The following is a 47,067-nucleotide window of genomic DNA, read 5'->3' on the forward strand; positions in this document are numbered from 1 at the left end:
CCCGTCGCTGCGCTCCGGGGCCGTTCGGCGCCCGCGCGTCGCCCGGTCGGGCCGCGCCCTCCGGGCGCGCTCGGGACGCTGCGCGCCCTCGCTGTACTGATGCCGGGCTCCAAGCGCGGGCGTCGCCCGGTCGAACCGCGCCCTCCGGGCGCGCTCGGGACGCTGCGCGCCCTCGCCCGTGGTGGTGCCGCTCGGGACGCTGCGCGCACTCGCGGGGCGGGTCAGCGCTTGCTCAGACCCGGCTGCTGAGCAGCGCGGACTCCCGCAGTTGCCGCGGCACTCCCACGTCTGCCGCCGCCCGGGTCGAGCGCCACAGCACCGTCGCCGACCAGAACGCCGCGATGACCAGCAGCGCGTTGCGCGTCACCAGGACGACGGCTGCGAGCACGTCGCCCTGCAGCAGTTCGGTGAACCAGTACGGGAACTCCAAGTACGTCAGCGGCGTGGCCAGCAGGAGCAGCCAGCCGACCGGGCGCTGGGTGCTCGACGCGCGGGTCAGGCACAGGGCCGCCAGGCCGAGCAGCCACACCATGTACTGCGGGCTCAGCACCCGGCTGGTCACCACGAAGATCAGCATCGCGGTCAGCGCCGCGTCGTACGGCGTCGCGTCGGTCCACCGGACCGCTGTCAGCCGCCAGAACACCAGCCAGCCGAAACCGAGCATGCTGGACGCCAGCGCGGCATTGCCGGCCACCGACACCATCGGCCCGTGGAACTCCAGACAGCCGTAGGTGAACTGGATGTTCCCGCTCCACCCGAAGTGCCGGGCGACCGTGAACGGGGTCGCGAACACCGATTCGACCTCGACGCCGCGCGCGCCCTGGAACCCCAGGAAGCTGAACGCCCCCGGCATCGCCGCCGCGAAGCCCAGGCAGACCACGGCGACCCCGGCCAGCATCCACAGCGTCGTGACGCCGAGTCGCCGCCGCCCGCCGATCCCGAGGACCAGCAGGGCCGGCCACACCTTCACGGACGCGGCCACCCCGGCGACGAAACCACCCAGGTAGCGCAACCGGTCACTGCCGGTCAGCGTCAGCGCGAGCACGGCCAGCGCGGTGACCGCCAGGTCGTACCGGGACAGCACGATCGGCCCCAGGACCGGCAGCGAGACCACCCACAGCCAGCCGCCGAGCGGCGAACCGCCGGTACTGCGGGGTCCGCGCATCGCCCGGAGGAGGCAGAACAGCACCACGGCGTCGGCGACCAGCATCAGCGCGATGAACGCGTGCTGGTAGTTCCACCACGGGAACAGGTCGGGGCCGAGCAGGATTCCGGCCGCGCCCGGCGGGTACTGCCACATGTCGTCGTCCAGCGGAAACGTTCCGCCACGGAGGATGTCCGCCCACGGGCGGTAGATCTGGTCGACGTCGAGCGTCGCCCCCGGTTCCGGGTTGTGCAGCACATTGATCGTGGTGAGCAGCAGCCACAGCCGCGTGACCGTCCAGGCCCCGGCGATGAACCAGCGTTGGTGCCGTCCCATGGTCTGTTCGAACTCCTTGTACGACGGCACTAGTGACAGACAGGGATCGTAGGCCACGGAGAGTCCTGCCGTGCGGACCGGTCGAACACGTGGGGCGGACGGGACCGGAGTCACGTGGGGTGACGCGTCGACAGAACCGGGGCGTCCGGGCCGGCGCAGTTGTCACTGGAGACACACAGTCGACAAAGATGGGTGGTGTGAAGACGCTCATCGTCACCAACGACTTCCCGCCCCGACCCGGCGGCATCCAGACGTTCGTCCACTCGATGGCCGTACGCATGCCCGCCGACCAGGTCGTGGTGTACACCTCGTCCTGGAACGGCGGCAAAGGCGGCAGTGGCCAGGACGGCGGCGGACACGGCAGAGGTGGTGACGGCGGCGCCGCCTGCGCCGCCTTCGACGCCGCACAGTCGTTCCAGGTCGTCAGGGACCGGACGGCCATGCTGGTCCCCACCCCCGGCGCCGTACGCCGCGCCAAGGACATCGCCCGCGCGGAAGGCTGCGACACCGTCTGGTTCGGCGCGGCGGCGCCGCTCGCCCTCATGGCCCCGCAACTGCGCGGCGCCGGCGTCGGACGCCTGGTCGCCACCACCCACGGTCATGAGGCCGGGTGGGCGGTACTGCCTGGCGCGAAGCAGCTCCTGCGCCGGATCGGTGACCATGTCGACACGGTGACTTATCTCGGCGACTACACCCGCTCCAAGATCGCCCCGGCGCTGTCCGCCGCAGCCGCCGCACGCATGGTGCAACTGCCCCCGGGCGTGGACGAGACCGTCTTCCGGCCCGGTGTCGGCGGTCCGGAGATCAGGGCGCGGTACGGCCTGACCGACCGCCCCGTGGTCGTCTGCGTCTCGCGGCTCGTCCCGCGCAAAGGGCAGGACGTACTGATCCACGCACTGCCCCGGATCCGGAGACTCGTGCCGGACGCGGCGCTGCTGATCGTCGGCGACGGTCCTTACCGGCAGCAGCTTGAGGCCATGGCGGACCAGGTCTCCGTACGCGGTTCGGTCGTCTTCACGGGCGCGGTCCCGTGGGCTGAGCTGCCCGGGCACCACGAGGCCGGGGATGTGTTCGCGATGCCCTGCCGGACCCGGCGCCGCGGGCTTGACGTGGAAGGTCTCGGCATCGTCTACCTGGAGGCGTCCGCCGTGGGCCGACCCGTCGTCGCGGGGGACTCGGGCGGGGCTCCGGACGCGGTCCTGGAGGGGGAGACGGGTTACGTCGTCGACGGCCGCTCACCCGCGCAGGTCGCCCAGCGGGTGGCCGGGCTGCTGCTCGACCCCGTACGCGCGAAGGCGATGGGGGAGCGCGGCCGGGAGTGGGTGGAGGAGGCGTGGCGCTGGGACCTGCTGGCGGACCGGCTGCAGAGGCTGCTCGGTCAACCGCGGTAACGGTCTTGAGGTTCGCCAGGCGCCCAGTGATGGGCACCGTGCCCCGGAAACCTCAAGACCCTTACCGCGGGCAACGATGATCTTGGAGTTTCCGGGGCACGGTGACCACCGCCGGCCGCCCCGCAAACTCCGGGATCATCGTTTTTACTTGCTGTAGATGCCGTCCACGTCGCCCGCGAAGTCCTTCATCACCAGGTTCCGCTTCAGCTTCAGCGACGGCGTCAGGTGCCCCGTCTCCTCGGTGAAGTTCACGCTGAGGATCTTGAACTTCCGTACGCCCTCGGGGCGCGACACCGCCTTGTTGCCCTCGTCCACCGCTTCCTGGACCGCCGCGATCAGGTCGGCGTCGTCCGCCAGCCCGGCCACAGTCGCGTCAGCAGGCTTGCCGTGTGTGGCCTTCCACGCCGGGAACGTCTCCGGGTCGATGGTGATCAGCGCCGCGATGAACGGCTTCTGGTCGCCGACGACCATGCACTCCGCGATCAGCGAGTGCGCCCGGATGCGGTCCTCGATCACGGCGGGGGCGACGTTCTTGCCGCCCGCTGTCACCAGGATCTCCTTCTTGCGCCCGGTGACGGTCAGGTGGCCCTTCTCGTCGAGCTTGCCGAGGTCTCCGGTGCGGAACCAGCCCTCTTCGTCGAAGGCGTCCTTCGTGGCGGCCGGGTTGTGCCAGTACTCCCGGAAGATGTTGTGGCCCTTGAGCAGGATCTCGCCGTCCTCGCCGATGCGCACCGAGGTGCCGGGGACGGGGCCGCCGACCGTGCCGATGCTGATGTCCTCGGGGCGGTTGAACGTGGCCGGCGCGGTCGACTCGGTCAGGCCGTAGCCCTCCAGGACGGTGAAGCCGACGCCCCGGTAGAAGTGGCCCAGGCGGGTCCCGAGCGGCGCGCCGCCGGAGATCGCGTGGGTGGCCCGGCCGCCGAGCGCGGTGCGCAGCTTGGCGTAGACGAGCTTGTCGAACACCGCGTGCTTGAGCTTCAGCACCAGACCGGGGGAGCCGCCGTCGTCCAGTGCCTGGCTGTAGGCGATGGCGGTGTCCGCGGCGTTGTGGAAGATCTTGCCCTTGCCGCCGGCCTCGGCCTTGGCGGTCGCGCTGTTGTAGACCTTCTCGAACACCCGCGGCACACCGAGCACGAACGTCGGCTGGAAGGAAGCCAGCTCGGTCGTCAGCTGCTTGATGTCGGGGCAGTGGCCCATCCGCACCCGCGCCATGACGCAGCCGACGTGCAGGATGCGGCCCAGGACGTGCGCCAGCGGCAGGAACAGCAGACAGCTGCCGCGCCCGGCGTCGAAGATGCTGCTGAGGTACTTGATGACGTTCGCGGCGTCTTCGTAGAAGTTGCCGTGCGTCAGCACGCAGCCCTTCGGGCGGCCCGTGGTGCCCGACGTGTAGATGATCGTCGCGACCGAGTCGAGGGTCAGCGCGTCGGAGCGCGCGTCGATCTCGGAGTCCTCCACCGCCCTGCCGGCGGTGGCCAGGGCCTTCTCGGCGCCGTCCCGGCCGTCGCCGGGCTCCATCGTCCACACATGGGCGAGGTCGGGCAGCTTGCCGCGCAGGGACTCCACGACCGCCTCGTGGCCGGCGTTCTCGACGATCACAGCCTTGGTGCCGGAGTCCGAGAGGATCCACTCGACCTGCTCGGCGGAGCTGGTCTCGTAAACCGGTACGGTGACCGCGCCGGCCGCCCAGATCGCGAAGTCGAAGAGGGACCACTCGTAGCGGGTCCTGGACATCAGCGCGACGCGGTCGCCCGCCCCGACACCGGACGCGACCAGGCCCTTGGCCGCGGCGTACACCTCGTCGCGGAACTGCTGCGCGGTCACATCGACCCAGCGGCCGCCGACCTTCCTGGACAGCGCGACCCCGTCGGGCGCCTCGGCGGCGTTCCTGCGGATCACATAAGGGAGGTTTGCCTCGGAAGGGATCTCGGCCAAAGCCGGGACGCTGCACTCGCGCACGGACTGCTCCTCGTTCGCGTGGACCTGTGGGCAGGAAGTGGACCTGTGGGCAGGTTGGGGGCCGAGCAGATGTTACTCGCAGGTAAACCTGATGTGACAGGGGTTGGCCTGAAGCTGTGCTCCGCGTCACGTGTCAACGGCCGACCACTGTCCGGAATCCGTCCGGGGGGCGCCCGTCCGGAATCCTTCTGGGAGCGACCATAGGCGAACCGTTCCTGTGAACGCCAAGCTACTGATGTGTAGTCATGTGCGGGTGGGCGGTCGCCCGGCCGCCCCGCGCACCCTGCGGATAGGCTGCGGACATGCGGGTCCACGTGGTGAGTGATGTACACGGGGCGGCCGAGGCGCTCTCCCGGGCCGGTGACGGCGCCGACGCCCTCGTCTGTCTGGGCGACCTCGTCCTCTTCCTCGACTACCACGACCACAGTCGCGGCATCTTCCCCGAACTGTTCGGCAGCCAGAACACCAGCCGCCTGGTCGCCCTGCGCAACGCCAAGCGGTACGAGGACGCCCGCGCCTTCTCCCGCGGCCTGTGGGCGACCGTCGACGAGGACGTGCAGGAGGTCACCGAGCGGGCCGTGCGCAAGCAGTACGCAGAGCTGTTCGCAGCCTTCCCGACGCCGACCTACGCCACCTACGGCAACGTCGACCTCCCGCGCCTGTGGCCCGACTACGCCCGCGACGGAGTCACCGTCCTGGACGGGCAGACCGCCGAGATCGGCGGACGTACGTTCGGCTTCGTCGGCGGCGGACTGCGCACCCCCATGCGGACCCCGTACGAGGTCAGCGACGAGGAGTACGCCGGGAAAATCGAATCCCTCGGCCGGGTCGACGTCCTGTGCTGCCACATCCCGCCCGCCGTCCCCGAGCTCACCTACGACGTCGTCGCCCGCCGGTTCGAACGCGGCAGCCAGGCGATCCTCGACGCCGTCCACCGCACCCAGCCCGGGATGGTCCTGTTCGGGCACGTCCACCAGCCGCTCGCCAAGCGCATGCGTATCGGCCGCACCGAATGCGTCAACGTCGGACATTTCCAGGCGACAGGACAGCCGTACGTCCTCGAATGGTGACTTCTCGCACGTCTGAGCTGCGCCGGAAGGTGTGGGGAGATCCCTCCGCGGGGCCCGACGCGGTAACCTTCCGGCGGACACTCTGCTCCGCCGCCCGAAGGCGGTCGCATCGCGGACACCACTCCGCTGCGCTGCGTTGTGTCCGGCACCAACCCTCGCGGCAACATCTTCAACTTGGCGTGGACATCCTTGACGGAGGACGGCTGATCATGGCGGAGCGCACCAGGTCGACAATCGTGATCAACGCTGCGCCCGGAGCGGTCATGGCGGTCATCGCCGACTTCACGGCCTACCCGCAGTGGACCGGCGAGGTCAAGGAAGCCGAGATCACCGAGGTCGACGAGACCACCGGGCGGGCGTCCACCGTCCGCTTCCTCCTCGACGCCGGAGCCATCAAGGACGAGCACCAGCTCGCCTACACCTGGCACGGCGACAACGAGGTCCGCTGGACCCTCGTCACCAGCCAGATGCTCAAGTCCCTCGACGGCCTCTACGCCGTGGAGCCCAGCGGTGACGGCACCCTCGTCACCTACGAGCTCACCGTCAACGTCAAGATCCCGATGCTCGGCATGATCAAGCGCAAGGCCGAGAAGGTCATCATCGACCGCGCGCTCACCGGCCTGAAGAAGCGCGTGGAGTCGGGCCCGCAGGCCTGAACCGCCCAGTGACCCACGTCCTCCTGGTCACCGGCTCCGGCGGAGCCGGCCGCAGCACCGTGGCCGCCGCCACGGCGTCCGCCGAAGCCGCGAAAGGCCGTCGTACGGTCCTGCTCGCAGCCGACGGGCCGCTGCCGCAGGTCCAGGACGTCACCGTGCGCCCCGTGGACGTCCGCGCCGAGGCCGAAGACGCGATCGTACGGGCGCAGCAGCAGGTGAGCGGCCTGCTGACCGCCGCCGGGATAGAACCCCTCGAAGCCGAGGAAGCCACACTCCTGCCCGGCGCCCCCGACCTCTTCCTGCTGCGCGCACTGACCCGCGCGGCCCGCTCCGGCGACTGGGACGTCATCGTCGTGGACCTGCCGCCCGCCGACCGGGCGGCACTGCTGCTCACCCTGCCCGAGTCGTTGTCGCGGCACCTCGACCGGCTGCTCCCGGTGGAACGCCAGGCCGCCCGCTCACTGCGCCCCATTCTGGCTGCACTGGTCGGCGTGCCGATGCCGGACGAAAAGGTCTTCGCCGCCGCCCGGAGTATCGGCGCGCTGCTGGACTCCGTACGCGAGGTCCTTGATTCCCCGGACACCTCCCTGCGGCTGGTCGTGCGCCCCGACAGCGCGTCCGTGGCCGACGCCCGCAACGCCGCAGCCGCCTTCGCGCTGCACGGCCGCACCGTGGACGACGTCATCGTCAACCAGCTGCTGCCCGCGGGCAGCGAAGACCCTTGGCTGCGCAAGCGGGTGACGGTCCAACAGCTGGCGGTCGATCAACTGACGGCACTGTTCGGTGACTTGAGTGAAGTTCCAACCCAGATGGACGATGTACGGGGAACGGACGCGCTGGCGGAACTCGCCGGACACCTTCCGCCGTTCCCGGCGCGCGGTCGCGCGGCCGGCGAACCCCGAGTGGACCGGGACGGTGAGCAGTTCGTGCTTGTGCTCCCACTGCCCGGCGCGGACCGCGCGGAGCTCGACCTGCTGCGCCGCGGTGACGAACTCATCATCACCATCGGCAGCCACCGCCGTCTGCTGCGCCTGCCGTCCGCGCTGCGCCGCTGCGCTGTCGCCGGCGCGGGGCTGCACGGTGGGGCACTGCGGGTGCGCTTCACCCCCGACCCGGCCGTGTGGCCACGTCGCTGAACCTCCGACTGGAAGGCACTTCATGAGCAACGGCAGTAAAGGGAAAGGCACTTCATGAGCAACGGCAGTAAAGGGAAAGGACCCAGCCTCGCTGACGAGGCCAGGAAACTGGCCGAGGCCCTGCTGGTCCAGGCGGGCCAGGTCAAGGACAAGGTCGTCACGCCGCTGATCGGGAAGCATCCGGAGACGGCCGCGCACCTGGCCGCTGCGGGAAGCGAACTGGCGGCTGCCTACAAGTCGTTCTTGGCCGACAGTGAACGACGCTGGGCTTCGCGGCAGGCTCCGGTGGAGAAGATCGACCTGGACGGCGAGTAGTCGTCGTCCAGCGGCCCAACGGACGCTACGCGGCGGGCGGCACGAAACTGACGACGAGGTCCGTGTTGAAAGCCTCAATCAGACGTTCGAGGGTCCCGACAGTCGGCAGCACGCAGCCGCTCGCAAGGCGGGACAGGGCCGGCTGGGTGATCCCGGTCCGCTCGGCGAGCTGAACCTGCGTCATGCCCGGGGCGGTGCGGGCCCGTGCCACCTCCTGTTCCTCCCGCTGACGTGTCTTGGGGAAGACAGTCAGCAGTACGACGTCGCGGACGGGCCCCGTCCGGCGGTTTCACCCTGTACGTGATCAAATTCCTGGGTATGTGTCCAGCGGCACCCTCGGACTGAGGGGCGACTCGAAGTAGCCCAGGGAAGAAATGTCTCTCACAATCGGCGTGGACATCGGCGGCACCAAGATCTACGCGGGTGTGGTCGACGAACACGGAATCGTCCGCGAGTCCGTGAAGCTGCCAACCCCGGGGGACTCCAATCCCACCGCGGCGGCCATCGCGGAAGCGGTACAGCAACTGCGGAAGAAGTACCGCGTCACCGCCGTCGGCCTCGGCGCGGCCGGGTTCATCGCCGCCGACCGGGCGACGGTCATCTACTCGCCGAACGTCCGCGGCTGGGTCAACGAACCACTGCGCGACCGCATCGAGGCCATGGTCGGCCTGCCCGTGGTGGTCGAGAACGACGCCAACACGGCCGCCTGGGCGGAGTCCCGTTTCGGCGCGGCCCTCGGCCACGAAGACGTCCAACTGATCACCGTCGGGACCGGCATCGGCGGCGCACTGCTCTACAGCGGCCGGCTGATCCGCGGCAGCAAGGGCATCGCGGGGGAGCCCGGCCACGTGCGCGCGGTCCCCGACGGCCTGCCGTGCGGGTGCGGGAACCTCGGCTGCTGGGAGCAGTACGCCAGTGGGAACGCGCTCACGCGCTACGCCCGTGAGCGGGCCGCCGCCGACCCCGCTGCCGCGGCCGTACTGCTGTCGTTGGGGGACGGAACCCCACGTGGGGTGACCGGCCCGCATGTGACGGAAGCCGCGCAGCAGGGTGACGGCGTCGCGCTGGCCGCGTTCGACGAACTCGGCCGCTGGCTCGGCCAGGGCATGGCGGACCTCAGCGCGACCCTCGACCCGGGTGTCTTCGTACTCGGAGGCGGGGTCTCAGCCGCTGGGGAGTTGCTCCTGACACCGACAGTGACGGCTTACCACGAGATAATGGCACGCGGCCACCGCCCGCCCGCGGACGTACTGCTCGCCAAACTCGGTCCCGAGGCCGGGCTGGTGGGCGCCGCGGACCTGGCGCGCTGGCGCTGACAGACCTCCGCGCCCGGCTCACCCGGTTCGCCGGTCATGACGGAGTGCCCCGGTCAGCTCGGCTGACCGGGGCACTCCGTCATGACCGCGGAGCCGCGGCCGCGGCCTGGGGCCGGTCAGACGACCGCCCCGTCGTCCGGATAGTCCACATCGTCGTCGTCCCGGCGCATCCGGGCCACCAGGGTGACGAAGCCGCCGATGAACGCCGCGAACGCGAACACCATCGTCCACGACCCCACCTCGTGCCCGATGAGGATCGAGACCAGCAGCACCAGGGGGCCGCCGAGCAGCGCCGCCCAGGCGAACTTCGTCGCCGGATCGGTATTCGGCAGCGGCGGCGGCTCCGGCGGGACGTAGTGGTCCTCCGCAGTGGGGTTCAGCGCACCGGGCTGTGACGCACCGGGACCGTCCGGGTCCTCAGAGCCAGGCTCCTCCGGACTCCAGTCGCGCGGCCCCGCCGTTGTGGGGACGACCAGGAATGAGCCGTCCGGGCCCCGCACGACGCTGGGTTCGGCGCGCGGCCCCGGGGAGTCCAGTTCCTCGGCCACGGGCCAGCGCGGCACCGGGTCGCTGACCTCGGTGTCGAACCCCGCGACGATCTGCGCCCAGACGTCGTCGTCAGAGGCCGTGTCAGCGGTCCGGCCGGAAGTTTCCGCCGCGGGGAGCGGGACGGCCGTCGCGGGCTTGGACTCCCGTACGACAAGGTCTTCACGGTCCTGAGGGTCATCGACCCCTTGCCCGTCGACCCTTTGCCCGTCGACCCCCTGCTCCTTGACGCCCTGCTCCTTGACCGCACGCTCTACGGCCTGCACTTCCCCCGTGCCGTGTTCCCCCTCGCCGGAGCGTGGTTCGTCGTCGAAGAGCTCGCGCAGGATCCGGCGGGTGCGCAGCGTCGACTTGGCGTCGACCCACAGCCGGTCGGCCGCGCCGTCGTCATCATCGTCCGGGCCTTCGCCGGGACCAGCGCCGGGACCAGCGCCGGGCTCGGGGTCCAGTGGCTCGGTGTACGCCGCGATGCCCTCGTCGCGTAGGGCGCGCAGCACGTCGTCGGTGTCGTCGGGGTGGAGGTCCGTCATCGGCCGGTACGACTCCGCCTCAAGCCCGTTGTCACGTTTCCGCACGCTACGAGGCATCCTTCGCTGCGATGCCGTCCGTCGCGGCGGCGGGGGACAGCCGGCGGATGAACTCCAGGCTGCCGTCGAAGATCCGCGGCGCGTCGTTGTCCAGCGTCGCCACGTGGAAGCTCTCCTCAAGCACCACGTCGGTGACGTCCGTCGAGGAGATCCTCGCCAGCACCGTCGCGGAGTTCTTCGGGTGCACGACGTGGTCGTCCGGGCTGTGGAACAGCAACACCGGCTGGGTGACCTTCGGCAGGTCCGGCTCGACGACCTTCCAGAACCGGGTCATCGCGTAGAGCGCCTTGACCGGCAGCCGGTCGTAGCCCAGCTCGTGGGCGCCGTCCTTCTTGATGTCCGAGGCGATCGGCGGCAGCGACCGCAGCACGTGACGCAGCACCGGGACCAGCTTGAGGGCCGGGCGGTCCGGCTGCACCGACGGGTTGACCACGATGACACCGGCGATCTGGTCGCCGCGCTGCTGCGCCAGGCGCAGCGCCATCCCGCCGCCCATCGACAGACCGGCGACGAACACCGTGTCGCAGCGTTCGAGCAGGCGGTCGAGGGCGCGGGCGTCCTCGGCGTACCAGTCCTCCCAGGTGGTGACCTGGAGGTCGCGCCACTGGGTGCCGTGGCCGGGCTTCAGCGGCAATTCGACGGTCAGGCCCGCGGCGGCGAGGTACTCCGCCCACGGACGCATGGACTGCGGTGTCCCGGTGAACCCGTGACACAGCAGAACACCGACAGGGCCGCCTTCATGGTGGTACGGCTCAGCACCGGGCAGGATCGACACCGACGGCTCCTCGGGGTGTGTGGGACTCGGGCGGAATGACTCACGGGTCTCACAAGACAGGCACTGTTGAGGCATGTTCCCATGAGCCCGCGCGGGTCGTACAGCTCAACAGGGCCGTCAGGAGGAACCTTCCCGACGGCGTACGGGAGATCTGCCCACGGCAGCGCCGACCAGTGGCACCCGGGCATGCCATAAGGTTCCGACGGGTCCCAAGGGTGACCGTCGGTCGCTCTACGCAGGAGGTCAGGGTTGTTCTACAGGCTGGTAAAGGCGATCATCGCCCCGTTGCTGCAGTTGTTCTTCCGGCCGAGGGTCGAAGGTCTGGAGAACATCCCGGAGCACGGTGCGGCGATCCTGGCGAGCAACCACCTGTCCTTCTCCGACTCGTTCTTCCTCCCGGCGCAGGTGCCCAGGCGGGTGACGTTCCTGGCGAAGTCGGACTACTTCACCGGCCGTGGGTTCAAGGGCCGGCTGACCGCCGCCTTCTTCCGCGGCGCGGGCCAGCTGCCGGTGGACCGCAGCGGCGGCAGCGCCAGTGAGGCCGCGCTCAAGGCCGGTATGAAAGTGTTGCAGGAGGGCGAGCTGTTCGGGATCTACCCCGAGGGCACCCGCTCGCCCGACGGCAAGCTGTACCGGGGCAAGACCGGGATCGCGCGCCTGGCGCTGGAGTCCGGGGTGCCCGTGCTGCCGGTCGCGATGATCGACACGGAGAAGATCCAGCCGCCCGGCAAGGTCATCCCGAAGATCATGCGGGTCGGCATCAGGATCGGCGAGCCGCTGGACTTCTCCCGCTACGAGGGCATGGAGGACGACCGCTACATCCTCCGCTCGGTCACCGACGAGATCATGTACGCGCTGATGGAGCTGTCCGGGCAGGAGTACGTCGACATGTACGCGGCGACGGCGAAGAAGCAGCTCGACGAGGCGCGGAACAAGGGGTCGGTGGGGACCCCGGGCGTGCCCGGGAAGGGCTCCGGCGCGGCCTCCGGTGGCTCTCCTGACGCCCGTTCCGATAAAGAAGACGACGGCGGTACGGGTCCGCAGGAGCGCATCGCCAGCTGACGGTGCCTCAGGTGACAGCGCTTCAGGCGCCGGCGCCCCGGGTGACCGCAACCCGGGTGACCGCAACCCGGGTGACAGTGCCTCAGACGGCAGTTCCACGTGACGGAAACGGGGTCGGGGGAGTCCGCATGTCGGTCGAACAGCCACTGTGGCGCGCGCTCGCGGTGTTCCGCACGCTCGCGCTGCTCTACGCGGTCGTCAAATACATCGAGCACTCCGGCGGGTACGCCCACCCGCTCGGCGGATGGGCGGTCATCGCCGGGATAACCGTCTGGACCGCGTTCAGCCTCTCCGCGTACCGCGCGTCGAAGCTGCGCGGCTGGCCGCTGATCACCGCCGACCTCACGGTCACCTTCGGCGCGGTGATCGCCAGCCGCTGGCTCAACGACCCGGAGGCGGTCGCCGGAGGCGCGATGACGCTGCCGACGGTGTGGGCCTCAGCCGCGGTGCTCGCCGCCGCGGTCATGGGCGGCTGGATGGCCGGCCTCCTGGGCGCTGTCGTCATAGGCGTCGCCGACCTCGTCGAACGCGGGGCGTGGACGGCCGGGAGCCAGCACAACACCGTCCTGCTGATACTGGCGGGGACCGCGATCGGCTACGTCGTCGAACTGGCCCGCAGCAGCGAACGCGTGCTCGCCCGCGCGCTCCAGCTGGAAGCCGCCACCCGCGAACGCGAACGGCTCGCCCGGGACATCCACGACAGTGTGCTCCAGGTCCTCGCGCTGGTGCAGCGGCGCGGCGCGGAGATCGGCGGGGACGCCGCCGAGCTCGGCCGGCTGGCCGGCGAGCAGGAAGCGGCACTGCGGGCGCTGATCCAGCCCGCCCGCGGGGACGTCGAGGACGCGGACCTGCCCGACGAGCACGGCGATGTCGCGCGGCAGGACCTGCGGACCCTCCTTGCCCGGTTCACGTCGGGGAAAGTCACTGTGTCGACACCTGGGACGCCAGTCCTGCTGCCCACTGCGGCCGCGCTGGAGATCGAAGCGGCGGTCGCCGCCGCACTGGACAACGTCGCGCGGCACGCCGGGGAGTCCGCCAGTACGTGGATCCTCCTGGAGGACGCCGGAACCGAACTCGTGGTGAGTGTGCGCGACGACGGCCCCGGGATTCCGCCCGGCCGGCTCGACGCGGCGCGGGCCCAGGGGCGCCTCGGCGTCGCGCAGTCGATCGAAGGGCGCATCCGCGACCTCAACGGCACGGTGACCGTGTTCTCGGTGCCCGGGCAGGGGTGCGAGATCGAGATGACGGTGCCCCGGAGTGGCGGCCCGGGGTTGCGTTGACCACGGGGAATCCGCGGAACGCGTGACCGGAGTGTCCGGACCGGTGCCGCGGGATCCCCACGGTCAACGCAAGCAGGGTGCTGTGGTCGGTACGCTCCGGCAGTGACAGACGGACCACACGCGAGGAGTCGGCGAAGTGACAGCGGACGAAAACACGGCCACCGCCCCGACCAGGGTCCTGGTCGTCGACGACCACCCGATGTGGCGTGACGCCGTCGTCCGCGACCTGGAGGACGCCGGATACGCCGTAGTGGCGACCGCCGGTGACGGCGGCGAAGCAGTCCGCCGGGCCCGCGCGACGATGCCCGCGGTCGTCGTGCTGGACCTCAACCTGCCGACGATGAGCGGCGTCGAAGTCGCCGGTGAACTCGTCGCCGCCGACCCCGACGTGCGGATCCTCGTCCTGTCGGCCAGTGGCGAACAGGAAGACGTCCTCCAGGCTGTCAAAGCCGGTGCGACCGGCTACATCGTCAAGTCCTCCAGCCGTGAGGAACTCCTCGACGCCGTCCGCCGGACGACCGCCGGGGAGCCGGTGTTCACCCCGGGCCTCGCCGGACTCGTCCTGGGGGAGTTCCGCCGCATCGCCCTCGCCGGCCCCGTCGGCGGCCGCGACCCCGCGGTGCCCGGTCTGACGCCCCGGGAGACTGAAGTGCTGCGCCTGGTCGCCAAGGGGCTGTCGTACAAGCAGATCGCCGAACGCCTCGTGCTGTCACACCGCACGGTGCAGAACCACGTGCAGAACACCCTGAACAAGCTGCAGATGCACAACAGGGTGGAACTGGTCCGGTACGCGATCGAACAGGGCCTCGACGACTGAGGTGCCCGAACGGTAAGGGTCCTGGGGTCGCCAGGGCGGGCCACGGTGGTCACAGTGCCCTGGAAACCCCAAGACCGTTACAGCTCGGTGTCCCAGCCCTTCGCCCGCTCCACCGCCGTCCGCCAGCGGCGGTGCGCCACGTCGCCGCGGTCGGTCCTCGGCTCGAACCGCATGTCCAGTCGCCACGTCGCGGCCAGTTCCTCCGTCGAGGACCACACCCCGGTACCCAGTCCCGCGAGGAACGCCGCGCCCAGGGCGGTCGTCTCACTGATCACCGGACGTTCCACCGGCACCCCCAGCTGGTGCGCCTGCATCCGGCACAGCAGGTTGTTCTGCGACGCCCCGCCGTCGACCTTCAGCGCGGGCAGGTCCAGGCCCGCCTCGCCCGTCATCACGTCGACCACGTCCCGCACTTCGAACGCGATCGCCTCCAGCGTCGCCCGGATCAGGTGCGCGCGGGTCGTGCCGCGGGTCAGGCCCAGGATCGTGCCGCGTGCGGTGGGGTCCCAGTCCGGTGCGCCCAGGCCGGTCAGCGCGGGGACGAACACCACACCGCCGGAGTCCGGGACCGTCTGCGCGACCGCTTCGGTCTCCGCCGCCGAACTGATGATCCCCAGTCCGTCGCGCAGCCACTGGACCGCGGCGCCGGTGACGAAGACCGAACCTTCCAGCGCGTACGTGAGGGTGCCGTCCGGCGCGCCCCACGCGACGGTGGTCACCAGTCCGGCCTCCGAACGGACCAGCTCATGGCCGGTGTTGATCAGGACGAACGAACCCGTGCCGTAGGTGCACTTCACGTCGCCAGGGGAGTGGCACGCCTGGCCGAACAACGCAGCCTGCTGGTCCCCGGCGATCCCCGCGACCGGCAGGTCCAGGCCCAGGAAGGCGTCCGGGTCCGTACGGCCGACCTCACCGTAGGACGGCACCACTTCGGGCAGCGCGTCCACCGGCACCCCGAACAGGTCGCACAGTTCCGGCGACCACGCGCCCGTGGTGATGTCGAACAGGAGTGTGCGCGACGCGTTCGACGCGTCGGTGACGTGCCGCCGGCCACCGGTCAGGCGCGCGACCAGGTACGAGTCGACCGTACCGACGACGATCTTCCCCGACTCCACCTGACGCCACGTCGACTTGTCGTTCTCAGCCAGCCACATGAGCTTCGTACCGGTGAAGTACGGGTCGAGGCGCAGGCCCGTCAGCTCGGCGATCCGCGGCCCGTGCCCCGCCCCGGCCAGGCGTGTGCACAGTTCGGCGGACCGGCGGTCCTGCCACACGATCGCCCGGCGCGGGGCGTTCAGCGTGCGCTTGTTCCACAGGACCGCGGTCTCCCGCTGGTTGGTGACGCCGATGCAGGTGGGCGCGTCGTCCGTACCCTCCAGGGCTTCGCCGCAGGCGTGCAGCGCCGCCTGCCAGATCTCCTCCGGCTGGTGCTCGACCCACCCGGGGTGCGGGAAGTGCTGTTGGAACTCCTGGTAGCCCCGGGACAGCACACGGCCGTCAGCGCTGATCACCAGAGCGGTGACTCCGGTCGTTCCGGCATCGATCGCAAGGACGCTCATGGGGCACGACCTTAGGGACCGGAGCGCTGTGAGGGAACCGCAGGACGGGCAGCGGCGCGCGCGTCGGAGAGTTCGGAAAGTGATGAACCGGCAGACCGGCCCGGTGGGCCGACGGACGGGTCAACCCGTACGGGTGGCCGGAACGGCCGTTGTGTCCTGCGTCACGCGATAGCGTGCGGGGTACGGGGCGGCCCGGCGGTGTCAGCAGAACCCGGCCAGGGCCTCCAGAGCGCAACACGACGGAGGTTCCAGGTTCCATGCGTGTGGGAGTACTGACCGGTGGCGGCGACTGCCCCGGACTCAACGCGGTCATCCGCGCCGTCGTCCGCAAGGGCGTCCAGGACTACGGCTACGACTTCACCGGTTTCCGCGACGGGTGGCGCGGCCCCCTCGAAGGGCTGACCCGGCCGCTCGACGTCGCGGCCTGCCGCGGCATCCTGCCGCGCGGCGGCACCATCCTGGGGTCGTCGCGGACCAACCCGCTCAAGGTCGACCGCGGCATCGAGCGTATCCGGGAGAACCTCGCCAAGTTCGAGGTGGACGCACTCGTCGCGATCGGCGGCGAGGACACCCTGGGCGTGGCGACCGCCCTGCACGGCCACGGGGTGAAGGTCGTCGGCGTGCCGAAGACTATCGACAACGACCTGAACGCCACCGACTACACCTTCGGCTTCGACACCGCGGTGAACATCGCCACCGAGGCCATCGACCGGCTGCACACCACCGCCGAATCGCACCGCCGGGTGCTCATCGTGGAGGTGATGGGCCGTCACGCCGGCTGGATCGCCGTGCACTCCGGGATGGCCGGCGGCGCGAACGCCATCCTCATCCCCGAGCAGCAGTTCGACATCGGACAGGTCTGCGCCTGGGTGGAGAGCCGCTTCGAGACGAACTACGCGCCGATCATCGTCGTCGCCGAGGGCGCCGTGCCGCTCGCCGGGCAGATGGTCGTCCAGGACCAGACCCTCGACGCGTTCGGGCACGTCAAACTGTCCGGCATCGGGGCGTGGCTCGCCGGGGAGATCGAGAAGCGCACCGGCCACGAGGCCCGTACCACGGTCCTGGGCCACGTCCAGCGCGGCGGCACCCCCACGGCGTTCGACCGCTGGCTGGCGACGCGGTTCGGCCTGCACGCCATCGAAGCGGTCCACAAGGGCGACTGGGGAAAGATGGTCGCGCTCCACGGGACGGACGTGGTCACCGTGCCCCTGGAAGAGGCGACCCGCACGCTGAAAACCGTACCGCCGTCGCTTTATGAAGAGGCGAAGGTGCTCTTCGGCTGAACAGCCCCAGCCGCAACGGTCTTGGGGTTTGCCGGGCACCCTCTGCCCTGGAAACCCCAAGACCGTCACAGCTCGGTGAGCAACTCCCGCACGATCCCGATGCCGTCCGTAGTCAGCACCGACTCCGGGTGGAACTGCACCCCGGCGACCCGCAGCCGTCGCGAGCGCATCGCGTGGACCTGGCCGGTCGCCGGGTCGGCGCTGAACTCAAGGCCGTGCGGTGGCCTGGCCGGGCGCAGCGCCGCGAACGTGTTGTAGAAGCCCACCCGTTCGGTGCGGCCGAAGAAGTCCACGTCGACCTGTTTGCCCTGGTAGGGCTGCTCCTTGCGGACCAGTTCCAGGCCCAGCCCGGCGGCGAGCAGCTGGTGGCCCAGGCACACGGCCAGCATCGGGCCGCCGCTGTCGAGCCGGCGGCGCACGGCGGCGCCCATCATCCGGACCTTGTCCGTGGAGGTGTCCCGCGGGTCGCCGGGCCCCGGGCCCATGACCAGCAGGCCGGCTTCGGTGACCCGCCGTCCGGTCGCTTCCTCGTAGGGCAGCACACCGACTTCGAGGCCGAGGGTGCGCAGCAGGTGCGCGAGCATCGCGGTGAAGGTGTCCTCACCGTCGAGGACCAGGGCTTTCAGACCGGTCAGTTCCGGGGCGCGCAGCGCTGTCTCATGACGCGCGGTCAGCCAGAACGGGGCGAGGCCCTCGTTGCGTGAGGCGAGCAGTCGGGTCACTTCGGGGTCGTCGGCCAGGTGTACGGGTTCGGCCGCGGTCACCGCGGCGGCGGGCACGACACCGAGTGCGGCCAGCACCCCGGCCGCCTTGGCGTGCGTCTCGGCCACTTCGTTCTCGGGCACCGAGTGGCGGACCAGCGTGGCCCCGGCGGGGACGCGCAGGGCGCCGTCCGGCGCGAGGTAGGCGGTGCGGATGAGGATGGGGGCGTCCAGCGTGCGCCGCCCCGCGCCGTCGCGGCCGATCAGCGCCATGACACCCGCGTAGTAGCCGCGGCCCGTGGGTTCGTGACGGCTGATCACCCGGCAGGCGTTCTCCAGCGGGCTGCCGGTGACCGTCGGGGCGAACATGGTGCCGCGCAGGACTTCGCGGACGTCCAGGGACGACTTGCCGCGCAGGAGGTACTCGGTGTGCGCGAGGTGCCCCATCTCCTTCAGGAACGGTCCCTCGACCCGGCCGCCGAGGTCGCACACCTCGCTCATCATCTTCAGTTCCTCGTCGACGACCATGAACAGTTCGTCGACCTCCTTGCGGTCGCGCAGGAAGGCCAGGAGCCCGTCCCGGTCGGCGCCGCCCGCCGGGTAGCGGTACGTCCCACTGATCGGGTTCATCACCACTTCGCCGCCGACCGAACTGACGTGGCGTTCGGGGCTCGCCCCCACGAGGGTCAGGTCCCCGGCGTTGACGAGATAGGTCCAGTACGCGCCGCGCTCGCGCGTCAGGAGCCGGCGCAGGAGTGTCCCGGCGACCGCGGGCGAGTGGTCCTCGACCCGCGCGGTGAAGTCCCGGCGGATGACGAAGTTCGCGCCCTCGCCTTGGCCGATCTCGTCGGTGATGACCCGCTTGACGATGGTCGCGTACGTCTCGTCGTCCACCTCGAAGCCGCCGTCGCGCAGCACGACGGGGACGTCCGGGAGTCCGGCCAGGACTTCGCCGAGGGGGAGCACGTGCTGCGCGGTCACCCGCAGGCAGCGCAGCGGGGTGCCGTCGTCCAGGGCCTCGAAGCCACGCTCGCGGACCTGTCGGAAGGGGACGAGGGCCAGTACGTCGTGGACCGGGCCGGCGGATGCGGGTGTGTCAGGGGTGTCCGGCGCGTCCGGCAGTCCGGGCAGCGGGACCGCGTCGAGTGTCTCCACATCGACGAGGTCACCGAGCAACAGGTCGAAGGTGTCCGAGCCGTCGCGGCGGATCAGCGCATAGGGAGGCGGGTCCGCCTGGAAGAGCGGGGCGAGGAGTGCTGTGGTGCGGGAGGTGTCCACGAGGTTCGTCCTTGCGGGCCGGGGACGGCGCCTGCGCCGACCGGGCCCGCCGCCCCCGCCCGGAGACGAAGGAAACGGCCACCCTGTCGGGCGGCCGTCGGATCGTCGGAAGTGATCGCGAGCTAGGAGGCCACCGCTGAGCGGGGCCACCACCAGGAACTCGAATGCGCGAAGGAGGCGATCACGCGGTCACTGTACCGACACCCGGGGGTGACGGGAAGGTGCCGGACGGTTGCCGAAGCGTGGTCACCCGTCTGGATCATCCGGTTGGGGATCTGCTGTGGATCTGTCCGCGCATTCGTCTGGCCGTCCGACTGTTCGTCCGTCGGATCGTCCGTCGGATCGTCCGGACTGTTCGTCCGGACTGTTCGTCCGGCTGAATCCGATGCTTTAGCGCACCGTCACGCACCGCCGGGACATGTCCGCGGAATGTGACGTGTCTCGCTCTGCGGAAGGCCGGGCGAAAACAGTGGACGCTCCGTCTAACCTGTGGGGGTGACCCTGAACGACAACAACACCTGGCGATCCCTCCCGGCAGCGCAACAGCCTGAGTGGCCGGACCCAGAGGCCCTGCGCACCGCGCTGACGGACCTTGAGTCCTATCCGCCCCTCGTGTTCGCCGGCGAGTGCGACCAGCTGCGCACGCGGCTGGCCTCGGTCGCCCGTGGCGAGGCGTTCCTGCTCCAGGGCGGTGACTGCGCGGAGACCTTCTCCGGCAACACCGCCGACGCGATCCGCAACAAGCTGAAGACCCTGCTGCAGATGGCCGTCGTACTCACGTACGCCGCGTCCGTACCGGTGGTCAAGGTCGGCCGGATGGCGGGGCAGTATTCCAAGCCGCGCTCGAAGTCGACCGAGACCCGCGACGGCGTCACCCTGCCGACGTACCGCGGCGACTCGGTGAACGACTTCGCGTTCACCGCCGAGGCCCGCCACCCGGACCCGGAGCGGCTCAAGCGGATGTACCACGCGTCCGCCGCGACGCTGAACCTCGTCCGCGCCTTCACCACCGGCGGTTACGCCGACCTGCGCCAGGTGCACGCCTGGAACCAGGACTTCGTGGCGCTGTCCCCGTCCGGCGAGCGCTACGAGCGCCTCGCCGCGGAGATCGACGGCGCGCTGCGCTTCATGGGCGCGTGCGGCGTGGACCCGGAGGAGTTCCGTACGGTCGAGTTCTTCTCCTCGCACGAGGCGCTGATCCTGGACTACGAGACGGCGCTGACGCGCGTCGACTCGCGGACCGGCGACCTGTACGACGTCTCCGGGCACATGGTGTGGCTCGGCGAGCGCACCCGGCAACTCGACGGCGCGCACGTCGAGTTCGCGTCGAAGATCCGCAACCCGGTCGGTGTGAAGCTCGGACCGACCACCACGGTCGACGAGGCGCTCGCGCTGATCGACCGGCTCGACCCGGAGCGTGAGGCGGGCCGCCTGACCTTCATCACCCGGATGGGCGCGGGCACCATCCGCGACGCGCTGCCGGACCTGGTCGAGAAGGTCACCGCGTCCGGCGCCCAGGTCGCCTGGGTCTGCGACCCGATGCACGGCAACACGTTCGAGGCGTCCAGCGGGCACAAGACCCGCCGCTTCGACGACGTGCTCGACGAGGTCAAGGGCTTCTTCGAGGTGCACCGCGCGCTCGGTACCCACCCGGGCGGCATCCACGTCGAGCTGACCGGCGACGACGTCACCGAGTGCGTGGGCGGCGGCGACGAGATCTTTGTCGACGACCTGCACCAGCGCTACGAGACGGCCTGCGACCCGCGGCTGAACCGCAGCCAGTCGCTGGACCTCGCGTTCCTGGTGGCGGAGAACTACCGCAAGAGCTGAGACAGCGGGAAGAAGGCCCGTAGCGCCCCGGTTCGCCGGGGTGCCGCGGGCCTTCTGTGTGTCTGTGGCCCGATGCCCGGACAGTGACTTTTCCGGGGCGTGCGTCAGGTCCGGACCATCGCGTACGGATGTGAGCCGTGCGTCAGGCCGCTGCCTGTCCTTCGACAGGGACGGCCCCGGCGGGGGGAACGCCCGGCAGGCCGAGGAGCACGGGCGGGGGCGGGGTGGCGGGTTCGGCCAGTTGCTTGAGGTTGTGCGCCGCGCACAACTCGGCGCAGGTCCCGGGGCAGGCCGGGCGGCGACGACGGGTCTCGCTCAGGTCGCGGGGGATCATCGCGGTGATGGTCTTCACGCACCGGCCGCAGTCCGTGCCGACACCGCAGGCGTCGGAGATCTCGCGCATGCTGCGCGCGCCGTTCGCTATCTCGGTGTTGACCTGCGTATCAGTCACACCGAAGCACATGCAGACGTACACGGACGATCCCCCCGGGAGTGGGCTACTTAGGTAAGGGTAACCTCACCCGCCGGGGGTTGGGAATACGGGACTGCCGATCAGTCCGGGGACCGGTCCTGGGGCCGGTCCCCGGATCAGCCCTCGGGCAGCTCGAAGATGTGTCCGAGGTAGCGCTCCGTGCCCATCTTGGCGATCAGCTCCAGCTGCGTCTCGATGTGGTCGACGTGCTTCTCCTCGTCCGCGAGGATCTCTTCGAACAACCGGGCGGAGATCGCGTCGCCCTTGGCGCGCATCTCCGGGATGCCGCGTTGCAGCCGCTCCACGGCCTCCAGCTCGACCGCGAGGTCCGCGCGGAACATCTCCTCGACCGTCTCGCCGATCCGGATCGAGCCCAGCCGCTGGTAGTTCGGCAGGCCGTCAAGCAGGAGGATCCGCTCGGTGAGCTTCTCCGCGTGCTTCATCTCTTCGATGGACTCGGCGTACGTCCACTTGGCGAGCTTGGTGTAGCCCTTGTGATCCTGGAGCTTGGCGTGCAGGAAATACTGGTTGATCGCCGTGAGCTCCGCGGTGAGCTGCTCGTTCAGCATCTCGACGATCTTCGGGTCGCCATGCATCGCGATGCACCTTCCAGACGGGGGCGGGGGCCGTGGCGCAGAGTGGCCGCGGTCGGTGTGAATCCTGTCACCATGCGGGCCCGGTGTGCCACGAAGGGGAGGCTTGCCTTCCTGGGTGAAAGCTGGTGCTCCGCCGGATTGATCAGCTGTGACCTGCCAAGGGGGTTCACTCGTTCGGCCCTGTACCGGATCTGCGCCGGCCGGGCCGGCTCCGGAGCCCCCCCGCCGGGCGGCTGTCAGCCCCCGGTTGCGAGTCTGCGACGATTGAGGCATGGGGTTTTCCGGATCAGACGAGGGCGGGGCTGCCGCCTCGGACAGCCTTTTCCCCGACACCGTCGGCCCGTCGCCGACGACCGACGGGGCCGGTGCCACGGGGGGACGCGGCGACGGGGGAGAAGTGGCCGACGCGCCGGGGGCGCTGCCGCCGGGCCAGCGACTGCAGCGCGGCTGGCCGGTCCTGCACTACGGCCCGGTGCCCCGCTTCAAGCCGGACACCTGGGACTTCCGGGTCTTCGGGGCCACCGCCTCGGGCGACAAGCACCGGTGGGACTGGTCGGAGTTCTCCGACCTGCCGCGGTCCTCAGTCATGGCCGACTTCCACTGCGTCACGAAGTTCTCCATGCTCGAAAACGAGTGGGGCGGTATCTCCGTACAGACGATCCTCGACCTGGCGCCGCCGGCCCCCGAGGTGACGCACGTGATGGTCTGGGCCGAGTACGGCTTCAGCTCCAACCTGCGGATGTACGACTTCGCCGGTGACAAGTCGATCTTCGCAACCCACCACAACGGTGAACCGCTGACCGCCGAGCACGGCTTCCCGGTGCGCATGATCGTCCCGAAGCTGTACGCCTGGAAGGGCCCCAAGTGGGTCCGCGGCATCGAGTACATGGTCGGCGACAAGCGCGGCTTCTGGGAGGAACGCGGCTACCACAACATCGGCGACCCCTGGCAGGAACAGCGCTACTCCTACCAGGAGGAGCCGGACGACGGCCCCGCGCTCTGAAACAGCCTTCCTGTACGGAAGAACCCCCGGCGGGTGACTGCCCGCCGGGGGTTCTTCCGTACAGGAACCCCTGAGGTCACCAGACGCTGACGGTGACCTTCGAACCGCGCTTGGCCATGCTGCCCTGGCCGGGGTTCTGGCCGTTCACCTTGCCCGGACCGAACGGGAAGATCGACTTGTTGACCTCCACCTGGAAGCCCTGTGCGGTCAGGATCTGCTTGGCCTCGTCCTCCGACTTGCCGTTCACGTCGGGGACGGGGAGCTGGTCCTGCCCCTTGGAGACCGTCAGGGTGATCACGGTCTTCCTGGGGATGCGGGTGCCGCCGGGCTGGGACTGGACGGCGACCCGGCCTGCCGGGACGGTGTCGTTGAAGACCGGGTCCGGGGTGACCACGACGGTGGCGAAGCCCGCCTGGAGGAGCGCGTCGCGTGCTTCCTCCGGGGTGCGGCCGAGCACGTCCGGCAGAGTGCTCATCTCCGGACCTGTGGAGATCAGCAGTTCCACCGCGGCGTCGGGGGCCAACGGCTGACCGGCGGGCGGGTTGGTGCCGATGACCTTGCCGGCCGGGACGTCCGGGTCAGACCGCTTGGTCTGGGTGCCGGGGCTGAGTTTCGCGTCCTGCAGGATCTTGCGCGCTTCTTCGACGGTCACGTTGGCGATGGCCGGCACCGGGAACCGCTCCGCGCCCTTCGACACCGTGACCTTCACCGTGGAACCGTCGAGCATCCGCTTGCCGGAGGCCGGGTCGGTCCCCAGGACGGTGCCCGCGGGAGTGGTCTCGCTGAACTCCTCCTGGAAGGTCGCCTTGAGACCGGCGTTCTTGATCTTCTTCGTCGCGGCGGCCTGGGACATACTGATCGTGGTCGGCACCTCGGAGTACCGCCCGATGGCGTACCACCAGCCCCCCACCCCGAGCGTGAAGGCCAGCACCAGGGCGAGGCCGAGCAGCCACTGCCCGCGGGACGGGCCGCGGTGCCGCCGCCGCTCGTCCACCGGCCCGGCGGGCGGGCCGCCGTAGCCGGAGTGCGCGGCGGCGTAGCGCTCCTGCTCCTCGTCGAGGACGGACTCCGTGCTCAGACTGAGCGGGCCCAGGTCGAAGGGGACCTGGAACTGCTGGGTGTGGCCGGCCGGCACCCGCTCCCCGGCCGCGGGCACGCCGTAAGCCGGGGTGCGCGGCGGCGGGGCCTGCCCGCCCGGGGCGAACGACGGCTGCGGGGGATACGCCTGCGCGGCGTGCTGACCGGGATGGTCCAGGAACTGTTGCGGCGGACAGGCCGCGGCCTTGGACTCCCGCAGGGTCGGCTCGTGGTCCCGCTGCCCGACCCCGGCGTCCAGCTCGGACGCGGTCAGGGCCTGGCGGACCCGGCGCGCGGCGGCCAGGAAGTCGTCGGCGTCCACCGGGCGGTACCCGGCGGCGCGGGCGGTCGCCCGGCGCACCAGCGCGTCCACCGCGGCGGGCAGGCCCGGGACGTGGCCCGACGGCGCGGGCACGTCCTCGTGCACGATCCGGTATATGACCTGGACGGGCGTGCCGCCTTCGTACGGCTTGTGACCGGTGAGCATTTCGTACAGGACCATGCCCGCCGCGTACACGTCGGTCCTGGTGGTGGCCTCGCCGCTTTCCACCTGCTCGGGTGACAGGTAGGTGACCGTGCCGATCAGCACGGTGCCGGTGAGCACGTCGGCGCCGCTGCCGGTGGGCTTGGCCAGGCCGAAGTCGGCCACCTTGATCACGCCGTCGTCCGAGATCAGGATGTTCTCGGGCTTGATGTCCCGGTGGATGAACCCGGCCCGGTGCGCCGCGCCCAGGGCGGCGAGCGTCGGTTCGAGTACGCCGAAGGACTCCCGGACAGTGAGCGAGCCCAGGTCGTCGAGGAGGTCGCGGAGTGTGCGGCCCTGGACGTAGTCCATCGCCAGGAAGACGACGTCGCCGTCCTTGCCCTGGTCGAAGACGTTGACCACGTTCGGGTGCGACAGCCGGGCGGCGGACCTGGCCTCCCGGATGAAGCGCGCGACGAAGTCGTCGTCGGCGGCCAGTGCGGGGCGCATCACCTTGACCGCGACGACTCGTTCCAGGCGTTCGTCCTGTGCCTGGTACACGGTGCCCATGCCGCCTTCGGCGATCCTGGCCAGCACGCGGTAACGGCCGTCGAGTACGCGCCCGACCAGCGGGTCATTCATCAGCATGTCCACGGGGAGTGAGTTTAGGGGTCCACCACACTGACGAATGGGCCTATGCCCGCGGTTCCTGTTTTTTTGCCGGGCTCCAGGCGCGACGTTGTCCTCCCGTCGCCTTCGCTTCGCTCAGTCGTCGGTCGGCGTCGTGCGTCGCCCGGTCGGGCTGCGTCCTCCGGACGCGCTCGGGACGCTTCGCGCCCTCGCCTGGTGCGGGGTCGCGTTGCACCGCTGGTGCTCTGGGGCCCTCAGCGCAGGTCCGGGAGCCCCGTCATCGCCGACGAGGCCCGCGCCAGGAAGCGCCGGGGGATGCGTCCCGCGCGGAACGCGAGACGGCCCGCCACGACCGCGTGCCGCATCGCCGCGGCCATCAACTCCGGCTCCTGCGCCCGGGTCACCGCCGAGGCCAGGAGTACGGCGTCGCAGCCCAGCTCCATCGCCAGCGCCGCGTCCGAGGCCGTGCCCAGACCGGCGTCCAGGACCACCGGGACCCGGGCCTGCTCGACGATCAGCGCGATGTTGTGCGGATTGCGGATGCCGAGCCCTGAGCCGATCGGCGAGCCCAGCGGCATGACCGCGGCACAGCCGGCCTGTTCGAGACGGCGGGCCAGGACGGGGTCGTCGTTCGTGTAGGGCAGGACGGTGAACCCGTCGTCGACCAGTTGCTCGGCGGCGTCCAGGAGTTCGACCGGGTCGGGCAGCAGGGTGTGCTCGTCGGCGATCACTTCGAGCTTGACCCAGTCGGTGCCCAGTGCCTCCCGGGCGAGCCTGGCGGTGAGGACGGCGTCGGCGGCGGTGAAGCACCCGGCGGTGTTCGGCAGGACGCGGATCCCGTGCCGGAGCAGGACGTCCAGGACCGATCCGGTGGCCGTGGGGTCCACCCGGCGCATGGCCACGGTGGTCAGTTCCGTGCCGGAGGCCAGGAGGGCCTGCTCGAGGACCTCCAGATTCGGCGCTCCGCCGGTCCCGGTGATCAGCCGGGAGGTGAACTTCTGTCCGGCGATGACCAGCGGGTCGGTGGCAGTGTCGACTTGAGTACTTGTTGTCATGGTCATGGGTCAGCCTCCCTGGACGGCGGTGAGGATCTCGATGAGGTCGCCGGCCGCCGGAGCCGTGACCGGCCAGGCGCCGCGCGGTACGACCTCGGCGTTGAGCGCGACGGCGACCCCCTTGTTGCCGGGCGCCAGCGCGGCGACCAGCGCGGCGACGGTCGTGCCCGGGGCGAGGCTGTGCGGCTCGCCGTTGACCGTCACGTCGACGGTGCTGGCCGGGTTCTTCATGGTGAGACCTCCGGGACTGCGGCAGTGGTCGGGGTGAACCTTCCAGGGCCGAAGGGGCGGACCACTGCGGGCACATCGCCGGTGGCGAGGATTTCGGCCACCGCGTCCGCCGTGACGGGGGTGAGCAGGACGCCGTGCCGGTAGTGCCCGGTCGCGACGATCAGGCCGGGCAGTCGGGAAGGACCGATGAGCGGGGCGTTGTCCGGTGTTCCAGGACGCAGCCCGGCGACGGACTCGACCAGGGGCAGTTCGGTGATCCCGGGGACCAGGGCGCGGGCGTCGCGCAGCAGTTCGTACACCCCGCCGGCGGTCACCCCGGTGTCGAAGCCCAGTTCGCAGCGGGTGGCCCCGACGACCAGTTCGCCGTCCGTACGGGGGACCAGGTACACGGCCCCGCCCCGGACGAGGCCGCGGACGTTGTGGGTGATCAGGGGCTGCGCGGGATCCATCCGCAGCCGCAGGATCTCGCCCTTGACGGGCCGGACCGGTGGCAGCACGTCCGGCGGCAGCCCGCCCACCGAGCCTGACCAGGCACCTGCGGCGAGCAGTACCTGACCTGCGGTGATGACACCGCCGCCGGCCAGTCGCACCCCCGTCGCCCGGTTGTTTCCCGTCACTATGGCGACAACGTCGCAGCGGACGAAGGTGACTCCGGCGCGCTCGCACGCGGACAGGAGAGCGGTGACAAGGCGGCGGTTGTCGATCTGGTGGTCGCCCGGAATGTGCAGTCCGCCGCTCACCGACGGGGAGAGCATCGGTTCCAGACCGCGGCACTCACGAGCAGTCAGCCACGTTGACTCCAGGCCGAGCCGCTCCTGGAAGACGTGTAGTTCCCTGAGGGCCGTCCGGTCGTCGGGATCGGCCGCGACAGCCATGGTCCCGCAGGCCCGGTAGCCGGACGGCAGGCCGGACGCTGCTTCGAGCTCGGCGGCGAACGCGGCGTAGCGGCCGGCGGAGGCGAGGTTGAGTCGCAGCAGCGCCTGTTCCCCGTACCCGAGCTCGCTGACCGGGGCCAGCATCCCGGCCGCGACGTGCGAGGCGCCGTGCCCGGGAGCGGGGTCGACCACGGTGACGGTGAGCCCGTACCGGCTGCGCGCCCGCCAGGCCGAGGCCAGGCCGATCACCCCGCCGCCGACCACAACGACGTCTGGTGTGGAAAAAACCATGATTGAGGAGATCTCCCTTCGCCGGCATGACCCGGATCAGGTTCGGACGGTCAGGGGCGGCCAGCCCCTCTCTCAGCCCGGTCCACCGGGCTCCCGCGATACAGGGCCACCGTACTGCTCACGTTGTCCCGGGTCGCACGAGGGGCGAGGCTCCTAAGGGAAAGACGGCGGATGTGAGCTGTGAACCACAGCCACTTCGCAGCGAACGCCCAAGCGGACCCACCACGAGGCGACTGAGCGAAGCGAAGGAGGGGGCACCTCCCGGACGGAGTCCGGGGGAGGGAGGATGACGCCTGAGCTTGGAGCCCGGCATAGAGGACTGTGAGGTATTTGACAGAGTCAAGGCCTTTGTCGGGCATCGCCGCCGAATAGGGTTCCCCCTATGGAAAACGTGCTTGTCGTAGGCGCCGGCATGGCCGGCCTGCAGACCGTGGTGGCCTTGCGGGACCAGGGGTACGCGGGGCGGATTACCCTCCTCGGCGCGGAGTCCCACCGTCCGTACGACCGACCCCCCCTGTCCAAGGACGTCCTGCTCGGCAAGAGCGACGACAGCTCCTTCGAGGTCGACTGGGACGCCCTCGGCGTCGACCTGCGACTGGGCGTCACCGCCACCGCACTGCGTCCCGGCGCCCGCGAAGTCGACACCGACGCGGGAGTCGTCCCGTACGACGGCCTGGTCATCGCGACCGGCGCACATGTGATCAACCTGCCCGGTGCCGCGGACCTGCCCGGTGTCCATGTCATCCGGACGATCGAGGACTCCCGGCGACTGCGCTCCGCGCTGGTGCCCGGGGCGCGCGTCGTGATCGTCGGCGCGGGCTGGATCGGGGCGGAAGTCGCCACCGCCGCGGCCACGCTCGGCTGCCGCACGACCGTCGTCGAAGCGTTGCGCGCACCGCTCGCCAACGCCCTGGGCACAAAACTCGGCGAACGCTTCACCCCGTGGTACGCGGAAGCCGGAATCGAACTCCTGCTCGACACCCGGGTGGACCGCCTGGAACAGGGCGCCGTCCACCTCACCCACGGCCGCAGCCTGCCGGCTGACGCCGTCGTCGTCGGCATCGGCGTCCGCCCGGAGACCGCCTGGCTGGCCGGATCCGGGATCGCACTCGACGCGCGCGGCTTCATCACCACCGACGCGCGGCTGCGCACCTCTCTCCCCGGTGTCTACGCCGTCGGCGACTGCGCGTCCTTCGCCTCGGCCCGCTACGACCGGGTCATGCACGTCGAACACTGGGACAACGCGCTCCAGGCCCCGCGCACGGTCGCGGCCAACCTGCTCGGCGCGGACGACGCTTACGACCCGGTGCCGTACTTCTGGTCCGAGCAGTTCGGCCGCATGGTGCAGTACATCGGCCACCATCCGGAAGGTGTCGAACCGCTGTTCCGCGGCACCCCCGGGGACGGGCAGTGGTCCGCCGGGTGGCTGGTCGACGGCGCGCTGGTCGCTCTGCTCACCGTCGCCCGCCCGCGCGACCTCGCGCAGGGGCGCCGGCTCATCAACTCGGGCGCCCGGGTCGACACGGTGAAGTTCGCCGACCCCGCGGTGCCGGTCAAGGACGCGATCGTCGGGCGGGCCTGATCGTCGGGCGGGCCTGATCGTCGAGCGGGCAAGTCAGTAGGCGGGCAAGTCAGTAGGCGGGTAAGTCGACCCGGGCGGGTCGAAGTGTGAGGTCGTCTCATGACACCCTTGCTCCTGTGAGTGAGAGCGAGATTGACATTGAGACGCGTCTGCAGACCCTGATCACCAAGTGGGTGCACCTGCCCGACATCGCGGAGATGTTCGGCGTGCCGATCACCCGGGTGCGCCAGCTGCTGAAGGAGCGCGCCTTCCTGGCCGTGCGCCAGGGCCCCGGCATGCCCCTGCTGGTCCCGGAGGAGTTCTTCCAGAACGGCCACACGGTCAAGAAGCTGGCCGGCACCCTGTCGCTGCTGGCCGACCGCGGTCTCAGCGACGAGGAGATCCTGGAGTGGATGTTCACTCCGGACGACTCCCTGCCCGGCCGGCCGATCGACGGGCTGCTTGAGAACCGCATGACGGAGGTCCGTCGGCGGGCTCAGGCCCTGTGAGCCCGCAGAGCCCGTTGCGCGGAACGAGTCCGTTGGCGGACGCCCGCCTCTACCTCTGCACCGACGCCAGGGAGCGGCAGGGTGACCTGCCGCAGTTCCTGGACGCGGTGCTGTCGGCCGGTGTGGACATCGTCCAGCTGCGGCAGAAGACCGGGCTTGAGGCCAAGCAGGAGCTGGAGCACCTTGCGGTGTTCGCCGACGCCTGCCGACGGCACGGGAAGCTGCTCGCCGTCAACGACCGGGCCGACGTCGCGTCCGCGGCCGGGTCCGAGGTGCTGCACCTGGGCCAGGACGACCTGCCGGTGCCGTACGCCCGCCGGATCCTCGGCGACGGCGTACTGATCGGCCGCTCCACACACGCCGAGGCCGAAGTGGACGCGGCGGCCGTAGAGCCCGGTGTGGACTACTTCTGCACCGGTCCGGTGTGGCCGACCCCCACCAAGCCCGGACGGCACGCGCCCGGCCTCGACCTGGTCAGGTACACGGCGGCGCTCGGCACGGACCGCCCGTGGTTCGCCATCGGCGGCATCGACCTCGGCAACCTCGACGAGGTCCTGGACGCCGGGGCGCGACGTGTCGTCGTGGTCCGCGCGATCACCGACGCGGACGACCCGGGGGCGGCGACGGCGGAGTTCGTGCGCCGGTTGGGCGCAGGACTTCCTGCGTGGACCGCCGCGGCTGACCGCCGCGGCTGACCGCCGCGGCTCTACGCGGGTGAGCGTGTCGGGAGGACGTGGCCTGAGCCGCGTGCCAGCATTCCGTTATGCCTGCCATGTCCAGAAATACCCGGCTCGCTGCCGGGGCCGGTCTACTTGTGCTGGTCCTGGTGGTCCTCTGGGCGGTGCTCGGCGGGGGCGGCGACGGCAGGCCGAAATCGGCCGGGGCCGCTTCCGGGGGTGCTTCGGCGGCGGCCAGGCAGGGCCCGTCGACGCAGGGCCAGAAGCAGACGCCGGTCCAAAACCCGGGGCCGCAGCCGCCGGCGGCTCAGGTTCCGCCCGGTATGGGCACGGTCAAGGCCGGTGAGCTGGCGCCCGAGGCGCAGCGCACACTCCAGCTCATCGACTCCGGCGGGCCCTTCCCGTACCGCAAGGACGGCACGGTGTTCAGCAACCGGGAGCGCCGGCTGCCCACGCAGCGGGCCGACTACTACCGCGAGTACACCGTCCCCACGCCGGGCGAAGGCGACCGCGGGGCGCGACGCCTCATCGGCGGCGGCGCGGGGGAGCGGTACTACACCGGCGACCACTACCGGACCTTCCGTGTTGTGGTGCGCTGAGAATCGCCGGTGTGTGGGAGCTGATCAGCGCGCCGGGAGCGGCCAGTGCACCGGGAACTGTCCGGGCGCTGGGAGCCCGCCGGATACCACACGGACCCGGGTGTGCCAGTGCCCTGCCGGGAAAATGTGGACAACTTCGTAGGCGACTACGCCGAACGGGTGGTCCGGGCCGAATCTGGCCCTGGTTGTCCACAGACCGGGTGAATCCGGCCGACGGGCGGTTTGGAACCGGCAAGACTTCGAGGCATGGAATCCACCACCGAATCGAATCCGTCGAGCAGCCGCCCCGGTTCCGCGTACGACGCGGTGCTGCTCTCCACCGAACCCGGGACCGGGCCGGACACCCGGGCTGAGCCGCAGACCGGGCCGCAAGCAGGGCCGGAAGCAGGGCCGGAAGCAGGGCCGCGGACCAGGCCGGACGCCCAAGGCGGCCCGGACGCGTCAGGCGGCACAGGCGCGCAGCCGCAGTCTGGGGCACCGGCACCGGCATCGGCATCGGCATCGGCATCGGCACCGGCACCAGCACCGGCACCAGCAGGGTCACAACCACAACCCCGGCCGAAGACCCAGTCGGAGACGGCCGTCCCGGTCGTCCGACTGCCCCGGCCGCGTCGGCACACCGGCCGGCCGGGGCCGTTCCCCGTCGGCACGTTCCCCGCCGGGCCGGTCGCGCAGTCAGGCCGACCGGCACAGTCGCCGCAGCCCGCCGTCCGGCAGACGGCCGACTGTGGTGGGGCGACCCGGTTGTTCGTGCCGCTGTTCGTCCTCGCGGGGGCGGTCGCCGGACTGCTGTTCGTCACCCACAACCCGCCGCAGTTCCTGCGGCCCGGCACAGGTTCCACCATCGCGGAACCCGGCCTCATGGAGCGGGTGCCGCAGCCGGTGCGGGCCGCTCCGGCAGCGCCGTCCTGGGTCCCGTCGCCGCCGGGAGCCTTCCCGCCGCCCGGCCCGCCCCGGGAGAGCCACGACGTCAACCGGACCGGAACGGGCTGCGGCGGCTCCGTCAGCTCCGGTGGATCGCGGGGTCCCGGCGCGCCGGGCGGCTCCGGCTACCGGGACTGGCCTGCCCCGGCCGGCGCCGGTCCTGGTGGACCCGCCGCCCAGGCCACCGCCGACGCCACCGCTGTGGTTGTCGTGTCCGTGCCCGGGTCAGACCCGGCGGACGGTCGCGGCGAGCGCCAGCTCCCGCAGGACGGCGCGGGCATCGAAGGCGACGGGCGCGGCGTCCAGCGCGGCCAGGGCCTGCCCGGTCAATTCCGTGATCATGCGCTCGACCTGGGCGAGCGCCCCGGTCTCCTCGATCACCGACCGGATCTCCTTGACCCCGGTGTCGTCCAGGCCGGGGTCCCCCAGAAGCTCCTCGACCAGCGCCCACCGGTCGGCGTCCGCCCGCTCCGCGGCAAGGGCGAGGAGGACGGTGCGCTTGCCCTCGCGAAGATCGTCACCCGCGGGCTTCCCGGTCAGGGCCGGATCCCCGAACACGCCGAGGACGTCGTCCCTTAGCTGGAAGGCCTCACCCAGGGGGAGCCCGTAGCCGGAATAGGCGTCTATGAGAGCGCCGTCGGCCCCGGCCAGGGCGGCACCCACGTGCAGGGGACGTTCGATCGTGTACTTCGCGGACTTGAAGCGGATCACCCGTCGGGACCGCTCCACCGAGCGGCCGCCCATCGCCTGTTCGAGCACGTCGAGGTACTGCCCGGCCATGACCTCCGTACGCATCACGTCGAACAGCGGCTTGGCGCGGCGCAAGGCCTGGTCGGAGACTCCGCTCGCGTAGAACATCTCGTCGGACCAGGACAGGCACAGGTCGCCGAGCAGCACTGCGGCCGCCTGCCCGAACGACTCCGTCGAGAACTGCCAGCCGGAGGACGTGTGCAGCGTCTCGAACCGCTTGTGCACCGACGGGAAACCACGCCGGGTGTCGCTTGAGTCGATCAGATCGTCGTGGATCAGCGCGCTGGCCTGCAGCAGTTCCAGGGAGGTCGCCGCCCGCACCACTGCTTCCTCGTCGGCCGTGCCCGGCAGCCCGCCGGCCCCGCGCCAGGCCCAGTAGCAGAAGGCGGGACGCAGCCGCTTCCCGCCGTCGAGCAGGAAGTCGCGCAGTGCGGCGGAGACCGGGGCCAGCTCGTCGCTTATCCCAGCCAGCACGGTCTGCTGCCGGTCGGCGAAGCCGGTGAGCGCGGCGCCAACACGGTCCCGCAGTCCCTCCCGGTCCAGCGGGTGGACGGCATGGGGGGACGTGGCGGTGGGGCGGTCTTCGGCAGTCACAGGCGTCTTCCCTTGAGGACAATCCCGGTCAGCGTAACGGGCAGGGGTCACAGACCGGCCCGCAGCCGGGTCCGCGGCCTGCGTCTCATCAGGTGAATCTCGTCTTCGCGCCGAAGTGCGCGGTCGGTAACCTGCGTGTATGACTCTCGATGCGGCGACCGTGACGCCCCCTAACCGGCACCGGGCTCCCGCCATCAGCGACATGCTCGCCGACGGCCGGCGGACGTTCTCCTTCGAGTTCATGCCGCCCCGGACCCCGGCCGGCGAGCGCAGCCTGTGGGACGCGGTCCGCCGGATCGAGGGCCACACTCCCAGCTTCGTCTCGGTGACCTACGGCGCGGGCGGCTCCAGCCGCGAGAACACCGTACGGATGACCGAACGCATCGCGACGGACACCACACTCACCCCGGTGGGCCACCTGACCGCAGTCGGCCACTCGGTCGCCGAACTGCGCAACATCATCGGCCAGTACGCCGACGCGGGCGTGCGCAACGTGCTCGCCCTGCGCGGCGACCCGCCGGGCGACGTGCAGGGGCCGTGGGTCAAGCACCCGCAGGGTTACACGTACGCGATCGAACTGGTGCGGCTGCTCAAGGAGTCGGGCGATTTCTGCGTGGGCGTCGCGGCGTTCCCGACGAAGCACCCCAGGTCGGCCGACTGGGACGGCGAGATCCGGCACTTCGTCGACAAGTGCCGGGCCGGCGCCGACTATGCGCTGACCCAGATGTTCTTCAACGTCGACGACTACCTGCGGCTGCGCGACAAGGTCGCGGCGGCGGGCTGCACCACGCCGGTCATCCCCGAGATCATGCCGATCACGAGCGTCCGAAACCTCGCCCGGATCCCCGAGCTGTGCGGCGAGGAGCTCCCGGCCGACCTGGTCGAGCAGGTGCTCGCGGTCAAGGACGACCCGGCGGCGGTCCACGCCGTGGGCGTCGGGTACGCGACGGCGATGTCGCAGCGGCTGCTCGCCGAGGGCGCTCCGGGCCTGCACTTCATCACGATGAACAGGTCGACCGCGACGCTGGAGATCTACCAGAACCTCGGGCTGCGCGAACTGCGCTGACGCACCGGCGAGTTGCCTGCGGGCTGCCGTTGTCGTACCGCTGACGCACCACCGAGGGCTCCCCACGTTGTTGCCCGCGGCTGCCTGACCGGGGAACTTTTCCCGCACCCGCGCCGTCCCTGTTCCGTATGCCCTCTAGGGTGTCGGCAACGATTTCCGGCCCTGCGGCGTCAACCGCTGTGGGCACAGCTGAAGGGGCGGACACCAGGTGCAGATCGGCGATCTCGGCTACGTGGCGTTGTATTTGCTTTTTGCGCTGGTCGGGGTGTGGTTGCTGACCGAGGCCCTGTGGCAGCACGGGGCTCCGTTCCGCTACCGGCTGCTGGCACTCCTCGGTTTCCTCGGCGTGGTCGCCGGAGTGGCGATAAAACACCCGATCGCCAGCGGGATCGGGATCTTCCTGTTCGCGGTCGGGCAGTTCCTCACAGCGCAGCACCTGCGGCGCGGCTACCAGAACGGCTGGGTGCTCGGCCGCGGCCGGAGCAAGGGACGGCGGGGGCGCCGGTGAGCTAGGGCCTGTTCTGGGTTTCCCGCCGGGGCCGCGCTGCCTGGCACCGCCCCTCGCGGCGTTGCCGAATCCTCCAGGTACGACCGGTACGGGTTCGGATCCGGCGCCTTGCGACGCACGGCGCCGGACAACGCGGCCTGGTCCGGCGGGAAACCCAGAACAGGCCCTAGTCCCACCTCGCATCGAACATGCCCGGAATGCTGTGGCTGGAGATCGACGCACAGTGTCCGGACACGATCGACCCGGGCAACCGCACAGACCAGTCAGACCAGTCAGACCAGTCAGAACAGGCAGAACAGTCAGAACAGGCAGAACAGGCAGAACAGGCAGAGCGAGCGGAGCGGGCGGAGCAGCCCCCTCAGTCCTTCTTCTGCTTCTTCGCACGCCCGATCTCCTCCGCCACCAGCGCCGCCGACATCCCCACCCGCATGAGCCCGCCCCCCGGGTGCGCCGCCTCGCCGACGTGGAACAAACCGGGGACGGCCGCCCTGTTCGGAGCGCGCAGCAGGTCGGAGCGCAGCCCGTCGAAGGCCGCCCCGCCCAGCGCCCCGCCGGGCAGCCCGCCGGCCTTCGCGATGTCCGCGGGGGAGCGGGCCGCATGCCAGAGCAGCCGGTCGCGGACCGGCAGTCCGCGCTGTTCCAGTAGGTCGAGCACCGTCTGCGCGTAGGCGTCGCGGGTCTCCGCGCTCCAGTTCCGGCCGCCGGAGCCGTGCCGGGGCACCCGGACCTGCACGGTGACCGCCCGGTGCCCGGCGGGGGCCAGCAGGTCGTCCTGTGGCGCGTACACGCACAGTGTCGGCCCGCTCCGCCCGCCGAAGTCTTGTGTGCCGAAGCCCTTCGTGTCGGCACCTCCGCCGCCCGGGCCCCGCCCCCGGGCGCCCTGCCGCCCGGAGACCCGGCCGCCGAAGAAGTACGACCGGTGCGGCAGGTCGAGCCCGTCGTCGCGGACCGCGAGGTACAGCTCGAACACAGAGGTGGGCGCCCGGCGCTGGGTGCCGAGCGGGGACAGTCGGGGGCGCTGCATCGCGGCGTCGGTGACCACGAGGTCGGCTTCGAACCGGCGGCCGTCAGCGGTCCGTACCGCATCGACGGTGGTGTGCGGCCCGTTCCGGGAGATGCCGACGACCTCGGTGTCCGTGTGGATCTCCACGCCGAGCCCGCGGCAGCGGTCCTCAAGGGCTCCGGTGATCCTGTGCAGCCCGCCGCGGACGTACCAGAGGCCGAAGGTCTGCTCCAGGTACGGCAGGACGGCCACCGTCGCCGGTGCGCGGCGGGCGTCGCCGCCGCCCTCGACGGCGAAGTGCCCGAGGTACGCGCGCATCCGGGCGTCCGGCAGGTAGTCCTTGCCGAGCGCGCGCAGTGAGCGCCACGGCACCGTCGTGCGCCAGTCGGCGCGGGTCCCGCAACTGCGCGGCCGGGCGGGGTCGCCCTCCGCGTAGGGCACTTCGGTGAACTGCTTGCGCATCGTCGTCCACATGTCGCCGCCGCGGGCGAGCAGGGTGTTCCAGGCCGCGCCGGACCCGGCGCCGAACGCGGCGTCGAGGGCCTGTGCGGTGGCGTCCCGCGCTGCGTTGGGCAGCTCGACCGTCACGTCGTCGAACACCAGTCGGGTGGCCGGGTCGACCCCGACGAGGTCGAGGGTGTCCTCCAGCGCGCCGCCGGTCTTCAGGAACAGGTCGCGGTAGACCGCGGGCAGCGTCAGCACGCCGGGCCCGCCGCTGAAGGTGAATCCGTCCCGGACGAGCGGGGTGATCACGCCGCCGGTGCGCGGTTGGCGCTCGCAGACGACGACCTCGTGCCGCTGGGCGGCCAGCCGGGCGGCGACCGCCAATCCGCCCATACCTGCCCCGACAACCACGATTCGTGCCACGTCGCCCGAGCGTAGGCCATGGCCCCGCAGGCGCGGGGACGGGCACAGGGCCAGGCACAAAAAACCGGGCCCGGTGGATCACCCCCCAGGGATCCACCGGGCCCGGCCTTCGTCCCGCGGCACCACCCCCAGGGCGGCGGGCCCCCTCCCCCATGCACCGCCACCTGCCGGGGCGACTGTGCGGTGCGGACCGTCGCGGACGGTCCTCCAGCGTCGGAATCCGCCAGGAGGACCGTGCCGTGACGCGCGCCGGAAACCGCCCCCCAGCGGATCCGGCGCATCTGTTGGGCTTGTTGCAAGGTTGGACTCCCGACCCCCCTGAGGGGTTGTACGCCGATGGTGATTTTTTTCGAAACCTTCCCGACGGCCAGATCAGATCAGGACAAAGCGGAGAAAATCACGGATGCGCGACTCATTCCGACCCGTCTCTGAGTAATTCAGCCTGAGTATCCGTACGGATGCCGGGGCCATTGGGGCTCCGGCAGAGTGATGGCCACGGGGGGGCCGCCGGGTCCCACGGGGGAGCAGTCGGGTCCGCCACCCACGGGGGGTGGCGGGCCCGGCGTCGAAAGCCGGACACCGGCGGACCGGCGCGACCGCGGCCACGGGGGACGCGGTAGCGGATCGGCGGAAGGGCCCCGTCGCGGGAAGCCGCGGCGGGGCCCTTCGTCATGTCACCGGTGCGCCGCGTCCGGTGCCGGCCCTGCGGCTGAGTGGCTGAACCCGGGAGACCGGGGGCGTGTCGGTGCGGCCTGCCAGTCTGGAAGAACGGTCGGCACTAGATTCGAACAAGGATCGAAAAATTCGCTGTCTGGGGCTTTCGCCCCGAAATGTGAAAAAAGTGTTGACGATGCCGGGGGTGCGGAGTTCAATGACTTCATTGATCGAACTTCAGTTCGAATGTTCGATCAGTGGACTGGCGGACCACCACGGGCGCCGGTCACAGCGGAGCAGCCGTCCACAGCGGACGGACCACGGACCGCCCCGGCCGGAGGCGCGAGGGGAAGCGCGGCACCGGCCGGGGTCCGGCCGCCCGGCACCGGGCAGGCGCAGGGCACGGCGACCAGGGAGGCAGCACATGACGTACGGACACACCGACCCGGTGGAGGTCCTGTGCCGCGGTACCGACCCCACCCGATTCCTCTGGCACGACCGGCTGTACGTCGTGCGCGCGGTCCTCGGACACCGGGTGGAGGAGTCCGCGGGCAGGCCGACGGAAGTCTGGCGGGTAGAAGCCGCCGCCGGCCGCTGCGCGCCGCTGGGCGTGTACGAACTCGCCCTCGACGGCGAGCGGGGCACCTGGACACTCAGCCGCGAAAGCTACGACAGCCGCGAAAGCTACGACAGCCGCGGAAGCCGCGACACCGGCGGCGGAAACCGCGACCAGACCCGGCACGCGTTCGAATGGGCCGGAGTCCGGCCGTGAGCGGCTCGGCGACCGGCACCGACGGGATACCCCTGCCGTACCGGGCGCCGCTGCGCTGGTCCACCGCCCCGCCGGGCGCCCTCGACCTGCTCGCCTCGGCCCGGGACGGCCTGACCGAAGCGGCCGCGGCGGGCGACGACGCCAACCTGCGCTACGCCGCGGCGCACCTGGCCGCCCTGCGCACCGCCGCAGCCGTCCTGGCCGCCCGCGCCGTCCCCGACGACCGGCCGTACATCCGCCGCCGCCCGCGCAGCGCCTGGGAACTCCTGCCCAAGGTCGCGCCGGAACTGACCGAATGGGCGTCGCACTTCGCCGCCGGGGCGCGCAAGCGCGCCGCCGCCGAAGCCGACCTGCCGGGCGCCGCCACCCGCCGTGAGGCCGACGACCTCGTCCGCGACGTCGAGACCTTCCACCGCCTTGTGGTCCGGCTGCTCGGCCTGCCGCTCCTGACGGACGTGTCCCGCCCGCCGGAGTGAGACGGGGTTCCCCGGGCGCGGGGCCTCCGGGAAACGCCGGGCGTACGGGGTCACCCGTACGAAACGGCTCTGACGGTCCACGCAGCGGCAGCCGGGCCCTGCCGGGGGAGCCTCTAAGCTGGAGTCCGATCAGCTGGCCCGGGTCCCGCCGGTGCCGCGCACTGAAGGAGGACCCGCCTGTGTCGGACCGGATGCGTCGCCGCAGCTCGCTACGTACCGCCGTCGTCTGGCAGGTGCTGGGTGACGCACTCGACCAGCGCGCGCGGACGGCCGGACGGACCTCCCTCGACGTCCTGGACGCCGGCGGCGGCACCGGCAACCTGGCTGTCCCGCTGGCCCGCCTCGGGCACACGGTCACCGTCGTCGACCCCAGCCCCGACGCCCTGGCCGCCCTGGAACGCCGGGCCGACGAGGCCGGCGTCGCCGACCGCATCCGCGCCTTCCAGGGCGACACCAACGGCCTGTTCGACGTGGTCGAGCCGGGCAGCGCCGACATGGTCCTGTGCCACGGCGTCCTGGAGTACGTCGACGACCCCGCCGAGGCGCTCGCCCAGGTGGTCGGGGCACTGCGCCCCGGCGGCACCCTGAGCCTGCTCGCCGCGAACCGCACCGGCGCGGTCCTGGCCCGCGCGCTGTCCGGCGACTTCGCCGAGGCCCGGCACGCGCTGGGCGACCCGCGGGGCCGCTGGGGCGACGGTGACCCGTTGGAGCGGCGGCTTTCCGTGGCCGACCTGACGGACCTCGTCGCCAAGGCAGGTCTGACCGCGGGCCCGGTGCACGCGGTGCGGGTCTTCGCGGACCTCGTGCCCGGTGTCCTGGTGGACGATCCGGCCGCTTTCGACGCGCTGCTCGACCTGGAACGGGCCGCCGCCCAGCTGCCGGAATACCGCGCGCTTGCCACCCAGCTGCACCTGCTCGCGTACCGTCCGGCGGCGTGACGGTTCAGCCGGTGGTGGATTTTTCCACCCCTGTGGCTGATTGCCCCGGCGTAACCGGTCCGGCCGGGCTGTCCTGCGCATATCATCGAAGCCCTGACCAAGGGACATGATGTGCTTCGGCCAGGGCATGTACCGGGTAGTGGGGGCCGTCGCCGATGCTGGCACAGCACTTCGGCCGTGACAATGAGGGGTTGCGGGACCGGGAACGGGCCCGCGGGTTCGTTCGTTGTGCGGCCGGTGGGTTTCACGACGGCCGTCTCCTGCCTATTCTGAAAGGGCCGCACCGGTCGCGTCGCGGCCGACGAAGGAGGACGCCGTGCCGCTCTCAGAGCACGAGCAGCGCATGCTCGAGCAGATGGAGCGGGCGCTGTACGCCGAGGATCCCAAGTTGGCGACAGCGCTCGAGGGGACCAGTCTGCGCACGCATACCCGGCGTCGCCTGCTTCTGGGCATCACCGGATTCATCGCAGGTGTGGTCGTGTTGATGGTCGGGATGACGTACGCCCCGTCGACCGGCGGCATCGTGGCCGGGGTGATCGGCTTCCTGATCATGCTCGGCGGGGTGCTGACGGCCGTTACCGGCTGGCGCCGCCCAGGCACTGCGGTGCCCGACAACGTCGCAGGTCTGGCGGGTGGCCGTGCCGCGCGACCGCCGCGCCGGGGCAAGGTGATGAACCGGTTCGAGGAACGCTGGAACCGGCGCCGGGACGACTTCGGCAACAACTGAGAAGTCCACGACGCAGGTGCGGCAACGGGCCTGGACGACCCCCTCAGTCGGGGACGTCCAGGCCCGTTGCCCATTTCCCGCACCTTTTCCCGCACCTTTTCCTGCGGTCTTTCCCGCAGGGCACCGTACGGCCCGGGGCCGCCGGGCTGTGAACGCCCGGCGGCCCCGGCCGCCTCAGCGCGAGAACTCCCCGCGCAGGTCCTCCGGCGGCGCCCCGGGGCGCAGGCGGACCCGGCGCAGCAACGACGGCGGCAGCAGCAGCGCCCTGGTGCGGGCGGCGCGTGGGGCCGCGGCGAGCAGGGCGTCGCGGATCAGGCACACATCCGAACCCAGCGCGGTGTCGTACGGCTGCTCCGCAGTCCCGTACAGCTGGCGTTCGGCGGACCCGGCCAGCCTCGACAGGGCCTCGCGGGCCTCCGCGGGCAGCAGCCCGGCGAGCCGGGCTGCGGACCGTCTCGGAGTCTCCGAGGCCGGCGCCCCGTGCCCGATGTCGGCGGCGGTGTCCAGGACCTCCGCCCACGCGCCGAGCACCGCCGGTTCCGTGCCGTCAGGCCGGTCGGCGACGGCGTGTCCCAGGGCCCCGAGGCGGCGCCGCCTGATCCGGCGGCGCAGCAGCATGGGTGTGGCGAGCAGTCCCGTCAGGAGCAGGACCACGAGCCCGGCGAGCAGCCAGCCCAGCGGCACCTTCGGTCCGGAGCCGTCGGCGGCCTGAACGGGGACGGACGACGAGGAGGGCTCCGGGCAGCCTTCGGCACCCGGCCTGCACGTCGCCGACCCGGTCGGCGACGCGCTGGCGCCCGGTGCCTGGGTTGTGGTCGGCGACGCGGACGGGCTGGTGTCCAGGGGATCCGGGGCGCTCCACGGCGGGTTGTTGCCCCGGGTCGGGGTCGGTTCGAAGCGCAGCCAGCCGATGCCGGAGAAGTAGAGCTCCGGCCAGGCGTGCGCGTCGTGGGTGCCGACCCGCAGGCTGCCGTCACCCTGCGGGGCACCGGGGACGAAGCCGACCGCCACCCGGGCGGGGATGCCGAGCGAGCGGGCCATCACGGCCATCGCCGAGGAGTACTGCTCGCAGTAGCCGACCTTCTGCTGGAGGAAGTTCCCCAGCGCGTTCAGTCCGTTGCCGCCGACCGAACGGGTGTCGTACCGGAATCCGCCGGTGCGGGCGAACCAGTCCTCAAGGCGGCGGGCCTGGTCGGCGGCCGGTCCCGAGCCGCCGATCTGCTGGGCGAGCGCGCCGACCACCTGGTTCGTCCCGGCGGGCAGCTGCAGGTAGGCGGCCATCGACGTCGGTGCCGGCCCGGCGTTGCGCAACTGGGCCGGTGTGGGGCGGACGTCCATCGCGGTGGTCGTCCAGGACAGGCCGCGGGTGCTCTGTCCCTTGTCGGCGAGGAGCAGCCGGCCCTCGGGTTCGTACCGCCAGTCGCCGCCGACCTTCACCGAGGTGGCCGGGTACGGCATGGGGAGTGACTGCTGCTTGTAGTTCCTGTCGGCTTCCACGTTGACCGTGAACGACTCCGACTTCACGGAGCTGGTGAGTCCGTCGGGCTGCGGGAACGTGTTCGGCACGTCCTCCAGAGGCCGCTCGGACGGCTGCCAGCTGGCGCCGTCGAACTTGTCGAGGGCGGAGATCCGCAGGTAGACGCTGGTCGGGTTCTCGGCGTCGGTGGTGTACCGCAGCAGCGTGACGTCCTCGGCCTGGTTGAGCTCGGACTGGAGGCTGACCACCGGGTTGATGGTGGTGATCCGCCGCGGTCCTTCGGCTTTGTCGGCCTCGTCGAGCAGCCGGTTGCCGCCCAGCGGGGCGATCGCGGGGATCAGCACCGCCACGGCGAGGGTGGCCGCGCCGATGGCCATTCCGCCGCGGGCCCGGGACGCCAGGCGCAGCCACGGGTACTCCCGCACCGGCCGCTCCGGGCTGAGCGCGCGGCCCCAGCCGCGCATCCGGCTGTTGCCTTCGGCGAGCAGCAGGACCACGTACGTCAGGGCTGCGGGCAGGAAGATCTTCCAGCCCAGGCCGTCCTCGGTGAGCGCGGCCGGGACGCTGTAGAGGGCGAGCAGCGGGAGCCCCGCCGGGGCGGCCTGGCGGTAGGTGACGGCGATGGTGTCGACCAGCACCGCGACGATGCCGATGACGCCGACGAGGATCGCGGACATGCCCTCGCTGGCCGGGACCGGCGGGGAGAAGGTCCGGATGTCGCTGCCGCCGCTGCGGACCAGATCGCCGAGGGCCCGCACGGCCTCCGGCGTGGGGAGTGGTCCGGCGGTCTCCGGGACCAGCATCAGGAGCAGGTACGGGACCAGCATGAGCAACTGGACCAGGGGGATCAGCGGGCGTGGCATGGACAGCTGGCGCAGCGCCTCGCCCAGGACCGCGGTCAGGACCACGGCCCCCACCCCGAGGACCAGCCAGGCCCCCTTGGCGACCAGCGGCAGCAGGGCGCACGAGGTCACCGCCACCGCCAGTGCGGCGGCCAGTGAGACGCGGATTCTTTCCACTACGACGTTCCCCCGTATGAAGGTGCTTCCCCGGCGGTCCGGCCCGCGGACCGCCACAGGTCCGGCAGCCGGGACGCGGCGGTGGCCGGCAGGACCCGCCAGCCCGCCTGGTGCAGCATCCCGGCGGCGGTCGCGTACGGCAGCAGTCCGGGGACGGCGGTTCCGGGCCACGCGGCGGTGTCCAGGAGCACGGCGATACCCCGCCCCGCCCCCTGCCGGATCCGGGCGAGGTGGTGGACGTCGTCCTCGGTCAGCCCGGCGAGCACCGCGACGACCATGCCGGTGTCGTCGCCCGCGCGGAGCGCGGCCTCCGCCCGGTCGAGGGTCCCCGGTGCCTCCTGGCCGACGACCGCGAGGCCTTCGAGAAGCAGGGTCTCGGTCTCCAGGGCCCCCGCCTTGATGACCTGCGGGGCGCCGGCCAGGGACTGTCCGTCGCCGCCGACGAGCCGGGTGGTGTAGCCGCGCCTGGCCAGGTGCGACCCGACAGAAGCGGCCGCGGCCACCGCCCATTCGAAGGACGAAGAAGGACCTTCGCCGCAGTGCGTGCCGGACCGCGTGTCGAGGAGGACCACCGCCTGGTTCTGCCAGGCCTGTTCCTCCCGGCGCACCATCAGCTCACCGCGCCGCGCGGTCGAACGCCAGTGCACCCGGCGGACGTCGTCCCCGTGCCGGTACTCCCGGGGGATCACATCGTCCTCACCGGACGCCGACAGCGTCCGGGCCCTGCTCTCGCCGTAACCCGTCCACTCGCCGCCCAGGTCGGTACCCGGCAGCACCTGCACCGGGGGAGTGACCGTCAGCACGTCGCGGGCCGCGAACGACCGGCTCAGCTCGCACATCCCGAACGGGTCCGCGAGGCGCAGTCGCAGCGGCCCCACCGGGAACCGCCCGCGCAGGTCCGAGCGCACCCGGTAGGCCACCTGGCGCTGCCCGTGCGGCTCGATCCGCTCAAGGACGAACCGCGGCCGGGAGCCCAGGACGTACGGAACCTGGTCCTCCAGCATCAGCAGCCCCGTGGGCAGCCGGCCCGCGTTGTCGATCCGCAGCCGCACCTGGGCGTCCTGGCCCGCGGCCACCCGGGCCGGGGCCAGCGACCGCGAACTGGTCACCAGCTGCCGGGAGCGCGCCACCACGAGCACGGCGATCAGCGGGAGCGCCGTCAGCAGCAGCCCGACCCGCAGGAGGTCCCGCTGGCCGAGCACTACCGAGCAGCCCACCGCGGCCAGCCCCGCCGCCAGGAACGAACGCCCCCGGGTGGTCAGGCCGGACATCGCGGCCGACATCCCGGCCGGGAGCCGGAACAGGCCCCGCACCCGGCTGAGCCCGGTCGGCCGGGGCAGTGCCGCCGGACGTGCCAGACCCTCCCGGTACGGGTCGTCCGTACGGGAACGGCCTTGTGCCCCGGGCATCTCAGCGTGCCGCCGGGTAGCCGTACCCGTCGGCCTCGCCCGGCCGCTGCCCCTCGTAGACAGCCGGCGCCGGGTACGGGACACCGCCGTGCGGGGCCTGCGGCTGGTACTGCGGCGGCGGAGGCACCGACGGCAGTCCGCCCTGCCGGTTCCCCCCGCTCTGGCCGGGACCGGCCTGCCCGGGACCGCTGTGCCCGGCCGAGTTGTTGTTGCTGAAGCCGGGCCCAGGCACCGGCACCCGTCGGACCAGGTCGGCGACGATCTGCTCCGCGCTGCGCCGCGCCATCTGCGCCTCCGCGGTCGGGATCAGCCGGTGCGCCAGGACCGCCACGGCCAGTGCCTGCATATCGTCCGGGAGTACGTAGTCGCGGTCGTCGAGCGCCGCGGCGGCCCTGGACGCGCGCACCAGGTGCAGCGTCGCCCGCGGCGACGCGCCGAGCCGCAGCTCGGGGCTGTTGCGGGTGGCGTTGACCAGGTCCACCGCGTACTGCGCGACCGGCGGGGACAGGTGCACCTGCCGGACCGCTTCGATCAGTCCGACGATGTCGGCGGCGGTGGCGGCCGGTTTCAGGTCGAGCAGCGGCGACCCCGCCCCGTGCCCGCTGATCATGCGCAGCTCGGCGTCCGGCGACGGGTAGCCCATCGACACCCGGGCCATGAAACGGTCACGCTGCGCTTCGGGGAGGGGATAGGTCCCCTCCATCTCCACCGGGTTCTGGGTGGCGATCACCATGAAGGGCGATTCGAGCTCGTAGGTCGTACCGTCGACTGTGACCTGACGCTCCGCCATGCATTCGAGCATGGCCGACTGGGTCTTGGGCGAGGCGCGGTTGATCTCGTCGCCGACGACGATGTTCGCGAACACCACGCCCGGCTTGAACTCGAACTCGCGCCGTTCGGAGTCGTACACACTGACGCCGGTGATGTCCGACGGCAGCAGGTCGGGCGTGAACTGGATGCGCCGCACCGTTGAGTCCACCGACTTGGCCAGGGCCTTGGCCAGCATCGTCTTGCCGACCCCGGGCACGTCCTCGACCAACAGGTGCCCGTCGGCGAGCAGCACGGTCAGCGCCAGGCGCACTACCTCGGGCTTGCCCTCGATCACCGTTTCCATGGACTTGCGGATACGCATCGCGGTCGAAGAGACCTTCGACACCGCGGCGGTCCCCACAAGGTCCGCCTGATCGTTCAACGTCGACACCCGAGTCCTCCCCCTGGCCGCCACACTGGAGTGTGGTGGCGATTGTCCCCAACCGGATGCGGATCCGTCACCCCGTCCGGCCGCCTGGTCAGGTGATCATCGGGGGGATCCGGGTTCGGTGGCAACCGTCCGTCGGGGAACAGACCCCTCCGGACACGGGATGTACGACTCTGTCCACGGCCTGACTGGTTCCGCCGTGTTCCCTCCGGATCAGGCGCCGGGGCCCGCCGGCTCCAGCTGCGGGACCTCGCGGAGCAGCCCGGTGGCGACATCGTGTACGAACCCACGGACATTGTCGCCGCTCAGCAGGAACGGCGACGTACGAACGCGGTTCATCGACTGCCGGACGTCGGAGTCGAGGTCGATGAACGCCTCCACGGCCCACGCGGGCCGCTGCCCCGTGATGTTCCCCAGCTCGTGCCGGAAGTCCTCGGTGACGGTGAGCATGCCGCAGCCGGTGTGGTGGATGAGCACGACGCCCCGGGTGCCCAGGTGCCGCTGGCTGATCGTCAGCGACCGGATGACGTCGTCCGTGACCACACCGCCGGCGTTGCGGATCAGGTGTATGTCGCCCAGTTCGAGGCCGAGCAGTTCGTGCAGGTCCAGGCGGGCGTCCATGCAGGACACCACGGCGACCTTCTGGACGGGGGCCGCTGACATGCCAGGGTCGACGTACGCCGCGGCGTACCGGTGGTTGGCCTCCAGGAGGCGGTCGATCACCTCGACGAATGGCAGTGCGGCCTCGTCGCTGCGTGCGGGGGCGGCGGTGTCGTTCATACGCGCGACGGTAGCGGAGCGGCGCGGTGCGCGCCTACGGGGGTTCAAGGGCCGGACAGGACGTTAGGGCGTACGGGGAGCGCGCGCGTCGGCGTACGAGTGGTGCATGCCGCCGCATTATTTGGATCTCCATATCGCTTCATTGGCCTTGACCTGCGATTTTGTGGTTGGAGAGGCTTGTAGGGCGGGTTTTCGAAGGGTTGACCTTGAGGTTTGGTGCAGTACAGTGGCGGGCAATTCGGCGCAAACACCCGCGTGGACGCCCGGGACACCCGGGCCCGCGTCAGAGGACCCCGCTGCGGACGTGCGGTGAGGTCTCCACCCGCTCCGCGCTCTCCGGCACACCTTCCCCGGTGCCGGACGGTCACTTCCCCTGAGAGCGGGCGGGGACCTGACTGTATGTACGCCGGGCTCCAAGCTCCGGCGTCTTCCTCACATCCCCGTCGCTGCGCTCCGGGGCTGTTCGGCGCCGGAGCGTCGCCCGGAAGGACTGCGTCCTCCGGACGCGCTCGGGACGCTTCGCGCCCTCGCTTCGCGCCCTCGCTTCGCGCCCGTCGCTGCGCTCCGGGGCTGTTCGGCGCCGGAGCGTCGCCCGGAAAGACTGCGTCCTCCGTCTGATGCCGGGCTCCAAGCTCCGGCGTCTTCCTCACATCCCCGTCGCTGCGCTCCGGGGTTGTTCGGCGCCGGAGCGTCGCCCGGAAGGACTGCGTCCTCCGGACGCGCTCGGGACGCTTCGCGCCCTCGCTTCGCGCCCGTCGCTGCGCTCCGGGGTTGTTCGGCGCCGGAGCGTCGCCCGGAAGGACTGCGTCCTCCGGACGCGCTCGG

The 47,067-nt window shown here is 71.2% G+C and carries 42 protein-coding genes and 1 riboswitch; of the genes, 22 read left to right on the forward strand and 20 right to left on the reverse strand.

Going from position 1 to position 47,067, the window contains the following annotated elements:
- Positions 1–232 precede the first annotated feature (232 nt).
- Positions 233–1,537: a glycosyltransferase 87 family protein gene (locus AC0Z36_RS22240; protein ID WP_485464765.1), complete on the reverse strand. Its 1,305-nt coding sequence runs from the start codon at positions 1,535–1,537 to the stop codon at positions 233–235.
- A gap of 131 nt (positions 1,538–1,668) precedes the next feature.
- On the opposite strand from AC0Z36_RS22240, the gene AC0Z36_RS22245 reads away from it, so the two are divergent.
- Positions 1,669–2,871 (forward strand): glycosyltransferase family 4 protein, encoded by a 1,203-nt coding sequence (locus AC0Z36_RS22245; RefSeq protein WP_485464766.1) that lies wholly within the window; start codon positions 1,669–1,671, stop codon positions 2,869–2,871.
- A 144-nt stretch (positions 2,872–3,015) separates the two neighbouring features.
- On the opposite strand, the gene AC0Z36_RS22250 is transcribed toward AC0Z36_RS22245, so the two are convergent.
- The gene (locus AC0Z36_RS22250) at positions 3,016–4,830 is read right to left on the reverse strand and encodes an AMP-dependent synthetase/ligase (RefSeq protein ID WP_485464767.1); all 1,815 of its coding nucleotides are present in this window, start codon (positions 4,828–4,830) and stop codon (positions 3,016–3,018) included.
- Positions 4,831–5,132: 302 nt separating this feature from the next.
- Between AC0Z36_RS22250 and AC0Z36_RS22255 the strand changes: the two genes are divergently transcribed.
- The 4 genes from AC0Z36_RS22255 (at position 5,133) to AC0Z36_RS22270 (ending at position 8,007) form a co-directional block, all read left to right on the forward strand.
- Positions 5,133–5,900: a metallophosphoesterase family protein gene (locus AC0Z36_RS22255; protein WP_485464768.1), complete on the forward strand. Its 768-nt coding sequence runs from the start codon at positions 5,133–5,135 to the stop codon at positions 5,898–5,900.
- Between the two features lie 209 nt (positions 5,901–6,109).
- Positions 6,110–6,556 carry an SRPBCC family protein gene (locus AC0Z36_RS22260; RefSeq protein ID WP_485464769.1) on the forward strand — a complete coding sequence of 149 codons (447 nt, stop codon included), beginning with the start codon at positions 6,110–6,112 and terminating at the stop codon, positions 6,554–6,556.
- Positions 6,557–6,564: 8 nt separating this feature from the next.
- Positions 6,565–7,692 (forward strand): ArsA family ATPase, encoded by a 1,128-nt coding sequence (locus tag AC0Z36_RS22265; protein WP_485464770.1) that lies wholly within the window; start codon positions 6,565–6,567, stop codon positions 7,690–7,692.
- A 54-nt stretch (positions 7,693–7,746) separates the two neighbouring features.
- Positions 7,747–8,007, forward strand: coding sequence for a DUF5304 family protein (locus AC0Z36_RS22270; protein ID WP_485464771.1), 261 nt, complete (start codon positions 7,747–7,749; stop codon positions 8,005–8,007).
- A 25-nt stretch (positions 8,008–8,032) separates the two neighbouring features.
- On the opposite strand, the gene AC0Z36_RS22275 is transcribed toward AC0Z36_RS22270, so the two are convergent.
- Positions 8,033–8,218 (reverse strand): helix-turn-helix domain-containing protein, encoded by a 186-nt coding sequence (locus tag AC0Z36_RS22275; RefSeq protein ID WP_485464772.1) that lies wholly within the window; start codon positions 8,216–8,218, stop codon positions 8,033–8,035.
- Positions 8,219–8,381: 163 nt separating this feature from the next.
- Between AC0Z36_RS22275 and AC0Z36_RS22280 the strand changes: the two genes are divergently transcribed.
- Positions 8,382–9,323: an ROK family glucokinase gene (locus AC0Z36_RS22280; RefSeq protein ID WP_485464773.1), complete on the forward strand. Its 942-nt coding sequence runs from the start codon at positions 8,382–8,384 to the stop codon at positions 9,321–9,323.
- A 116-nt stretch (positions 9,324–9,439) separates the two neighbouring features.
- Here the strand turns inward: AC0Z36_RS22280 and AC0Z36_RS22285 are convergent, their stop codons facing one another.
- Both AC0Z36_RS22285 and AC0Z36_RS22290 read right to left on the reverse strand, forming a co-directional pair.
- The gene (locus AC0Z36_RS22285) at positions 9,440–10,444 is read right to left on the reverse strand and encodes a hypothetical protein (RefSeq protein WP_485464774.1); all 1,005 of its coding nucleotides are present in this window, start codon (positions 10,442–10,444) and stop codon (positions 9,440–9,442) included.
- A gap of 1 nt (position 10,445) precedes the next feature.
- A complete protein-coding gene (locus tag AC0Z36_RS22290) occupies positions 10,446–11,231 on the reverse strand; it encodes an alpha/beta hydrolase (protein ID WP_485464775.1) in 786 nt (261 codons plus the stop codon).
- A gap of 249 nt (positions 11,232–11,480) precedes the next feature.
- Between AC0Z36_RS22290 and AC0Z36_RS22295 the strand changes: the two genes are divergently transcribed.
- From AC0Z36_RS22295 to AC0Z36_RS22305, 3 genes are all read left to right on the forward strand, one after another.
- Complete coding sequence (locus AC0Z36_RS22295; RefSeq protein ID WP_485464776.1) at positions 11,481–12,293, forward strand: lysophospholipid acyltransferase family protein; 813 nt, start codon at positions 11,481–11,483, stop codon at positions 12,291–12,293.
- 128 nt (positions 12,294–12,421) lie between these two features.
- The gene (gene macS / locus AC0Z36_RS22300; RefSeq protein ID WP_485464777.1) at positions 12,422–13,573 is read left to right on the forward strand and encodes a MacS family sensor histidine kinase; all 1,152 of its coding nucleotides are present in this window, start codon (positions 12,422–12,424) and stop codon (positions 13,571–13,573) included.
- 136 nt (positions 13,574–13,709) lie between these two features.
- Positions 13,710–14,390, forward strand: coding sequence for a response regulator (locus tag AC0Z36_RS22305; protein ID WP_485464778.1), 681 nt, complete (start codon positions 13,710–13,712; stop codon positions 14,388–14,390).
- Between the two features lie 77 nt (positions 14,391–14,467).
- On the opposite strand, the gene glpK is transcribed toward AC0Z36_RS22305, so the two are convergent.
- Positions 14,468–15,949 carry a glycerol kinase GlpK gene (glpK, locus tag AC0Z36_RS22310; protein ID WP_485464779.1) on the reverse strand — a complete coding sequence of 494 codons (1,482 nt, stop codon included), beginning with the start codon at positions 15,947–15,949 and terminating at the stop codon, positions 14,468–14,470.
- 257 nt (positions 15,950–16,206) lie between these two features.
- Between glpK and AC0Z36_RS22315 the strand changes: the two genes are divergently transcribed.
- On the forward strand, positions 16,207–17,232 hold the full coding sequence (locus tag AC0Z36_RS22315; protein ID WP_485464780.1) for a 6-phosphofructokinase: 1,026 nt from the start codon (positions 16,207–16,209) through the stop codon (positions 17,230–17,232).
- A 65-nt stretch (positions 17,233–17,297) separates the two neighbouring features.
- Here the strand turns inward: AC0Z36_RS22315 and AC0Z36_RS22320 are convergent, their stop codons facing one another.
- The gene (locus AC0Z36_RS22320) at positions 17,298–19,211 is read right to left on the reverse strand and encodes an anthranilate synthase family protein (protein WP_485464781.1); all 1,914 of its coding nucleotides are present in this window, start codon (positions 19,209–19,211) and stop codon (positions 17,298–17,300) included.
- Positions 19,212–19,706: 495 nt separating this feature from the next.
- Here AC0Z36_RS22320 and AC0Z36_RS22325 point away from each other — a divergent pair, with 495 nt between their 5' ends.
- Entirely contained in the window at positions 19,707–21,041 is a 1,335-nt protein-coding gene (locus tag AC0Z36_RS22325) for a class II 3-deoxy-7-phosphoheptulonate synthase (protein WP_485464782.1), read from the forward strand.
- 142 nt (positions 21,042–21,183) lie between these two features.
- On the opposite strand, the gene AC0Z36_RS22330 is transcribed toward AC0Z36_RS22325, so the two are convergent.
- Both AC0Z36_RS22330 and bfr read right to left on the reverse strand, forming a co-directional pair.
- A complete protein-coding gene (locus tag AC0Z36_RS22330) occupies positions 21,184–21,504 on the reverse strand; it encodes a (2Fe-2S)-binding protein (RefSeq protein ID WP_485464803.1) in 321 nt (106 codons plus the stop codon).
- 125 nt (positions 21,505–21,629) lie between these two features.
- Positions 21,630–22,109, reverse strand: coding sequence for a bacterioferritin (gene bfr, locus AC0Z36_RS22335; RefSeq protein ID WP_485464783.1), 480 nt, complete (start codon positions 22,107–22,109; stop codon positions 21,630–21,632).
- 271 nt (positions 22,110–22,380) lie between these two features.
- Here bfr and AC0Z36_RS22340 point away from each other — a divergent pair, with 271 nt between their 5' ends.
- A complete protein-coding gene (locus AC0Z36_RS22340; RefSeq protein WP_485464784.1) occupies positions 22,381–23,112 on the forward strand; it encodes a sulfite oxidase-like oxidoreductase in 732 nt (243 codons plus the stop codon).
- A gap of 76 nt (positions 23,113–23,188) precedes the next feature.
- Here the strand turns inward: AC0Z36_RS22340 and pknB are convergent, their stop codons facing one another.
- From pknB to thiO, 4 genes are all read right to left on the reverse strand, one after another.
- Complete coding sequence (gene pknB, locus AC0Z36_RS22345) at positions 23,189–25,300, reverse strand: Stk1 family PASTA domain-containing Ser/Thr kinase (protein ID WP_485464804.1); 2,112 nt, start codon at positions 25,298–25,300, stop codon at positions 23,189–23,191.
- Positions 25,301–25,536: 236 nt separating this feature from the next.
- Positions 25,537–26,343: a thiazole synthase gene (locus tag AC0Z36_RS22350; RefSeq protein ID WP_485464785.1), complete on the reverse strand. Its 807-nt coding sequence runs from the start codon at positions 26,341–26,343 to the stop codon at positions 25,537–25,539.
- Between the two features lie 3 nt (positions 26,344–26,346).
- On the reverse strand, positions 26,347–26,568 hold the full coding sequence (gene thiS / locus AC0Z36_RS22355) for a sulfur carrier protein ThiS (protein WP_485464786.1): 222 nt from the start codon (positions 26,566–26,568) through the stop codon (positions 26,347–26,349).
- Entirely contained in the window at positions 26,565–27,734 is a 1,170-nt protein-coding gene (gene thiO, locus AC0Z36_RS22360; RefSeq protein WP_485464787.1) for a glycine oxidase ThiO, read from the reverse strand. The genes thiS and thiO overlap by 4 nt, the downstream gene beginning before the upstream one ends.
- Positions 27,731–27,841, reverse strand: a riboswitch (TPP riboswitch). Its footprint overlaps the gene before it by 4 nt.
- Before the next feature lie 275 nt (positions 27,842–28,116).
- Here thiO and AC0Z36_RS22365 point away from each other — a divergent pair.
- From AC0Z36_RS22365 to AC0Z36_RS22380, 4 genes are all read left to right on the forward strand, one after another.
- Complete coding sequence (locus AC0Z36_RS22365; RefSeq protein ID WP_485464788.1) at positions 28,117–29,316, forward strand: NAD(P)/FAD-dependent oxidoreductase; 1,200 nt, start codon at positions 28,117–28,119, stop codon at positions 29,314–29,316.
- Between the two features lie 116 nt (positions 29,317–29,432).
- Positions 29,433–29,804: an Rv2175c family DNA-binding protein gene (locus tag AC0Z36_RS22370; RefSeq protein ID WP_485464789.1), complete on the forward strand. Its 372-nt coding sequence runs from the start codon at positions 29,433–29,435 to the stop codon at positions 29,802–29,804.
- A 32-nt stretch (positions 29,805–29,836) separates the two neighbouring features.
- Positions 29,837–30,499: a thiamine phosphate synthase gene (thiE, locus tag AC0Z36_RS22375; protein ID WP_485464790.1), complete on the forward strand. Its 663-nt coding sequence runs from the start codon at positions 29,837–29,839 to the stop codon at positions 30,497–30,499.
- Between the two features lie 77 nt (positions 30,500–30,576).
- A complete protein-coding gene (locus tag AC0Z36_RS22380) occupies positions 30,577–31,080 on the forward strand; it encodes a guanyl-specific ribonuclease (RefSeq protein WP_485464791.1) in 504 nt (167 codons plus the stop codon).
- Between the two features lie 675 nt (positions 31,081–31,755).
- Here the strand turns inward: AC0Z36_RS22380 and AC0Z36_RS22385 are convergent.
- Positions 31,756–31,884 (reverse strand): hypothetical protein, encoded by a 129-nt coding sequence (locus AC0Z36_RS22385; RefSeq protein ID WP_485464792.1) that lies wholly within the window; start codon positions 31,882–31,884, stop codon positions 31,756–31,758.
- A gap of 345 nt (positions 31,885–32,229) precedes the next feature.
- On the reverse strand, positions 32,230–33,348 hold the full coding sequence (locus AC0Z36_RS22390) for a polyprenyl synthetase family protein (protein WP_485464793.1): 1,119 nt from the start codon (positions 33,346–33,348) through the stop codon (positions 32,230–32,232).
- Between the two features lie 139 nt (positions 33,349–33,487).
- Here AC0Z36_RS22390 and metF point away from each other — a divergent pair, with 139 nt between their 5' ends.
- Positions 33,488–34,414 (forward strand): methylenetetrahydrofolate reductase [NAD(P)H], encoded by a 927-nt coding sequence (gene metF, locus AC0Z36_RS22395; protein WP_485464794.1) that lies wholly within the window; start codon positions 33,488–33,490, stop codon positions 34,412–34,414.
- A gap of 208 nt (positions 34,415–34,622) precedes the next feature.
- Positions 34,623–34,922: a hypothetical protein gene (locus tag AC0Z36_RS22400; protein WP_485464795.1), complete on the forward strand. Its 300-nt coding sequence runs from the start codon at positions 34,623–34,625 to the stop codon at positions 34,920–34,922.
- A gap of 358 nt (positions 34,923–35,280) precedes the next feature.
- Here AC0Z36_RS22400 and AC0Z36_RS22405 read toward each other — a convergent pair whose 3' ends face one another.
- Positions 35,281–36,792 carry a phytoene desaturase family protein gene (locus AC0Z36_RS22405; protein WP_485464796.1) on the reverse strand — a complete coding sequence of 504 codons (1,512 nt, stop codon included), beginning with the start codon at positions 36,790–36,792 and terminating at the stop codon, positions 35,281–35,283.
- 1,078 nt (positions 36,793–37,870) lie between these two features.
- On the opposite strand from AC0Z36_RS22405, the gene AC0Z36_RS22410 reads away from it, so the two are divergent.
- From AC0Z36_RS22410 to AC0Z36_RS22425, 4 genes are all read left to right on the forward strand, one after another.
- On the forward strand, positions 37,871–38,218 hold the full coding sequence (locus AC0Z36_RS22410; protein WP_485464797.1) for a DUF6504 family protein: 348 nt from the start codon (positions 37,871–37,873) through the stop codon (positions 38,216–38,218).
- The gene (locus AC0Z36_RS22415) at positions 38,215–38,694 is read left to right on the forward strand and encodes an SAV_6107 family HEPN domain-containing protein (RefSeq protein WP_485464798.1); all 480 of its coding nucleotides are present in this window, start codon (positions 38,215–38,217) and stop codon (positions 38,692–38,694) included. The genes AC0Z36_RS22410 and AC0Z36_RS22415 overlap by 4 nt, the downstream gene beginning before the upstream one ends.
- Positions 38,695–38,873: 179 nt before the next feature.
- Positions 38,874–39,632, forward strand: coding sequence for a methyltransferase (locus AC0Z36_RS22420; RefSeq protein WP_485464799.1), 759 nt, complete (start codon positions 38,874–38,876; stop codon positions 39,630–39,632).
- 316 nt (positions 39,633–39,948) lie between these two features.
- Entirely contained in the window at positions 39,949–40,359 is a 411-nt protein-coding gene (locus AC0Z36_RS22425) for a DUF3040 domain-containing protein (protein WP_485464800.1), read from the forward strand.
- A gap of 174 nt (positions 40,360–40,533) precedes the next feature.
- Here AC0Z36_RS22425 and AC0Z36_RS22430 read toward each other — a convergent pair whose 3' ends face one another.
- The 4 genes from AC0Z36_RS22430 to AC0Z36_RS22445 form a co-directional block, all read right to left on the reverse strand.
- Positions 40,534–42,855: a transglutaminase TgpA family protein gene (locus tag AC0Z36_RS22430; protein WP_485464801.1), complete on the reverse strand. Its 2,322-nt coding sequence runs from the start codon at positions 42,853–42,855 to the stop codon at positions 40,534–40,536.
- Positions 42,855–44,138: a DUF58 domain-containing protein gene (locus tag AC0Z36_RS22435; RefSeq protein WP_485464805.1), complete on the reverse strand. Its 1,284-nt coding sequence runs from the start codon at positions 44,136–44,138 to the stop codon at positions 42,855–42,857. The genes AC0Z36_RS22430 and AC0Z36_RS22435 overlap by 1 nt, the downstream gene beginning before the upstream one ends.
- Before the next feature lie 127 nt (positions 44,139–44,265).
- The gene (locus AC0Z36_RS22440; protein WP_485464806.1) at positions 44,266–45,396 is read right to left on the reverse strand and encodes an AAA family ATPase; all 1,131 of its coding nucleotides are present in this window, start codon (positions 45,394–45,396) and stop codon (positions 44,266–44,268) included.
- Between the two features lie 279 nt (positions 45,397–45,675).
- Positions 45,676–46,242: a beta-class carbonic anhydrase gene (locus AC0Z36_RS22445; protein ID WP_485464802.1), complete on the reverse strand. Its 567-nt coding sequence runs from the start codon at positions 46,240–46,242 to the stop codon at positions 45,676–45,678.
- Positions 46,243–47,067: the final 825 nt, after the last annotated feature.

Source organism: Kitasatospora sp. UYEF31 (assembly GCF_057291755.1).

What these genes read in the sequence shown, in the direction of transcription:
- AC0Z36_RS22330 (WP_485464803.1), bottom strand. Translation starts at nt 21,504, where the DNA reads ATGTGCTTCGGTGTGACTGATACGCAGGTCAACACCGAGATAGCGAAC.
- AC0Z36_RS22245 (WP_485464766.1), top strand. Translation starts at nt 1,669, where the DNA reads ATGGGTGGTGTGAAGACGCTCATCGTCACCAACGACTTCCCGCCCCGA.
- AC0Z36_RS22340 (WP_485464784.1), top strand. Translation starts at nt 22,381, where the DNA reads ATGGGGTTTTCCGGATCAGACGAGGGCGGGGCTGCCGCCTCGGACAGC.
- AC0Z36_RS22365 (WP_485464788.1), top strand. Translation starts at nt 28,117, where the DNA reads ATGGAAAACGTGCTTGTCGTAGGCGCCGGCATGGCCGGCCTGCAGACC.
- AC0Z36_RS22350 (WP_485464785.1), bottom strand. Translation starts at nt 26,343, where the DNA reads ATGACCATGACAACAAGTACTCAAGTCGACACTGCCACCGACCCGCTG.
- AC0Z36_RS22380 (WP_485464791.1), top strand. Translation starts at nt 30,577, where the DNA reads ATGTCCAGAAATACCCGGCTCGCTGCCGGGGCCGGTCTACTTGTGCTG.
- thiO (WP_485464787.1), bottom strand. Translation starts at nt 27,734, where the DNA reads ATGGTTTTTTCCACACCAGACGTCGTTGTGGTCGGCGGCGGGGTGATC.
- bfr (WP_485464783.1), bottom strand. Translation starts at nt 22,109, where the DNA reads ATGCATGGCGACCCGAAGATCGTCGAGATGCTGAACGAGCAGCTCACC.
- AC0Z36_RS22440 (WP_485464806.1), bottom strand. Translation starts at nt 45,396, where the DNA reads ATGCGTATCCGCAAGTCCATGGAAACGGTGATCGAGGGCAAGCCCGAG.
- thiS (WP_485464786.1), bottom strand. Translation starts at nt 26,568, where the DNA reads ATGAAGAACCCGGCCAGCACCGTCGACGTGACGGTCAACGGCGAGCCG.
- AC0Z36_RS22435 (WP_485464805.1), bottom strand. Translation starts at nt 44,138, where the DNA reads ATGTCGGCCGCGATGTCCGGCCTGACCACCCGGGGGCGTTCGTTCCTG.
- glpK (WP_485464779.1), bottom strand. Translation starts at nt 15,949, where the DNA reads ATGAGCGTCCTTGCGATCGATGCCGGAACGACCGGAGTCACCGCTCTG.
- AC0Z36_RS22255 (WP_485464768.1), top strand. Translation starts at nt 5,133, where the DNA reads ATGCGGGTCCACGTGGTGAGTGATGTACACGGGGCGGCCGAGGCGCTC.
- AC0Z36_RS22280 (WP_485464773.1), top strand. Translation starts at nt 8,382, where the DNA reads ATGTCTCTCACAATCGGCGTGGACATCGGCGGCACCAAGATCTACGCG.
- AC0Z36_RS22445 (WP_485464802.1), bottom strand. Translation starts at nt 46,242, where the DNA reads ATGAACGACACCGCCGCCCCCGCACGCAGCGACGAGGCCGCACTGCCA.
- metF (WP_485464794.1), top strand. Translation starts at nt 33,488, where the DNA reads ATGACTCTCGATGCGGCGACCGTGACGCCCCCTAACCGGCACCGGGCT.
- AC0Z36_RS22260 (WP_485464769.1), top strand. Translation starts at nt 6,110, where the DNA reads ATGGCGGAGCGCACCAGGTCGACAATCGTGATCAACGCTGCGCCCGGA.
- AC0Z36_RS22315 (WP_485464780.1), top strand. Translation starts at nt 16,207, where the DNA reads ATGCGTGTGGGAGTACTGACCGGTGGCGGCGACTGCCCCGGACTCAAC.
- pknB (WP_485464804.1), bottom strand. Translation starts at nt 25,300, where the DNA reads ATGCTGATGAATGACCCGCTGGTCGGGCGCGTACTCGACGGCCGTTAC.
- AC0Z36_RS22410 (WP_485464797.1), top strand. Translation starts at nt 37,871, where the DNA reads ATGACGTACGGACACACCGACCCGGTGGAGGTCCTGTGCCGCGGTACC.
- AC0Z36_RS22270 (WP_485464771.1), top strand. Translation starts at nt 7,747, where the DNA reads ATGAGCAACGGCAGTAAAGGGAAAGGACCCAGCCTCGCTGACGAGGCC.
- macS (WP_485464777.1), top strand. Translation starts at nt 12,422, where the DNA reads ATGTCGGTCGAACAGCCACTGTGGCGCGCGCTCGCGGTGTTCCGCACG.